This is a genomic window from Enterococcus sp. AZ177 (assembly GCF_050544585.1).
GTDB lineage: Bacteria > Bacillota > Bacilli > Lactobacillales > Enterococcaceae > Enterococcus_L > Enterococcus_L plantarum.
This window is the reverse complement of sequence record NZ_CP172944.1, coordinates 115344-173014: the sequence shown is the minus strand read 5'-3', so window position 1 is coordinate 173014 and position 57671 is coordinate 115344. Positions and strand designations below refer to the sequence as shown.

Below are 57671 nucleotides of genomic sequence, written 5' to 3'. Positions count from 1 at the left end.
AATTCACCTGACAATGCTTCTAAAAATCCTTCATAGATAAATAATAAGCCTTGGCCACCACTATCGACTACACCGACTTCTTTTAATACTGGTAAAAGATCAGGTGTTTTAGCCAACGCCCGTTTTGCACCTTTCACAACGGCCTGCATTACTTCGATACAGTCGTCGGTTTCTTTTGCTTTGCGTTCACCAGAACGGGCAGCTTCACGAGAAACAGTCAGAATTGTACCTTCTACAGGTTTCATCACTGCTTTATAAGCAGTCTCCACACCGTGCGTAAACGCTGCTGCTAAATCTTTTGCGTTCAACGTTTCAACATCCGGAATTTGTTTAGAAAAGCCACGGAATAATTGTGATAAGATAACACCAGAGTTCCCTCTAGCACCCATCAATAATCCTTTTGACAGAATTGTTGTTAGTTCTCCGACTTTTTCAGAGCGAGAATCGGCTACAGCCTTCGCTCCACTCGTCATAGATAAGTTCATATTTGTTCCTGTATCGCCATCTGGCACAGGGAAAACGTTCAATGAGTTGACATACTCTGCATTCACATGCAAACGACTCGCACCAGCCTGAACCATCTCTTGGAACTGACTTGCACTGATTTCTGTTACATTCACCTAAAAAATCCTCCTTTGAGATTCCTGTTGCATAGAAAAGCGAAACGAACCGCTTAGCCCTCGAACAAATTAGGAAAATGCAGGAAAGATGCTTTTTGTCTTTTCGGCATTTTATCTATTTGTTGAGAGGTCTGGTTCGTGGAGCTAGATCAATAAAAAGTGGAACAATCACGTCCAGCCAAACTTCAAAAAAGTAAATCGCTAAATCATTGCTAACAGCTGGCTACCTAGTCAGGCAACACACGAACACCTTGCACAAATACGTTGACTGAATTAGCAGTCACACCTAATAGTGTTTCAAGGTTGTACTTTACTTTTTCTTGGACATTACGAGATACTTCTGAAATTTTTGTTCCATAACTTACGATTGTATATACGTCGACCGCAACGCCATTTTCTTCTTGTCGCACGACCACGCCTTTAGAATAATTTTCTTTGCGCAAAATGCCATTTAAATTATCTTTGATTTGGTTTTTACTAGCCATACCGACGATTCCATAGATATCTGTCGCAGCACCGCCAACTACAGTGGCAATAACCTCATTGGTAATCTCAATGGTGCCTGCTGGTGTTTTGATTTTTACAGCCATTGATGAAAGCCTCCTTAAAGAGCACAGTTGCCCTATTTTCTTCTATAATATTTTAACATAGCCGTACCTCAATGAAAAGGAACTTATCCAGATAATTATAGAGCGTCTCATCTAATTTGCCAATAATTGTATAATTTACATCGTTTCAGGGGAAATGTCAAACTGATTTGAAAACCCCCTTGCAAAAAAATGTTTTCTATGATAAATTAAGTTAGTATGAGCTGAAAATCATCGCTCCGAGATCAAAGCAAAGGAGGAAACTAAAAATGGCAAAAGTATGTTACTTTACTGGTCGTAAGACAAGCAGCGGCAATAACCGCTCACATGCAATGAACGCTACTAAACGTACTGTTAAACCTAACTTGCAAAAAGTTCGTGTATTAATAGACGGTAAACCTAAAAAAGTTTGGGTGTCAACTCGTGCTTTGAAATCTGGTAAAATCGAGCGTGTTTAATAGAACGTCATCAAAAAGCTGAACGGCATGCCGTTCAGCTTTTTTTATTTATCATCGCGACTTTGAATCACAGCAATCATTCCTGTATCAAATGAAAACCCAGCCGTTTCTCCTATAAATTCATTACTTGCGTAAGAAGTAGGAATCGCAACATTCACATGATCTAGTGTATATTTACTATGTGTTAACGTCAGGTTTTTGACCGGTGTTAAACAACAGTAAGCTAAATAATCCATCTTTGTTTCTTTTTTTATCACATATTCTCCTGGAAGATAATACGCGATACTATTTTGATGATCTTTTACTTTTATTTGATGGGCAAACGCTTGAAAACGTGGTTCAAATGGCAACCACAAGTTGGCTAAAAAGTGATCCAAACGACCACCTGTTGCGCCGATAATCATGATTTGTGCCTCTGGGAATTTTTTGATTGCAAGCGCCAAAGCTAGTTGTGTATCTGTATCATCTTTTTCTGCTTGTGCTTGAACTAGTTCTTTCGCTTGTTTTCGAACGCTCTGCTGTTCATCATTCGTTAAAGAGTCAAAATCTCCCACTGCCAAATCTAATGACCAGCCCTGTTCCAAAATGTATAAGCTGCCTCGATCGATTCCCACAAAATAATCAAAATCTACCGAGTCAAACTGCGGCCACTCCTTTGGCGAACCGCCTGCCACAAGAAGAATTTTCATTAATCCAACACAGCTCTCAGCGCATCGATCCGATCTTTAGGACTTTCTGAATCATAGATATATGAACCTGCTACAAACACATTTGCACCCGCTTCTTTACAACGTTTCGCAGTTTCTGGAACAATGCCACCGTCCACTTCAATATCATAAGTATAGCCTTTTGTTTCTTTCCACTCTTTTAACTGAGCGATTTTGTTCAAAGAACTTTCTATGAATGATTGTCCTCCAAATCCTGGGTTCACTGTCATAATCAAAACTTGATCAACTAAATCCAGTACATATTCGATCGCAGACAAAGGGGTACCCGGATTAATCACAACACCCGACTTCACTCCTGATGCATTGATCATTTGGATAGCACGATGGATATGTGTCGTTGATTCTGCATGAACAGTAATAATATCTGCTCCAGCTTTCGCAAATGCTTCAATGTAATTTTCTGGCTGAACAATCATCAAGTGAACATCCAATGGTAACTTAGTCACTGGTCGAATCGCTGAAATCACGTTAGGTCCCAAAGTAATGTTAGGGACAAATTGACCATCCATCACGTCCACATGAATATAGTCTGCTCCTAATTTTTCTACTAGTTGAATATCTCTTTCTAAATTGGCAAAATCGGCACTTAAAATCGATGGTGCTAGTTTCATTAAAGCCACTCCTTTTATTTTTTAGGTCTGTTTACTCGCTGACACTACGTCAGTAGGTTACATAACTATGAATAGTGATACTCATTCTATGCTAAGTCAGTTCTATTTTTTCTTATATATTGGTCTACGATTTTCAATTTCTAGTAAAAACTGCAGATAGTTATCATAACGCGTCTGAGCAATTGCTCCTGATTCTACGCGTTCTTTCACTTCACAACCAGGTTCTTTACGATGCATACATTCACGAAACTTACAGGAAGATGAGGCTTCTACAAATTCGGGAAATTGTTTTGGTAACTCTGTTGTTTCCATTTCTAAAAAGTCAATGGAACTAAATCCTGGTGTATCTGCAACTAAGCCATCATATAGCGGTAAAAGTTCCACGTGTCGGGTCGTATGCTTTCCTCGACCTAATGATTCAGAAATTTCATCCGTCGCTAGTTGTAAGTCAGGAGAAATTTTATTTAATAAAGTGGATTTCCCTGCACCTGATTGCCCCATAAAAACAGTCAAGCGTTCAGGAAAAAACTGCTCCAAAGTCCGAACTGCTTCTTCATCATTGGCCTTTGTTGCAGCAATCACAGGATAACCGATTTCTTCATAAACTTTTTTGACCTCTGCTACACTCACTGATTCTGTTCCAGCCAGTAAATCGACTTTTGTTAAATAAATGATTGGGGCGATTTTTTTGTCTTCTAGTGTGACTAAAAAGCGATCCATTAGATTGCACGAAAAATTAGGTTCGATCATGCTCATAACGATGACTCCTTGATCTACATTCGCCACAGGTGGGCGCACCAATTCGTTATGTCTTGGAAAAACTTCAAGCAAATAGCCATCGGTTGGGTTATCGCTCTCAAACATGACTTCGTCGCCAACCAACGGGGTGATTTTTCGATTGCGAAAATTCCCTCGGGCTCTCGTTTGAAATGTTGCACCATCTGCATAAATGTAGTAAAACCCACTTAATGCTTTTCTGATTTGACCTTTCAGAAATGCCACCTCCTCGTTTCTATTGCTTCCATTTTACCATAGGTTGAAGAAAAGCTAAATGCAGGGCTAGATAAATCGCTTTTTCACATAAAAAAAGTGATTAAGACGTTGTTTATCTTAATCACTTTATGGTACTTATTTAATTAGCCCCATCATTGGTTGGGTCATTTGTAGTTGAGAAATTGACGGTAACAGACGTCCCTTTTGCAACACTATCACCAACACTTGGTGAAATACTGGTTACTTTTCCTTTTGACGTATCCCCAGAGCCTTCTACATACTTCAAGCCAGCACCTTCAATTTGAGCCTTAGCCTCAGCTGAAGAAAGTCCTATTAAATTTGGAACACTCACATTACTTGGTCCTGTGCTAACTTTTAGCGTAATTTTACCATTTTTAAGATCAAATGTTGCACCTGCACCTGGATCTTGTGAAATAACAGTCCCTTTAGGCAAATCGCTAGCTTCGTCTACCCTTGAGATTTGGTTCTCTTTTATCCCTAAATTAATCAACGCATTTACTGCGTTATCGTACGTATAATTTTCTGCATAACTACCTAAAACAACTGTACTTGATTCAGAACTAGACGTTGTTGTTTTATCTGGTCCAGAACTTACGGTTAAGGTAATTTTCCCCTTTTTAGGATTAAACGGATTCCCTGCAGCTGGATTTTGAGCCATCACTAAGTCTTTTGCTACTGTATCACTTGGTTTATCCACTCGAGTAATCTGATTTTCTTTGATTCCGTAACTCAACAACTCAGTCACCGCATTATTGTAGCTGTAGCCTAAACTTGCGTAATCAGCTAAATAGATATCTTCCGGTCCTTCACTAACAATTAATGTGATTTCATCTGTTTTCGGATCGACTTCTTCACCTTGTTCTGGTGTCTGACTGATGACTTTGTCTTCGTCTACTTTAGAATCTGTTTCCTTTGTAATTTTGATTTGACTCTCTTTGAAACCTAATTTACCTAATGCTTCGATAGCATCTTTATAGTCTTCTCCAACATAATCATCAAGCTTGATTTTCTTGTTCCCAGAGCTTATATAAAGTTCAATTTCACGATTTTTTTTCACTGTAGAATCTATAGCCGGGTCTGTTTTAACGACTTTTCCTTCAGCGATTGAGTCATCTGGAATTTCTTTCGTCGTCTCTTTAACTTTCAGTCCAGCATCTTCTAACATCTTACGTGCCTCAGACTCCGTCTTATCTTCTACATTAGGAATCTTGACTTCGCCACTACCTTGTCCTGCTAAAAAGACACCGCCACCGATAATCAAACCTAAAACTAATAAAATGATCAGAAAGATTAAAGGTTTCTTTGTATTCTTTTTCACCTCTACTTGCGGGTCGGTTTCTTCTGATTCATTTTGTTCTTCTGATGGTGTTTCCATCGAATTGAAGGAAGACGGCATCGCCATGTCATCAGTGATTGGCGTTAAAATTTTGGTCTCGCCCATCAACCCCGTTGGTTGCCACTTGGGTTCATTCCAACGGTTTGCAGCCAATACAGTATATAAATCACGCGACATCTCTTCGGCCGTTTTATAGCGGTCAGCTGGGTCTTTGGCTGTTGCATGTAAAACCACATTTTCCAATGATTGCGGAATATTAGGGTCAAACATTTTAACGGAAGGCATCTCTTCTTGAAAATGCTTCAACGCAATTGTAACAGCTGATTCACCATCAAATGGTACATTGCCTGTCAGCATTTCGTATAAAATAATCCCCACCGCATAAACATCAGACTGATTAGTCGCCATACTACCGCGAGCTTGTTCTGGAGATAAATAGTGAACAGATCCTAACATGGTATTGGTTTGCGTGATTGAGGTTTCCGTTAACGCAATGGCAATCCCAAAATCGGTGATTTTTACAACGCCGCTTTCATCCATCAAAATATTTTGTGGTTTTAAATCTCTATGAATGATTCTATGTTCGTGAGCGAGTGAAACAGCTGATAAAATTTGTTCCATGATATCAACGATTTTTGCATATGGAATGGGGTATTGGGTCTGGATAAACCGTTTTAGATCCATTCCTTTAACATACTCCATCACTAAGTACTGCAACCCATCTTCTTCACCTACATCATAAACACTAACGATATTGGGATGAACCAATTCAGTCGCAGCTAAGGCTTCTCTTTGAAACCGTCGAATAGCTGCTTGATCATTTTGGAAGTCAAAACGAAGGACTTTGACGGCTACGTCACGATCCAAAATCAAGTCATGCGCTAAAAAGACATTGGCCATTCCACCGCTACCGATATTGCCAATAATATGATATCGACCATTCAATTTTCTGCCGATCTCGATCATTGGTCTTCCTCCTTCTGTTCATCAAAATGGATCACGAGGACAGTTATATTATCTGCGCCCCCTGCTTCATTGGCTGTCGTAATCAATGTTTCAACTTTTTCATTTAATGGTTTTTCTGAAAGTAAAATAGTCAAAATATCTTCTTCTGACACCATATTTGTTAATCCGTCTGAGCATAGTAAAATATAGTCATCCGGCACCCAGAGATGATTCGCTACATCCACTTCTACCATTCTAGGCATCCCTAATGAACGTGTTAAAACATTTTTTCTTGGATGATTTGCAGCCATTTCACGTGTGATTTCTCCAGATTTAACTAACTCATTAACCAAGGAATGATCTTCTGTCAGTTGGCGTAATTGATTATTGCGAACCAAATAAGCTCGACTATCACCAATATTAGCCAATACAAATGACTGGTCCAACAACACTGCGCTAACAATAGTCGTCCCCATTCCTACATATTCAGGTCGAGATTGACCTTTTTCGTATATCATTGTATTTTCGTCTTGGATTTCTTTGATTAGCCATTGCGCTGCCTTTTCCGATGTATCAATAAGACTTTCTTGCCAACGCTCCCCAAGATTATTGACCGCCATCTGGCTTGCAACATCCCCTGCCTGATGACCACCCATTCCATCCGCTAAGATAGCTAAAGAAACTCCTGTCTGGTTCTCAAATAGACCAGCATAATCCTGGTTGGTATTTCGTTTTCGTCCGACATCTGTTTGAAAATTGATTTCCACTATGCTTCACCTCGTTTAACAAACTTTCTGCATACAGCAGATAAAGAATCCATCCGTCCCTAATTGATGTGGGTATAATGTGAGCATTTGCTCCTGGATAGAAGGCTGAACTGCCTCACTAACACTTACATCGATTCTTTTAAATTCTGGATGCTTCTCTAAAAATGCTGCAACTACTTCCTGATTCTCTTCTTCGGCAATCGTACATGTGCTATAGACCATTATACCGTATTGTTTCAATGTTTGGGCAACACTTTCTAGAATTTCTAATTGAATTTTAGGCAGTTGTTCGAAATCTTGTGCTGATTTATTGTATTTAATGTCTGGTTTACGACGCATCAACCCCAAACCTGAACAAGGTGCATCCACTAAGATTCGATCAAAGTATTCAGCAGGGAATTCTTCTCCTACTTTGCGTGCATCTAATTTTTCAGTATCCACAACATCCTTCACGTGTAGACGTTCTGCATTTTGTTTGATCAATTTGATTTTATGGTCATGAATATCCAAAGACTTCACACGGCCACCTTGTGAAGCATCAAGAAACGTTGCAATATGAGTTGTTTTCCCACCTGGTGCGGCGCAGGCATCTAAAACGACATGATTTTTTTCGATTTGCATTGCTGGCGCAACTAGCATAGAGCTCTCGTCTTGAATCGTCAGCTTACCCGCATCAAACAAATAATTTCCTGCAAGAAACCCTTTATCTGCAACCACACCATACGGTGAAACTTGACTGGCAGAGGCTTCAATGTGATCTTTTTGTACTTCTTCCAACGCATCAGAGATACTGATTTCACGAGTATCGACACGGCCACTGACATGACTTTTTTCAAAAAGTGATAAGCCTAATTTTCTCGTTTCATCCATGCCCATTTGTTTGATCAGCTTTTCCGTCAACCATACTGGCATACTGATTTCAACTGACAAACGTTCGACTGGATCTTTGATAGTCTCTAAACTTGGAGCCCCTTCACGTTGAAAGGCACGAAGCACACCGTTAACAAATTTACCAATCCCAACATTTCCTCTATGTTTTCCAATTTCTACTGCTTCATTAATGATGGCATGATCAGGAATTTTATCTAAAAATACTAACTGATAAATCGACAAACTAAGTAAGTTTTTTACCCAGCTGTCTACTTTTTTAGGGTTGGTAATAAATGGTGTCAAATAATACTCAAGTAATAACTTACGACTGATCGTACCATAGACAAGCTCCGTGAATAAACGGCTGTCTTTTTCTCCTAAAGCAGATTTGTTGATCATTTCATTTAATAATAAATTTGAATAAGCACCACCGTTATCCACACGCTCAATCGTTCTTAGCGCTACATAGCGAACAGAACTCTTTACTCTTGCTGGTATTTTTTTCCCCATATTGATTAGCCCACCTTATCTGATTCTGCAACTGTTTTACCGACGCCATTTAAGAAATCTTGAATGAATAGCTTTCCTTTACCAGACGGCTGAATCGTATTGATAGAAAGAACCGTTCCTTCTCCGCAGGCAATCCATAATTCTTTTTTACTGCGCTTGATGATTGTGCCAGGTGCAGCCTCTGTTGTTTCTTCTAAAGGTGTGACTTCCCATAGCTTCCAGTTGATTTCGTTGTATATTGTAAACGCCGTTGGCCATGGGCGCATGCCACGGACTTGATTGTCGATTTGTTCTGCTGTTTTATTCCAATCAATACGCTCTTGTTCTCTTGTAATATTCGGAGAAAAGGTTACTTGACTCTCATCTTGCGGAATTGGCGTGATGTCATTTGCTAACAGTTTAGGTAAAGTCTCTAGCAGCAACTCTTTCCCAACGACACTTAGTCGATCAAACATCGTCCCTACATCATCTGCTTTAGTGATTGGGATTGCTTTTTGGGAAAGAATATCTCCCGCGTCCATTTTCTTCACCATTTCCATGATTGTGACACCTGTTTCTTTTTCTCCTTCAATGATCGAATAATGAACAGGGGCGCCTCCGCGGTATTTCGGTAATAGTGACGCATGAACATTGATAGCGCCAAATTTAGGTGCATTTAAAATCTTTTCTGGTAAAAATTGACCGAAAGCGGCTGTCACAATTAGATCTGGTGCAAGTTCGATGATTTTTTCCATTTCAGGTGAACCTGAGATTTTTTCTGGTTGTAACACAAGTAAGTTATGTTTTAGGGCCGCTTCTTTCACAGGTGTTGGTGTGATTACTTTTTTTCGTCCAACTGGGCGATCTGGCTGAGTGACAACGGCTTGGATGTCATAACCATTTTCGATCAGTCCTTCTAAAATCGGCACTGAAAATGCCGGTGTTCCCATAAAAATTAATTTAGTCATCTAAATGTTCCTCCATATATGCCTCTAACTCTTCCGGTTTGATTGGGTCAATGATTTTATCAATAAATAGTTCACCATTTAGATGATCGATTTCATGTTGAAACGCTCTGGCAAGATAGCCATACGCTGTTACTTCGATTTCGTCTCCTTCACGATCAAAATAGCGAACTGTTACTTCATCTGCTCGTTCGACTGTGCCATACGTTTCTGGGATACTTAAACAACCTTCCACATCAATGTCACTGCCTTTGCGCTCAATGATTTCAGGATTGATCAATTCAAATAAACCTGTTTCTTCATCCACTTCTACAACTGCAAGCTGAAGATTTTTGCCGATTTGAGGGGCTGCTAGACCAATTCCATCGTGAGCAATCATCGTTTCGTACATGTCTTCTAAAAGAGTGATCGTTTCATCTGTGATTATCGTTACTGGTTTTGCTTTTTGTTTCAGACGTTCATTAGGGTGTATTACTATAGGATAGCGCATAAAGTTTCCTTTCTTTTATAAGGTTGAATCGCTTATATAAAATTCATCGGCTCAGCATCAATCGATAATTTCAACCCATGTGCTGTTGCTCTTTGAGTGTCGGTCAGTATTTTTTTCAAGATATTTTGTAAATTAGGTTCGTTTTTATATTTAATGATTACTTGATAAAAGTAACGATTATTGACCCGCATGATGGCGTTCGGTGTTGGCCCAAGTAAAATACTTTGATCAGATAATCCTTCTTTTAGCTCTTTGACGATTTCAAACATCTGCTTAGCCGCTTGATTTTCTTCTGGATGGCTCGCTGTGATTTGTACCGTAAAGAAAAATGGCGGGTAGTCTCCACGATGCCGGACGTACATTTCTTTTTGGTAAAAGTCTTCATAATCCTGTGCTTTGGCTAATTGGATCGCATAATGTTCTGGATTAAACGATTGAATGATGACTTCTCCAGGTTTTTCTGCTCTTCCTGCTCTTCCGCTGACCTGAGTTAATAACTGAAACGTTCGTTCACTTGAACGGAAATCTGGTAAATTAAGTGCCGTATCCGCATTTAAAACACCAACTAGCGTTACATTGGGAAAATCCAGCCCTTTCGCGATCATTTGTGTTCCTAGCAGAATATCTGCTTCATGATTACCGAAAGCTGTCAAAATTTTCTCATGAGCTCCCTTTCGCCTTGTTGTATCCACATCCATTCGCAAAACACGACTGTCAGGAAACAAAGCTTTTAGCTCTTCTTCCACCTTTTGTGTCCCAGTTCCATAATAACGGATTTTATCTCCGCTACAGTTCGGGCAATGATAAGGAATTCGTTCTTCATGGCCGCAATAATGGCATTTCATCGTTTTCGTATCCATATGAAGCGTCAATGAGATATCACAGTTTGGACAAGGTAAAACATACCCGCAATCTCGGCACATTACAAAAGAGGAATAACCTCTACGATTCAATAACAGAACACTTTGTTCCTTCTTAGCCAAACGATCTTGAATTTTTTCTTGAAGTGCTACCGAAAAAGAGGAGGTGTTTTTATTTTGAATTTCTTCACGCATGTCTACCACATCAATTGTTGGTAATGTTGCAGTTTGATTGGCTCTTTTCGATAATACTAGTCGTTCATACACCTTTTTTTGTGCTCGTGCTCTAGTCTCTAATGAAGGGGTCGCACTCCCTAAAACCACTGGACAATGATGGTAAGCCCCACGCCAGATTGCCAAATCCCGTGCATGATAACGCGGTGTTTCTTCCTGTTTGTAACTTGCTTCGTGCTCTTCATCGATAATTACAACACCAAGATTTTCTAAAGGAGCAAAAATAGCAGAACGGACACCCACTACGACTTGTGCTTCACCCCGTTCGATTTTACGCCACTCATCGTATTTCTCCCCTTGTGACAAAGCGCTATGCATCACCGCTACTTGCTCTCCAAACCGGCTTTTAAAACGATGAACCATCTGCGGCGTCAACGAAATTTCCGGTACTAGCATCATGGCCGTTTTCCCTTGATTTAAAACTTCAGCGATTACTTGGAGGTATACTTCGGTTTTTCCACTACCAGTGATTCCTTCCAGTAAATATGTTTTGCTTATCCTTTGATTCATGGAGCTTAGAATTTTTTCTACCGCGTTTTGCTGCTCATTGTTTAAGGCTAGCGCTGTCGTTTTTTCAAAGGTATGATCCGCAAATGGATCACGGTAGGCTTCCGCTTCCACGAACGTTAACCACTGTCTATTCGCCCCATCATTTAACACCGCGGTACTAAATCCTAGTTCTTTCATCTCTTTGACCGTGGTCATTTTTTCTAACCCTAATTGCTGTAAATAATTGATTAGCAGTTCTTTTTTTTGTGAACCTTTTCTAAGCTCCAGACGCGCCTCTTCCAATTGCTCAAAGTCTTTCAATGCTTGAATATAACGGATCATTTTCACTCGATTTCGGGTATTCACTTCGTAACGGATATCGACTTTTTGCTGTTTTCTCAGTTGCATTAATTGCGGTAAAATATTTCGAGTCAACGCATCTTCCCAAGCGATTTCGTTTAATCCATAAAACAATTCCTCTTGTAGTGCTTCCTCTAATTCATCTGTTAAATATATGTATTTGCTATAATCTGCACGCATTACGCTAGGCAACATAGTTTGTAGGCAAGTGATTTTAAACGCAAATGTTTTTTCTTTCATGTAATCTGCCAACTCCAACAATTCAGTATTGAGAACTGGTTTTAAATCTAAAACAGAAAGAATTTCCTTCCATTCAAACTTTTGAGCTGTTATCACTTCTTCAGAAACATCCTCTATCGCTAAAACAAAGCCTTGAAGATGCCGATTTCCATTCCCGAAAGGAACTTCCACCCGCATGCCGACTGTTAATTGTTCTTCTAAATTAAAAGGAATCAAATAAGTAAAGGGTTGGTCTGTCTGCATCGTTGGGACATCAACAATCACTTGCGCCGCTTTTCTCATAAACATTCCTCCATTCTGTATTTATTGAATTATGCCATTACTAGATGATCTGCTCAGCTTTTCTTTGCCTATTGTACTAAAGAATCAAGCATTTGTCTTGTTCCTCTGATTTCTGTTACCAAAAATTAAAGCAGATGTTCATTGTTTGGTTTCTAAACACATAAAAACTGAGATGAAACCTTAACATAGTTTCATCCCAGTTTTATATATGTTATAGACTTTTTTCTTCGCGAATACGATTTTCAAGTTCTTTTTGTTCTTGTTCGTGTCTCATTTTTTGTTCTTCTTTTGCCATACGCATTCTTTCGCGTTTTTCTTCTGGACGAGGATCATTGATCACTGTTGCAGCATCGATTTCTTCTAGTGCTTGGCCTACACTTTTTACAGATTCAAAACCTTCTAGTGTTGGTTGTGCACCTTCGTCTAATTCGTGAGCGCGTTTGCTTGCTAAGATAACAAGCGAATATTTTGATGGTACTTCTTTTAACAATGAGTCAATAGATGGTTTTAGCATCATAAGGCTACATCTCCTTCAACATTTTAATATAGTTACCAATTACTCGATCAACGCGAAAATGTTCACTCGCGATAATTTCTTTGATTCGTTTCACTGCCAATGGTACTTTATCATTCACAACAGCATAATCATATAATGCCATCATTTCGATTTCTTCGCGAGCCACACGCATTCTTTCTTCAATCACATCATGATCATCAGTACCCCGACCCACGATTCGTGATTTTAGTTCAGATAAATCCGGTGGTGTTAGAAAAATAAATACGCCGTCCGGCACTTTTTCTTTCACTTGCTCGGCTCCTTGGACTTCGATTTCTAAAAAGACATCTTTTCCTTCATCAAGCGTTTGGTTAACGTAAGAAAGCGGCGTTCCGTAGTAGTTCCCTACATATTGCGCATACTCTAACATTTCACCAGCTTCGATCATTGCTTCAAATTCTTCTTTTGTGCGGAAGTAGTAATCGACTCCTTCTACTTCGCCTTCCCGCATCTTACGGGTAGTCATAGAAATTGAGTACTGAAAATCATTCTCTTCACTATCAAAAATTGCTTTCCGTACTGTTCCTTTACCGACTCCGGAAGGACCTGATAGTACAATTAATAACCCACGCTCTGACATGATGACTTCCTTTCGTTAAAAGCTGAATGAAGCTGATTAGTTCTGACTGAAAAATAGGGAAAGTAGATCGTGCCGTTCTTTGGCACTAGCAACTTTCATCTTTTTTCCGAAGAACTGGCTCATAAAGCTAAATAATTTAAAAGCTGAACGACCCTGTTTCGTAAAGCTAGATAAGTTAATAAAGTATTAGTTCTATAATGCACTTTTTTTCAGTAATTTTCAAGGCTTTACTGTAGAATATTGTCAAAACTAATGTTATTGATTTATTTTTGTCATATGGTAAAATTGAAATTCGTTGATATAAACTCTTTATATCAACGAAAGAAAGGATGTTGAAATATGAAAATCAAAAAGTTAGTTGTTGGTACTTCTATGCTTGTATGTACACTTATGTTGAGCGCAACGAGTGTCGTAGCAGAAGAAATACAAGCCAAAAGTGAGGTCAGCATAGACGTTACTCCAGGAGAATTGGAGTTAGTAGCCGCTCGCCCATTAGAATTTGGAGAAATTAAATATTCATCTACTAAACAATCAATCCCCGCAAGAATCAATAATATTCACAGTTACAGATCAGCATTTGTAGAACCTCTACCACAAGGTTGGGCTGGAGGTCCCTCAAACCCTTCACTAATTGATATTAAAGATGATCGTGTTGTCGAAAAACATAATTGGGTTCTTCTTGCAAGTATGGCACCTCTGAAGAATAAAAAAACAGGCTTTGAAATTACTAATGCAAATTTAATTTTAAAAAATCCTACAGATCATTATAAGCAGCTAGCGGCATATAACGGAGCAATTCAATTAAAGTCAGATAACACATCTGTACCAATCGTTCTCACTGCAGGTGATTATGGTCAAGGACGCCACGCAATTAGTTTCTTTAATAACTTAGATATAGTAGGTGCCAGTGAGAACAACTACGCTATCTATCCAGGTCCATATACAACAAACGATATTATCTTAGAGATCCCTAGTGGTACACCCAGTCAAGAAGGATCATTATCAACTGAAATCACTTGGACATTAACAGACACACCTGGAGAATTTCCAATTGAAGTTGAGTAATCAACGACGAAAGGAGTCGTCCATTATAAAACAAGTACTCAACAAAATTACAGCTATTTTCTTTATAGTAGCTGTTTTTTCAATTTTCCCAACCAAAAATTATGCTGAACAGTTTTCTGTTCGCACCCATCAGCCAGATAATCAACAAAATAAGACTGTTTCTTATTTCGATTTGAGAGTAGAACCTAGTCAAAGCCAAACGCTATCTATCACAATTGAAAATAAAGAAGCAAAAGATATTAAAGTTAACATTCAAACTGATTCAGCAACAACTAGTGCCTTAGGGCTAGTTGACTACTCGAATAAGGAGAAGCTACCTAAGGATGAATCGCTAAAGTACGATTTAAAAGAGTTGCTGACACCTGCTCAGACATCATATATCATACCTAAAAATGGTAAAATCGATGCTCAACTGACCTTACAAATGCCAAAACAAGCATTTACAGGGATATTGGCTGGTGGTATCAGAATCACGCAAGCTGATACTACGCAAACAGATGCAGTTAATAGTAAAATCGCTTATGAAATTGGTGTAATCATACGTGAAAAAGATACTGTACTAGAGAAACAGCTAAATTATTTAGAATTGAAGCAACGTTCTGATTCGTTGAACCTTGTCTTTCAAAATCCAGTTAGTACCTTCATCAATGACTTATCATTAAAAACAGAAATAACTAAAGGGGATGTGAAACAGAAAGTTTTTTCTGACGAAACAAAAAAATTACAGATGGCTCCGAATACGCAGCTTAATTTTCAAATCCCCACACCAGAAAATCTACAAGCTGGAACATACAAAATCAAGATTCATGCTTCTTCCGAAAAAAATAAATGGCATTGGACTTTCGATGATACTTTCCATATTTCTAAACAAACGACAAAAGTAAAAAAGTACACGGCTCCAAAAAAACAGCAAACTTCACTCTTCATTTATATTTTAATAGGGATTTTTATTGTTATTTTACTTTTAGTGGCTCTTCTTATTCTGTTGATAAAACAACACAAGTTAAAAAAAGTACAATTAAAGCGACCAAAAAAGAAAAAACGAAAGAAAAAGTGAGCTTTCATCTTCCGGCTTAGATTTACTTTATTGAATTGCACCAAACTCTCCCTCTTTCTTTGCAAACTATTTTTCAGAAAAGTACAAAAAACAGTATACACTCTGCCTATTTTTCAAGTAGAATAAAGTTATTACTCAGTTGTACAGATATGAGAAAAGTACTAACAACGAAGGGGTTTAAATCTATGTTCACAAGAAACACACCTTTAAAAATAATTAGTTGTCTTCTGCTGGCTGCTTGTATTTCATTCGGGAGTTTTATTCAGACAAGTTATGCAGAAGAACATTTAATGGACTTTGCAGAAAAATCTGGTTTCCCCGTCAAAGAAGCCTACCGTCCCAAAGCCTCGATCGTAATTGATGCTGACTCTGGTCAAATTTTATGGGAGGAACAACCTGATTTATCGTGGAGTCCTGCAAGTATCGCTAAAGTCATGACGATGTATTTAGCCTTAGAAGCAATGGAACAAGGTAAATTCACTTTAGACACTACTGTTACTGCAACGGAAAAATATGTGAATATCTCTCAAATCTATGCCTTAAGCAACAATAAGATTACTCTTGGCGTTGACTATCCTGTTCGTGACTTGTTTTCAATGGTAGCAGTCCCCTCCTCTAATGTTGCCACACTGATGCTGGCAAACCTAGTTACTGATAATGATGAAGCTGGTTTCATTCGCAAAATGAATGAAAAGGCAGCAGAATTAGGTATGACAAATACAACATATTTTAACTGTAGCGGTGCCCAAATTCGCGCCTTTGATGGATTATATGAAGCACCAGGTATCGATCCAGACGGCGATAATAAATCAACTGCTAGAGACTTGGCTATTTTGACTTACAATTTAATTAAAAAATACCCTGAGGTTTTACAGTTCACTAACAAGCCCGTTGTGACCACGATGGAAAATACACCCTATGCTGAGACGTTTGAAACTTACAATTACTCATTACCAGGTGCAAAATATGGCTTTGATGGAGTAGATGGATTAAAAACAGGATCAAGTCCAACTGGTGGCTTTAATTATATCGCTACAGCAAAAAAAGGCGATACTCGACTAATTGAAGTTATTTTAGGCGTGGGTGATTGGTCTGATCAAGAGGGAGAATATGAACGGCATCTTGCTGGAAATGCAATTTTGGAGCATGCTTTCTCTACTTATGAGTACAAAAAGTTGCTTTCTAAAGGGTCAAATAAGATCAATGGAAAAAAACTTATTTTAGATCAAGATTTTTACGGATTTGCTAAAAAAGAGACTGAACCTAGTTTTACATTGACCGATGGAAAATTATCTTTAGCCAATGAATACGGTCAAGTATCTCCGAATATCCCTGCTAAAAGTGTTTCGTACAGAGAAGTTAGCGAAAAAGGATCCACAGACAAGTCCGTTAAGATAGAAAAAAAGAAGGCTGTCCAACTTTCATCTACAAAAAAAGAAGGTCATAACTATTTGGCCATCGGTATCCTAGCTGTTTTCGGTTTATTACTGCTAATTCTTTCAAGAGTATTTAAGAAACGAATCGCTGGTGTTAGACGAGGTAGCCGCAAAGCCTCGACTCCAATGACCCGTTTGCTATTTAGTTTAGGAATTTTGTCTATTCTTTCGGCAGTTGGCCTGTTTATCTTTTTCTAAAAACCAAGAGGTTGGGACAGAATGATGTGCGCCCTAAAAGTTGTACGTAGATTAACTTGTCATTCGACTGGTATGAATTCGGTATTGAACCGGACTCATACCAGTCAATTTTGCTTTTATCCGATGATGATTGTAATAATCAATATAATTTGTAACTGCTCGGTTTAATTCCTCAAAGCTAGAAAAACTACGGCCATAATACATTTCTTGTTTCATTAGACCAAAGAAATTTTCCATTAATGCATTGTCCAAACAATTTCCTTTTCGTGACATACTCTGGTATAACTTTGCTTGCTTCAATTGTCTAACATACTGTTGATTTTGGTAATGCCACCCTTGATCGAAATGGATTGTTGTTCGAAAGTTGGTCTTTTTACTTTCTTTAATGGCTGTTTTTAAAGGAATCAATACACAATCCAACGTTGATTTTTGCTGAAATTGATAGGCAATGATTTCTCCATTAAAACCATCAAGAAAAGGACTGAGATAGGCTTTTCTTTTTAGTTTAATTCCTTCGGAATTTCGTTCAGTATAGTGAAATTCTGAAATATCTGTAAAGATTTTTTGTTTTGGCATCGTGCTAAAGAAGCGGCGATTCACCTTGTTCTTTGCCAAGATTCCCACTAAACCTTTGTAAGATCGATACCTTCTTGAACGACGAGTAAAGCTTATACATACTAAGTTATATTTCTTCATAATTCGTCGGATTTTCTTATGATTGATTTGATAGCCCATATTCACTAAAGCCAGTTTGATTCGACGATAGCCATAATTGCGATCATTCTCTTCAAAAATTGTTTGAATCAATTTCTCTATGTGAGTCATTTTTTCTTCGCTCATTATCTGTTTTTTCCAGTAATTGAAGGTAGAACGCGGTAGCTTAATCGCTTGTAATACATGATCTTGACGATACTTTCCAATAAGTTCTATGGCTATTCTGGTTTGAACTCGTCTTTTCGCTTCGCCATAATAGTTTGTTGGAAAGTCCGTAGCTTTTTTTAATACTCAACCTCGATTCGTAAAAGTTCATTCTCACGCTCTAATTCCTTTTCACGAGATAGTTTGCTTGTTTCTTGCTGTTTTTTTGTTGGTTTATTCATCCTTTTTTTGGGTCTCCCTTTTTGATTAGACAGAGCCGTTTGACCACCAGCGATGTATTTCTTTTGCCAACGAGAAATCATCGACCCATTAGGCAGCTTGAATTGTCTTGCTGCTTCACCGAAAGAAGCACCTGTCGTTTCTATAAAGTGTAATACATCTCGCTTAAATTCACTAGTATATTTTGTCAGTGAACGGTGTCTTTTGAGCCCTTCTTTCCCAAATAATTGATAGGAGTGTTTCCAATTGTAAATCAAGGCATTTGACGGGAGTCCGTATTTTTTAGCCAAGGCTCGTCCGTCCAGAGGGCCTTCTAGGTACTCTTTCACTAGCTTTAATTTGAATTCTACCTCATAATAACTCATAAAAAATAACCTCCAAAAATTGTATTTTTCACGTACAACTTTTGGGGGTCACATCAGAAGTGTTTAACTCCGAGAAATAAGAAGGAATTTACGAAAATTGCTCTTCAAATTTTTGTGGATTTCGGCTTATTTCCGAAGGAGTTGCTTCTTCGCCCACCGTTTATTCGGTTACTAAGAGCCTGAAACATACCCTTTTTAGTTATGTCCCAGGCTCATTAGATTATTACTTCTCTTAAAATCCCATATTCGATAAAGTATTCACAACGCCCATAATTTCATCATGGCGTTTGATTTTTTTATCCACAGGCCCATCCACTTCTTCAACGTCCACTCGGACTACAAAACGACGGTTTAATGTCACAAACGCCTCTTCATTCACACGAATGTTGAAAACATCATCTGTAAATGACATACAAGCATCTTCCCAAACATCAAACGGCTCTTTATCAGAAATGATTTCTCTTTTGACCACAGATTTCCCGCTTAATTCATGGAACGTTACATCGTAATACTTTGACATACTTATTCACCTCTTCACTTTCTTCTCTCTAATTATAGCTTTAAAACCTAGAATCACAAACTATTTTCTATTATTCGACATTTTGAATCTGTTCACGAATTTTTTCGAGCATCGTTTTCATTTGAACTACGATGTTTTTGATCTCAATTGGACTGGATTTGGACCCGATCGTATTGACCTCTCGGTTCATCTCTTGAATCAGAAAATCTAATTCCCGACCCACTGGTTCTGACTGCGTCAATAATTCTTGCAGCTTCTCAACATGAATCTCTAAACGATCTAATTCTTCATGGATATCCCCTTTTTCAAGTAAGATTGCTAACTCCGTCAACAAACGAGTTTCATCAACTTGGCTACCTAGCCAATCATTTAACTTTGCTTCAAATTTTTCGCGATAATCCTTTTCATAAATATCTACAAAACTTTTTAACTCCATCACCAACGCTATGAAATCTTGACAATAAGTTGCTAGAACTTGTTGAATCTTTTGACCTTCCTGCAAACGACTCGCATCGATTCGCATAACCGCTTTTTTCACGCACTCTAGAACTAATAAACCAAATGTTTCATCTGCTTCTTGTTTTTCTGTGACCTCAACATAGTCTGAATTATTAAGCAATTGATTGATATTTTGCGCAGCATCAAATTCAGCTTGGGGATAATTAGCTGTTAATTCTTGTTGAATCTCTCCCAACAATTGATGAATGAGATTCCAATGAACTAACACTTCTTTATTACTGCTACCAGTTTGTTTGATATTAATATAGGCCTCTATCCGACCGCGCTGTATTGTCTCTTTCATTAATTGGCGAATAGCCATCTCGTGAGGATTCACCTCTTTTGGCATCCGTAACTGAATATCTAAAAACCGTTGATTGACACTCTTGATTTCAACATCAATTTGATACGTGTCATTTAAAAATGTTTCTTTTCCAAAACCAGTCATACTTTTCATCGACAGGGTGTCCTCTCTACATTGATTTTATTGCTTTAGACAAGATCTCAAATTCTTCATTCGTCAGGGTGATTCCTTTGCCCATTTTTTCGTGATCAGCAGACCAATCTCTTAAATCAAATTTTGGTGGACGACCATTCCAACTAACTAAATTGAATTCTTTGCGCCAACCTTGCGTATTTTCTGATAATACGGCAATTTCTTCTACGATTTCATATGAAAATTCTTGTTTCATTCTTTATCCGCTCCTTGTAGTATAAATTCTTTCATTAAAATTTGTAGCGTTTGAGTTGGTAATTTATCTAATAAAAAAGCCAAACGCTGTGGTTTTTCCTTCTCATCTGCATTCAGTAAGTTATTCATTAATGATAACTGTTGTTTGTCAGAAAGTAAAAAGTAGTCTTCATAATATTTCTTTAGCCATTCTTGGAGAGAAATCATCCCGATCGTATCCACCAATTCAACCTTCATTTGTCCGCTTTGCTGAAGAGTTTCTACTAATTCTTGAAGCTTATATAGCTTAGAAGCAGAGATTTCCTGATTCTTTGCTAATAACTCAACCAAAACCAACCCAATATTTTCAGTATACACCCTGTCTTTATAAACTTTACGCAATTTTTTACAGATTTTATTTTTTTGTTCGGTAGAATTCCATAATTTTATTTGATACGTGTATTCAATGTAAGCAAAAAACTCACGTTGGAATGTCTCAACATTCTTCAGAGTTTCATCAAACGTATACCAGTGTCCTAAATAGTTGCGCCCGATAGCTTTCATTGTTTCTAAATAACCTAACTGGATGTTTTGGGTCGAACGAGCTCCGTCAAATAAAAGAACTGCTCCCATAGACCACGATGATTGGATATTCAGCACCGTTGCCGTTGTTGGGATTTTGATTGGCTTTGTGATTCCTGGGCCTTTGACATCGACTACGATGCATTCTGTCGCTCCTTTTTGTAGCGCAATATCAACTGGGATATTATTCCGATAACCGCCGTCTACATAATATTTCCCATCAATCTGAGTGGCTGCCATAGCTGGAAAAAAAGAAGCAGATGCCAATAACCAACTTTGCCAGCGCTCACTTTGACATGTATTGAAGTGAATATCTTTTTCTTGTAAATTTGGTAATTCAGTGGTTACCAAATAAAAATCTAACGTAACCTGTTGCATCTTTTCTTGCGAGAAAGTATCTTTGATCAAATTGCGTAATGGTAGTGTGGAGACACCCTTTGATTGGATAGCATTGATCGTAAATGAACCGATTTGACTGACCATTCCGCTTAGTGTATCAGCTGATGCCGTCGTCGTTGGAAAAGACAATATCTTTTGCGTCTCGATTTTTTCCCACATATTTTTAGCAGCTTCAAAATCGTCTTGTAAAATCAAAGCACCATTCAAGGCACCTACAGATGTGCCTGTTATGATATTCACTGAGATGCCCAATTCTTCCAATGCTTGCCAAACACCGATTTGATATGCACCTCGAGCCCCTCCGCCACCTAATACTAGTGCCGTATTATAGCTTAACTCTTTTATACTTATTCGATCCTCATGAATCGCATATCCATATCTCAAGAAGACTTCTTGTAAATGAATCGTAAGTGATTGAGTAAAAATAAATGTGATAGTTGGTTGAAATGTTTGTTTAAAAAGGTGTTCAATCGTAAGGAAGATTGCTGACCAACTAAGCTTTACTGATTCTCTTATCAATAGGTTGGTGACGATGCCTTTTTCAACAGTCAAAAATATATATGGTTTTTTTCCTCTATAGATAACATACGCAATTCCCGAATTTTCCCGCGTTTTTTTACTAAATTCTTGTCTAGCTAAAGTATGAGTACTATAAAAAGGCAATAGTAATCGGCTTTGGGAAATCTGTTCTGATAGATCGTCCCATTGAGAAGCAACCATTTGTTCAATCTTCATTTCACATCCACCCCCGTCTTTTTAAGTATACCAAAACTACTCAAAAATTACTTTTTATTTAAAGTGTATGAAAAAGAAACAATTTTATTCGTTTTTCACGTAAAATAGAACTGTTACACTTTTGGTTTAGCATTGACTTTGCAAAAAAACGATAGTTTAATAGAAGATGGTGTTTTATTTTAGCACCCTATTTTTTCTATTTCCTAATTTAATCAACGAAACTCAGATTGCCGACCTTTTACGTTTACAATTAGCAACCGAAACTGAAACTTTCCGGCGTATCTATATAACAGAATAATTAAAGACAAAGGATGTTTATATGAAGAAAAGAACTGTTTTACTGAAAATGTGCTTGCTAATATTGGTCGTAGGCTATTTTTCAGGCCTCTTTACAACTGCTAGTGCTTACGCTCAAGAAGATATTCTAACAATCACTCAAAATGCAGGGTATCAAACGAATGAATTATATAAACCAAAGGCCTCAATTGTAATCGAAGCAGAAACGGGACAGGTCCTTTGGGCAGATAATCCAGATTTAAAATGGAACCCCGCCAGTATTGCTAAGTTAATGTCTGTTTATCTTGTATTTGAAGCAATGGCAAAGGGACAATTTACGTTGGATACCACAGTGAAAGCGACAGACAACGACCAAGCGATTTCACAGATCTATGAATTAAGTAACAATTCAATCGTTTCTGGGGTCGATTACCCTGTTCGCGATTTATTGTATGCAACACTCGTACAATCATCAAATGTCGCAACGGTTATGCTAGCAAACCTTGTAACTGCCAATGATGAAGCTAAATTTATTCATATGATGAATGATAAAGCCAAAGAACTTGGTATGACAAATTCAACGTTTTACAATTGTAGCGGTGCTGAAACGGGCTCATTCAACGGTTACTACAAACCGGCAGGAATCGACCAAAATGCGGATAACGTTACTACAGCAAGAGATTTAGCTATTTTATCTTATCATTTACTGAAAAATTATCCAGATACGGTGACATACACCAGTCCAACTCAAATCACGATCATGGAAAATACACCTTATGCTGAAGTGTTAGAAAACCACAATTATTCACTACCCGGTCTTGCTTATGGTTATGACGGAGCAGACGGCTTAAAAACTGGTTCTAGTCCTACTGGCGGATTTAACTATGCAGCAACTGCCAAACGAGAAAATACACGTCTAATAGAAATTGTACTAGGTGTAGGAAATTGGGAAGATCAAGAAGGGGAATTACAGCGTCATGCTTTTGGTAATGCAATTTTTGACCGAGCTTTCGCGACGTATGAGTATAAACAATTGCTTTCTAAAGGAAATAATACGATAAATAACGAAGAAATAATTTTAGAGCAGGATTTTTACGGTCTTATTCAAAAAAATACCGAACCGGCTTTCACTTTATCCGCTAATAATTTAATGATGGACAATGGACTTGCAGAAGTATCGCCTACACTCCAAACGCCAAGTGTTTCATTCAAATATGCCAAAAAATTGAAAGCTCTACAAAACTCTGTCCTTACAAATACACGTAAGAAAAAAAATGCCTTATCGACTTTTTTCGTGAATGGTTTACTCATTATTTTAGGGCTCTTATTTGCAGCCTTATCAAAATTATTTAAAAAAGGAACGAACCGCCCTAAAAAATTCAACCCTTTGTTTACTTTAGGTATCCTGTTTATTCTTACAGGGATTATTTTGAGTCTCTATACGGTCGTTATTGGTCCATGGATTTAACGAAAAAATGCAGCTCCTTCATCAGGTAGCTGCATTTTTTGATTTTACTAGAATTTTTAGTCGATTTTTACATTGATCCCTTAAAGACGCTTGCATTTTTCACAAAATAATCAACTCCAGAATAAATTGTGAATAATAGACAAACGTATAACATGATTTGATCTAATGGAAATCCAATTGCTGCGAATGGAATATTATTAATGAATAATAATATAATCGCAACCATTTGCGTTGCCGTTTTCACTTTACCTGGCCAAGCAGCAGCCATTACTTCGCCACCTTCAACTAGTAGCAAACGCAATCCAGTAACAGCTAACTCACGACATACAATGATCGCCACTACCCAAGTTGGTGCTTTTTGTTGCCCCACCAATACGATAAACGCCGTCATCACAAGCATCTTATCTGCTAATGGATCGGCAAACTTACCAAAGTTGGTAACTAACCCTCGTGCACGCGCTATCTTTCCATCTAGCCAGTCGGTAATACTTGCTACTGCAAAAATGATTGCCCCCACTAATTGAGTGACTGCTAACGATGTCCCCGCAACAGTAATCGTCCCCCAATCCATTGGTATACTAACGATGGCAATAAAAATTGGAATCATAAATATTCTAATAACGGTTAATTTATTTGGTAAATTCAATGCTTGTTACCCCTCTCTTTTCTTCCTTATTTTACGTTATCTTCTAGCCAGTGTCACTAAAAAAGACATACTTTATTTTACTTAGCTCTAATTGGTCATAGTCCCAACAAATGAGCGAGAAAAACACTTACCACGGCTGATTGTCCATCGTAAATTTTTCTCGCTCATCTATTATGAACAAATAAAACTATTCTTTTTTTATTGTGGCTGTGATTGTTCTGTTTGTGCATAAGCTAACGTTAAGTTGATATTTCTCGGGCCAATCCCAGTGTTATTTGGGTTGAAATTCGCTTCTTGACCGTCTAATTTGAATTCCATATACTCAGAAGCACCTAAACTAATGACTACTTGCGCGGTCCCAGCTGGAATATCAACAGATTTTGGCTGGCCTGGTTGGATAGTCTCTTGATAATAGTACCCATTGTCATTGTTCGCTGCTGTAGCAATATAAACACCCACCCAACAAGGTCCAGTTACAGCACTAAACTCCAGTTTACCTGGATTTGCCACATTCACTGCACTCATGTTCACTGTTACACCAGATTCATTTTCAAACTTCACTTCCGTTGGTGCTTTCGGCTCCGAAGAAGAGCTAGAACTTGACGTCTCTGTGCTACTTGAGGCAGATGCTTGACTTGATTCAGAACTTGCTTCGGACGAAGATTCTCTGATTATTTCAGAGGCTGGCGGCTGAATGATAGGTGCCGCCTGACGATCTTGCCATGTAATGTAAAAGACAACGATTGCGATTGCTAATCCAATCAAAGAAAAAATAACCGCAGGTAAGCTACGCATAAAACGTTTAGTTTGACTATTTTCATCATACATTTGCGTCCGAGACTCATCCAATGTCTCATATTGGATTTCGGTCTCTACATCTTCTGGTTCATCTATTCCATCATAAATCTCAACTAATTCATTACCATCTAATCCAACCGCACTTGCATACTGACGAATAAATGCACGTACGTAAAAAGTTCCTGGCATAGAATCAAAATCATTTTCTTCAATCGCTACTAAATAGCGTTTTTGTGTTTTAGTAATTTGCTGCAGTTCGTCTAACGACATATTTCGTTGCAGTCGTGCATCTCTTAATTTTTTTCCTATATTCACGCTGGCCACTCGTCCATCTTCTCCAGTCTTTCTAATTTATCAGTTTTTGCCTAAATCGATCAGGCGATTTTTAATTTGCAGCGTATTGATAAACAAGATAAATCACCTCTGAATAGTTCTTTATCTAACTGCTTTTTATAAGTTTAACGACTCTAATTGTCTTATGTAAAACATTTGAATAAAATAGTTGGAAGCGTCTATTCATCCAACTCTTCTAAGGATAACATAAAAAAATACTGATGAGGATAACATTTTTGAAAGTTTTTGACTAAATATTGGACTTTTTTTAGCGTACACATTCCAACTTTACTATCTGCTGACTTTTCTTATAAATGAGAAAATCAGCAGTCTAGAAAAATCAGATAATTACCACTCGATCCATTTCTACTAAATCCTCATTATTTTTTGGGATACATATAAAAACGACTCAATCCATCTTTGTTGATAAATACTTGTGCTACTCTCTTCACATCCGCTAATTGAACACTTTCAATCACTTCTGGCGTATCAAACAGTGTCGTCTCACCGTAAAGTGATTGTGAAAATTGGTTTGCGATGTACTCTAATGAATTTAACGATTGGAAATACTTACCAATCATTTTTTTCTTCAACAATGATAGATTTTCTTCTGTGACTTCAGGACTATTGTCAGCTGATAGCAGAATCTCTTCAATTCGTTGCGCTAATTGTTCAGGCTGATCACTATCTCCACCAAAATCTGCAAAGTGGAAACTACGGTCTAAGCTAAATTCATAGCCAAAACTATCATCTAGCAACCCTTCGTTATACATAGTCAAATAATTTTGTGACGTATTACCAAATAATAATTGGAAGAGCAAATTCGCTGTCGTTTTATATTTCAGCAATGCTTTGCCATCTGTTGGAACTTCATCTAACCCTTTTAAGCCAACGATAACTTTTGAACGACTGATAGCCATTGAAATAGAACTTTCTTTAATAATATCTGTCGCTGTTTCCTTGGGAAAATGACGTTTGATCCGTTCAGCTTCAGCGAATGTTTTCACCGACTGATTCTTGCGGATAAAGGCCATCATTTCTTCAGGATCCATTTTTCCAACAACAAATAATGTCATGTTGCTTGGGTGATAAAATGTATTGTAACAAGTATATAAATCTTCTGCTGTAATTTCATCAATGCTTTCCACGGTTCCTGCAATATCGATATGCAGAGGATGTTTTGGATAAAGATTGCCTAATGTCCCGAAAAATAAACGCCAGTTAGAATCATCCAGATACATTTGAATTTCTTGTCCGATGATCCCTTTTTCTTTATCGACTGTTTCTTTGGTAAAATATGGTTCTTGAACAAAATTTAATAATGTTTCTAAATTTTTCTCTACTTGATCTGTTGTTGAAAATAAGTAGCTTGTTTTCGTAAAACTTGTAAAAGCATTAGCCGAAGCACCTTGCCGACCAAATTGTTGGAACACATCTCCATCTTCTTTTTCAAACATCTTATGTTCTAGAAAATGAGCGATTCCATCTGGTACTTTTACAAAGTCTGATTCACCGATTGGAACAAATTCATTGTCGATCGAACCATAATTCGTTGTAAATAAGCCATAGGTTTTGTTGTATTCTTTTTTTGGTAATAAATAAACAGTTAAGCCATTTTCAAGGACTTCTGTATAGAGAACTTCGTTGATTTGAGGATATTCTTTTTTATTCATCGACTTTTTCTCCTTCCAAAAAGAAAACGGCTTGTAATTGTACTAATTTTGCAACACGTTGAACATCCGCTAATGTGACAGCTTCCATTCGACGAATCCACTCATCATCTTTTAAACGAAGGTGGGGAATCAAATCATTTAAGTACTCATTTTCTAACACCGCACCTGCGTTATCTAGCGAAAGTAAATATTGATTTTTTAACATCGCTTTTGTTTGTTCAATTTCAAGATCTGTCACTTTACCTTGACGTATATTTTCTAATTCTACTGAAATCAAACGCAGAACTTGGTTGCGATTTTTGCCATCGATTCCAGTCTGAACGCTTAAAAATCCTCGGAATGTATCAACACTACTAGACGCATAATAGGCTAAGTTTTCTTTTTCGCGGACATTCATAAATAATTTAGAATGTGGAAATCCACCAAATACACCGTTAAAAATTTGTAGCGCAAAATAGTTTTCGTCGCCGTAATAAACATCTGTATGATAACCTAAATTCAGTTTTGATTGCGCCAAAATTTCTTGTTCAGAACGTTCTTCGATTACATTTCTAGATGGTTGTGCATAAAAAATATCTGCACTGCCAGATGCGCGATCTTCAAATGGTAATGTACTAAATAGTGCTGTTACTTCGGCTACATCCACATCTCCGAGAACAAAAATATCCACTTGGTCTTCTCGGATCATTTGTTGATGATATGCCGCAATACTTTCAGCAGTCTCTTTTTCTAAATCAGCAATCGTCCCAAAACTTGGAATTCTTTGGTCTTCAGATTGACTGAAATATAAATTTTGTAATGCCAAAGAAGAATACACTTGTTTGTCTTCTGAAATACTTTCATAGTATGCTTTTAAATTTTCTTTTTCACGTTGGAAAGTCTCTGCTTCAAACTGGCCATCATTAATATTGGGGTAAAATAAAATTTCTTTTAAAAATTCTGCAGCATCTGCTAAGACATGACTATTGTCCAAATACTTATCATTAACTAAGTTCATTGAAAGGTTTAGCCAATGTAAATTCCCTTTTTTATTCACATTGATTCCAAAACTAGCGCCGTATAACTCTGCTAATTTTTCGCTTAATTTCACTTGATCGGGATAGTTCAAGCTGTTAGTTTCTAGCAAACTAGATAGAAGTGTCCGTTTCGTGATTGTTTCTTTATTCAAACGCGTATTAAAACGAACCAAAATACGCACAGTTTTATATTTTTCTGTTGGAACAACATGTAAGTTGACTCCTTGTGCTAATGTGATCGGCATCTTGTCAGCTCCTCTTTGTTTTTCATCATAATAAAGTCCAGTCTGAAATACAATCATCTGGCTGCTTTTAAATGTTTTTTTAAGATTTTCTATATCCATTTAATTATAGCACAGCTCAACTGTCTTTCCTTGATGTAAGAGTCTTTCATTTCAATTTTTTTCACTTTTTCTGTATACTGAATTTGAGAAAGGGAGGTTAAACTTATGATCAAAGAATTTAAAGAATTTATTATGCGTGGAAATGTCCTTGATTTAGCCGTTGGGGTTGTTATTGGTTCTGCTTTTACTGCCATTGTGACACAAATCGTTAATGGATTGATCACACCGCTCGTTAGCTTAGTTTTCGTGTTGACTACCGGAGAAAAAAGCGCAGATGATGCATTAGGTGCACTCGTTTTTAACGTTAAAGGTGTGGCTTTCAATATTGGTGATGTGATCAGTGCTCTTATTACATTTTTAATTACAGCCTTTGTTTTATTCCTAATCGTAAAAGCTGTCAACAAGATGAAAAAGAAACCACAACCTGAAGAAGAAGAAGAAGAGGCTGCTGGTCCAACAACAGATGATTTATTAGAACAAATCCGTGATTTGTTAGCGGCACAAAATGCTACAAAAACTACTGGCGTTTTGAAAGAGAATATGGAAGATATTAAAAAGTAACTCTTCACGATTAGATTCACTTAATTTTGTAACTGGACTTCCCAAAAAATGCAAGTACACTCGCATTTTTTGGGAAGTTTTTGTTTATATTGAAAAAAATAAGCACGCATTATTGTGCATGACCACTTTTTAGTTAGTTTTTTCTCATATGAATATGGGGAATATCATCTTCTAAATACACATCCGAAATTGCTTCAAATCCAAAAGCCCCATAAAAATCTGTCAAATGCGCTTGCGCACCGATAACAATTGGACGATTGGGGTACTTATCCTCCACTACTTTTAACGTTTCTGCTAAAAGTTTATTTCCTAATTTTTTCCCACGATACTTAGGATTCACTATTACTCTGCCAAACGTTACTATATCTCCTTTATCGATGATTCGGGTATAGCCAACAATATCAGCTCCTTCTTGTAACCAAGTATGCCAAGCTCCCTCATCAGCTTCATCGACTTCTTGATACGGACAGTGTTGTTCAACCACAAATACAGCGATTCTTAGTTTTACAATTTCTAAAAATTCTTTAGTCGTAAGTTCTGTAAATTCTTTTACATGATACTCCATTAATGTGGCCTCCTCAGTACATTGGATAGTATAAAAATGATCCGCTTAACGATCAAATGAATAATTGTATACCATTCCATAAATTTAATATTAATACTAAAAGAATAACAAATTGAAACACTTGTGTCACTCGTTCAGAACTAATTTTTCCACTGATTAATGCTCCTATAAAACCGCCTAAAACAGCAGCTGGAATCACGTATAGTAATATAGAAAGATCAAACCGACCAAAACCAGTTGTTTGTGCAATCGTAACTAATTTTGCGGCCTGGGAAAAGAATATTGTAATAACCGAATAAACCGTTGCTTCTTTGATTGGAATTCCAAAACATACCATCAATATCGCCACATTGATCGGCCCGCCACCAATCCCAAGCAAAGTAGAAATAAATCCTAAGAATAAACCGACAACCACATACCAAATAGGATGAGACAACTCTAATGAACGCGCATTGCCCATTTTCGTATAAAAATAAGCAAAAAGAAGCGTTATGATTGTCAAAATAATTTGAATCAATTGAACATATTTTTCATCCGTAAATATTCGCAACAAGGATTCAAATACCGAATTCCCAGAAATACCACCTATTACAGAACCCAAAGACACTAATGCTGCAATGGGGATTTCCAATTTCAATCCATTTTTCATTTGTCTAAGTGTAGAGACGATTGACATAGTGAAAACTGCTACACTTGAATAAAATGAAATTGCTGCTAGTGGATGAAAGTGCAGTGTATCCAGCACAGGCTTAATAATAACGCCGCCGCCCATTCCTGAAATCGCACCAACTGTATTCGCTAAAATAATGACAACAAAATAAACGATCCCTATATACACTATTTTTCCTCCCCCAATTAAGAATTATTATTTCTTTACGCTTTTCTTCTTCTAGCAAAATCAACGAATTTGAATTTATCCAATCTATGTCTAGATTCTGTGTATTCAAAACAACGTGTATCTTCTAAACTGACTACACTTCGAACAACGACCACATGTGTATCTTCTTTAATATCCATTAATTTGTGATCCTCTTCTGTTACAGATTCCACTGTGATTTCTTTTTGTGCATAGCTAATAACTAGTCCTAAATCGTTCTCTAAATAATCATAGATAGAATCTGCGGCTCGAACTTCTGACAACTCGTTGACGATTTCTTTTAGTAAATAATCGATATCGATAATCACTACTTCTCCGTCGATTTCCCTTTGTCTAACCAATCGCCAAACTGCAGCTTCTTTCTCCCAACCCGTCAAACGAGCCAAAGATTCAGTGACACTCTCTTCTTTGAGTTCCACAACTCTAGTAACACTATGTATTTGTTGCGCACTCTGTAGCTCTTTATAACTGATAACACCAGAAATCGGTAGATCGAATTTTCTTACATTTAAAACAATTGATCCTTTACCTTGCTGTTTTTGGATATACCCAGCATTGATCAACAAATTCAATGCTTTACGAATCGTTTCTCTTGAAACGGAATATTGTTCAACTAATTGATTTTCACTTGGTAATAATGTTCCAGGCTGATAATCTCCCTCTAAAATCCCTTTTTCAAGCTCTAAAAATATATCATGAAATTTATTCATGTCCACCCCTCCAACCTAGGATACTCACAGAAAATGATAGCACATTCTTCCTTAAAAAAATAGCATTCTCAGCAAGTAAGCTTTCGACTTGAAACAATTCTTTTAGATTATCCGACTTGTATTTACAAGAGATTCATACTATAATGAAAACGAAAACAACAACATGTCTATACAAGTTTAAATAAATCTTAGTTAGGAGTCCTTCATAATGAACTTTCTTTTCCTTACACTTACGCAAAATAGCTTACATATCCAAGAAAAAAAACAAGACAATCTACTCTCAGAGTATACAATTCCTTTTAGTGATTTTGAGTTCCCTAAAACAGCGGAAATATTAGCGACACAGATCAAAGAACAATTTCCGAGCGTTACAGGTGCTGTTTTCAATGACGTAGCGCCTGAATTTTATAGCCAACACACACAAATAACAGCTTTGAATGTAGGGATAGAAAATATTATTAAACATTTTTCAGAATTACTGAATTTACCGATTCTTACCGTTTCTGAACTAGACACAGCCAAAGATTTAGCTGCAGCATTCAAGGGAAAATCAGAATACTTAACTTGGAATTTAGATTACTTCGGCTATACCCCTGGTAAAGAAGAGTATTCAGTTGAGTCATTATTGACGATTGGTAATGGGTTTATGGGCTTACGTGGCACAATTCCTGAAATGACCCTTTCAAAAGAACATTATCCTGCGACTTATATTGCAGGACTTTATAACGAGGAAAAATCAGAAGTTGCGGGGCAAATCGTTGAAAATGAAGACTTCGTCAATACACCCAACAATCAATTTATTCGCATAAAAGTAGACGGAACCGATGAATGGCTAACTCTTGAAAAAGCCTCGCTTCATTATTTGCACCGAAATTTAGACTTAAAAACGGGTTTATTCTCTTCTCATATGATTCTTGAAGATTCCCACCAACATCAAGTAAAAATAACAGCCCAAAAAATAGTCAACATGGCTAAAAAGAATAATTACAGCATTAAATATTCAATCAAACCACTAAACTTTTCTAAAAACATTACAGTCAAAACTACAACTGATGGTTCTGTCTACAATTTTAATGTTGAGCGCTATCGTAATCTAACCGCTAAGCATTTCCATATAACACAATTACTGGCAGAAAAAAACACCTCAATGATTGAAGTTCAAACGAATCAATCGAAAATAAATGTCCAACAAATGGCAACCATCACGGGTGATTTTTTTGATGCTGATGCAATCAAAAATTCTATCGGCGAAGAACGTATTGAACAAGAAATCACCTTCTATGCTGAGCAACATAAAACATATACTTTCGAAAAACAAGTCCAAGTCAAAGTTTCTATAGCAGAAGAAAATTGGCAAACTACCTTACTTCCAGCAGCTTCTTTTGACTCTGAATTCAATGAGAGCAAACAAGCATGGGAAACATTATGGAAAAAATCAGATGTTCAAATCACTGGCGACCTAATGTCTCAAAAATTATTGAGAATTCATACGTATCATTTATTAGTATCTGCTTCTCCATTTAATAATAATGATTTAGACGTTTCTGTAACTGCCCGTGGCTTACATGGTGAAGCCTATCGCGGTCATATTTTCTGGGACGAGATTTTTATCTTGCCATTTTACATTCTGCATTTCCCTGAAACAGCGAAACAACTGTTGATGTATCGCTACAATCGCTTAGGAAAAGCGAAGGAAAATGCTTGCGAAAGCAACTACGCTGGTGCGATGTATCCTTGGCAATCAGGTCTTGATGGTAGCGAAGATACACAAAAACTGCACTTGAATCCATTGAACGGCGAATGGGGTGAAGACCATAGTATTCTTCAACGTCATGTCTCATTAGCGATTGCGTACAATGTCTGGATGTACTGGAACAATTCAAGAGACGATCGATTCATCAAAGAATATGGGGCAGAAATGTTAGTAGAGATCGCCAATTTTTGGCGTAGTGCCACGACGTTTGATGACACGACTAATCGATATTATATCAATAAAGTCATGGGACCTGATGAATTTCATGAAGCATATCCCGATAGTCCCGAGAGCGGTTTAAAAAACAACGCTTACACCAATTTGATGGTGGTTTGGCTATTTGAAGAGTTAGAAACGATCCTTTCACTATTAGATACGCAAGAACAAGCAGAATTATTCAATAAAACTGGCGTAACATCAGAAAATCTGAAAGAAATGGAAGCTATTCGTAAACGTCTATCCATTGAAGTCAATGAAGACGGGATTATCGCCCAATATGAAGGCTATTTTGATTTAAAAGAAATCGATTGGGAAAAAGCAAAAGAGAAATACGGTAATATTTATCGAATGGATCGTATTTTAAAAGCAGAAGGTCAGTCACCTGATGACTATAAAGTGTCAAAACAAGCAGATACTTTAATGTTATTCTACAATTTAAATAAAGAAAAAATCGACGAAATTTTAGAGGAACTTGACTACGATTTACCTGCAGATTATCTTGAGAAAAATCTGTTGTACTATTTAAATCGCACATCACATGGTTCAACTTTATCACGAATCGTTCATGCACAATTAGCAGAACAAGTCGCCTTTCACGATTTATCTTGGAAACTGTATCAAGAAGCCTTATACTCGGATTATCAAGATATTCAAGGTGGAACGACCGCTGAAGGCATCCACACAGGCGTGATGGCTGCAACAATTTATGTTACTTTGACGACTTATGCTGGAATCGATATCAAAAAGAACCGCCTGACGATTCAACCAAATCTACCGAAAAATTGGACTGAGATGGCCTTTAATATTGATCACAAAGGAATTCATTATAATCTGTTTATTACAAACAATACTGTCCACGTTTGTCCATCACAAGATACAACGGTAATTGTACAAAATCAACCACATCAATTGAGGGCCGATAAAGTCACAATGATTAACTACTAATTATCAGATAGGAGAATACACATGAAAAAAGGCTTTGTTTTTGATTTAGATGGCGTGATTACCGATACAGCTAAATTCCATTATATTGCTTGGAAAAATTTAGCTGCAGAGTTAGGAATAACGATTAATGAAACCTTCAATGAGACATTAAAAGGTATCAGCCGCATGGATTCATTAGAGAAAATCTTAGCTTATGGCCACAAGGAAAATGATTTTACTACCGAAGAAAAGGAAGCTTTGGCCCAAAAGAAAAATGAGGAATATGTTAAACTATTAGCGGATCTTTCTGAAAAAGACTTATTACCTGGGGTCCACAACTTTTTAGTCCAAGCAAAAGAGCGTAACATTCCTTGCGCAATCGCTTCGGCTTCAAAAAATGCACCGATGATTTTAGAAAAATTGGGGGTTCTTGATTTCTTTGGGCATATCGTTGACCCAGAAACGCTGAAAAAAGGAAAACCTGACCCAGAAATCTTTGTAAAAGCAGCTGAAAGTATCAAGATCGAGTCGAAAGATGCAATAGGCTTCGAAGATGCTCAAGCAGGAATTGAAGGAATTAAAGCTGCAGGAATGTATGCTGTCGGAATTTCTGAGACAGAAAACTTAGCTGGAGCTGATTTGCAAGTAGCTTCTATGACTGAATTATCTGTTGAAAAGTTATTAACCGTTTAAAGGATTGAGAAAAAGAGTTGACCATTCATACTGGTTGGCTCTTTTTTCATTAACAAAACACTACTCTTAAAAATCTTCAATTATTACATTTCCGTTTCTAAAAAAAGTCTTTTGTGTTACAATGAGATTACAAAATGGATTGGGGTTATAAATGATGAAAAGAAAATTGTTTAGCGAACTATCACCACTAACTTACGAAATATCAGTTAAAAAAAATATTTTGCAGAGAAACGTACAAGATTTTATTCAGCCAGAAAAGCTTGCCCAAACTAAATCAGATACGCTTTTACCTGTATCCGTTTACAAGCATGCTTCTTTAATACACAGAAAATTAGGTAATACAGATCTCAACTTACAAGAAAATAAAGCTACTAATCTACGGTTAGCTGCACCTAAAGTATCAAACATTTTGATAAAACCTAATGAATCTTTTTCTTTTTGGCATTTAGTTGGTAAATGTTCCGTAAGTAAAGGGTATAAAAATGGGGTAACGATTTTTAACGATGCTGTTCGTCCTGGAATTGGTGGCGGTCTCTGCCAATTTACGAACTTGATTCATTGGATCATTCTTCATTCGCCGTTGGAAATCACTGAGCATCACCATCATGACGGCTTAGATCTTTTCCCAGACTATGGACGTAAAATCCCTTTTGGCACGGGAACATCGATTGTTTATAATTATTTGGATTATCGTTTTAAAAATAATACACAAAATACCTATCAATTGATCATCTCTGTAAGTGAAACACATCTTAATGGCGAACTTCGTTCAGATAATGAACAAAAAAACAGCTATCATATTCGTGCAGAAAATGAATACTTCTCAAGAGAAAACGGACAAGTATTCCGTAATGGACAAATTTTTAGAAAATGCATCGATAAAAGAACAGGTAATTTATTAGAAAAGACATTAATCAAAGAAAATCATGCCCGTGTGTTATATGACACAACTCATTTAGACATTAGAGAAACTTATTAAATACATGAACTATTTATAAAATTGACTAGGATAAAAGTGTCCTCCACTTCTATCCTAGTCAATTTTACTCGTTTAGCTTAGCTAATTTCTTCCATTTGCGTATCTTTGTGCGAAAATTTGTAAAGGGAGCCACTGTATTGATATGAACCCATTTATAGACAGGCCACATCGCTTTAGTTGTCGCCCAATTTCTTTGTCCTGATTCAAAGAGTTCCTCATCAGAGAGCGTTTGAAGCCATTGGCATAACTCCGTCACTGAATTGTTTAACCTCTCTCGTTGTTCAGCAATACTATATACACCATACTTTTCATAAAACGACTGATATAAATCGCCTAAATGATTCCATTTATATCCTGGCGCAGGAGTTTGAACTATTTTCCCTGCCTGCTCCTCACGTTCCCACTGAAGAATTAAATTCACCCAACCAAGCTGATAAGATAAGTTTTCAGAAGGTGTTTTATCTACTTGTTCAATTCGTTCATTTTTTAAGTCTTCGGGTACTTGGTCAAATTCCGCCTCGTACTTCTCGTACCTTTTCTTGATTTCATTGATCAATTCTTGTTTATTTTTATATGTTCTCATAGTATTACTCCTTTCCATTCATCATTTAACCTTAGTTTAAACCTTGTCATACTGTCAAAGTCAAGTATAGTCAAAATTTACATAGAGCAGCTACGACGTGATCACTTTCTTTGAGTTAATAATAAGTGTAAAAAAACTTTTGATCAGTTACTATAAGCTGTATTAAATGAAAAATTATGATATAATGATTAAAATAAATTAGAAAAAGTTAATTTTTATGGAGGTTTTTGAATGAACGTTCTTGATAAAATTTCAGATTTTTTTGATGAAAAACGTAGATCTAAGCACAAAAGGATAAGAGAGAGAAATGATAAAATGCGAGCTCTCGGTAAAAATCCTACTAAAAAGGGTTGGGGATCAATGGTTAATACGGGTTCCGGCGGTATAAATAAGAACCCAATTGATCGTGTATACGATATTGCACAGCAACAAAAAAATATTGCTGAAGAAAAAGAATTACAAGAAAGACGCTCCGGAGAAGTAAAAAGAAAATAGACTAGATTGCTATAGAAAAAAATATTAAAGTTCATAGCAAAAGGAATTGCTCCCTATAACCCAAAAACTAGTTTAGGTTATACGGAGCAATTTAAAATTTTAGTAACTCTTATTACATGTCTTCGATCGCACGACTAGGGATTGGGTAATTACCACCACTTAAATAGAGAGTTCCTGCATAAACGCGCCAATTACCAGGGGCATATCCATTAGATTGTAAAGTAAGGTAACCTCTGTAAACTTTTCTAACTGCTGTATTTTCTACAGAAACATAAATTGTGTGTGGTGGAATTCCGCTGAAAGATCGATAGGTTGAATAATACCACGTGCTCGGAGCTGCTCTCGTAGCCAAATATCCAGTCTCAGTATAATCTGGTAAAAGACTTGGTTGTAGAGTATTCTGATTAGCAGAATATTCCTCAGCTTGAGCTGTATCTGCAGAAAAGAATGCTAATACTGGAACAAGTAAGCATAGTGCGATAAAGTTTGAAACTAATGTTTTTTTCATTTTAAAACCATCTTTCCAATTTAAATCTAATTACAAACTAATCAAAAAAATTTTTGATTCAATAAATAAGAGCAAAATGTCAATTAATCACGAAGAATATTTTCAAAAAGTGTTTATAGTAGATTTATATGTCGATGGTGTGTTAAAAAAATTATGAATTAATCGTGGTGTATTTTTAATTTGAGAAGTAAGATAATATGTTTAATAAGGTATACTAATAACAACACTACCTAAGGAGCATAAAAATGTTTAAAATCAGCGAATTTTCGGAACTAACAAACGTAAGTCCACGCATGTTGCGGCATTATGACAAATTAAATGTATTGAAACCAAAGACTATCCAAAAAGAGAACGGTTACCGTTATTACACTCCTGAACAGATCAATCAAGCCAATCAAATTCTTTCACTCAAAACTATTGGTATTCCACTAAAAGAAATCAAGTCGCTTTTAGAAAATGAAGACGACATGAGCGATTATTTAGCAAGACAGCGAACATTACTTGAAACCGAACTAGCAGAGAAAAAGCTACAATTAACCTACTTAGGCTTACTAGAAGAAAAAAGTGCAGCAGCAAATAGCGAAATAATAAATTACCCTATCGAAGTACGAATGATGAAAGAGACCCTTGTTCTTCCTTATCGCCAAAAAGTCGAATCCTATTATCATGAGGAGCAGCTTTGGCAGACATTATTCGCTAAAATCAACCTACAGGATCGAGCAACCTTAGGCAACTCGATTGCGGTCTTCCAAAATGATCCCTCGGATAGTATGGATATCGAAGTCATGATCGGTATTCCAAAGAAACTCAAATCCACTTATTCTAAGGCAACGTTATTCGCTCCTGGTTTAATTGCTTCTGTCGTCGTTAGCGGTACCTATGAACGCATGCCCAAAGTACATGAAGATATGAAAACATGGCTTCGTTTAAACGAGTATATTCTCTCTGGGAATGTGTTTAACATTTATCACTCTAGTCCTGCGACAGAGGAGCAGGAAGAATTATATATCACGGAAATTTGTTATCCGATAAAAAAAGCTAGCATATAATTTAAAGAGACCCGAACAAAACTAAATTCGTTTCGCTCAGGTCTCTATTTTTCATTATCTATTTTAACGACGTTTCGTTTCAAACAATGGACTAACAGGTTTGTTTTCGTGGATACGTTTGATCGCATCACCAATCAATTCACCCACACTGATCTCATCGATTTTATCAATTTTGCGATCATCAGATAGATAGATTGAATCTGTTACCACTAAACGTTTGATTGCAGAATCTTGAATACGCTGTAAAGCAGGTCCTGATAAAACGGGGTGTGTACATGAAGCATACACTTCTTTTGCACCAGCTTCTTGTAACGCATTAGCAGCTAATGAAATTGTCCCAGCTGTATCGATCATGTCATCGATCAAGACACATATTTTTCCTTCTACTTGTCCAATAATATTCATTACTTCAGCAACATTCGCTTTCGGACGGCGTTTGTCAATGATCGCAATCGGTGCTTTTAAATATTCCGCAAGTTTACGAGCACGTGTCACACCACCATGGTCAGGAGACACAACAACAACGTCATCGCCTTGAATGCCATGTTCCATAAAGTAATCTGCAATCAATGGAGCACCCATCAAATGATCTACTGGAATATCGAAGAATCCTTGGATTTGAACGGCATGTAAATCTAATGTCAACATTCTAGTTGCTCCTGCTTTTTCAAGCATATTTGCTACAAGTTTCGCTGTGATCGGTTCACGAGCACGGGCTTTACGATCTTGACGTGCGTAACCATAATAAGGCATTACAACGTTGATTGTTTTTGCACTAGCACGTTTTAAGGCATCGATCATAATCAACAATTCCATCAAATTATCATTAACTGGACTGCTTGTTGATTGGATGATATAAACGTGAGAACCACGAATACTTTCTTCAATATTTACTTGAATTTCACCATCACTGAATTGAGTGACAGAAGATTTTCCTAATTCTACACCGACAGCTGCAGCGATTTTTTCCGCTAATGGACGATTTGAATTAAGAGAAAAGATTTTCAATCTAGGATCAAAATAATGTTTTGACATGAGGACCTCCACTTTCTTTTACTGAACAATAGTTTCCTTATAAATAGTAGTCACTTTTTCAAAATAAATCAAGTGATTTTGAGGCATTCCTCTAAATTAATACGATTTTCTAATAAAAATCAGCTCATCTTCATGGGGAAAAAATAAATGCTGGCAAAATATGTGGATAATGAGAAACTATAGACATCCGATCCACTACTAAAACATTCACTTTTTCGTGTACAGATTTTTCACATACTTATCTTAAATTTATATTTTCATAACCAGACAATCAAAAATTCATTTATGGCACAGCAGTTATATTTTTTTGATTGAATAAAATAACTAATAGGCAGTATTAAAAGCTATATTTCAAAAAATATTGACCTTCCAGAAACATTAATTTATAATTAGTTTTAGCTTTAAATTTGATTAAAAGAAAGGATTTGATGAAAATTTTAACTGATAATGAACTGAGGAACTGCTTTTATGGATATAATAATATTATGTAATTTTATCAGTTTCGTTTTACTTGTCTTAGGATTATATACCAATTATACAACTACTAAAAAATTATATTTAATTTTCGTGAGTTCTTTTATTGCGCTTTTAATTCTTAGCTTAATTCCACATAGTAATACATATTTAGATATATTAATACAGCTTTTAGAACTTATTTGCATTATCTCAATTATGTTCTTGTATTACTTTTTAAAAAAACACAATCTGTTAAATAGAACGTCGAACTTAACTTTTATTATTTTTTTCATCACCGAGGCAATTATAATTTCAGAAAATTTATATAGTTTTTTTACCTAACAATTTCCTTTACAAAATAGAGCATATTTAAATGAAAAATTTATCAATACGAATAATATTCTTATTCGTAACAAAAAACTACCAAACAAATATTATCTGATACTAACTTAAGTAACACGATTGGAAGATTTAATCAATCTGATTATAATAACTAACAAAATTCGTCAAAGATGTTCTTACTTATAGGTACTTTATCGTTTCAGTTATTCATTTAAAGAGGAGGAAATCGATGGTAACTTATCATTTTATGAAGAATTCTTTATTATTTTTAACTCTATTTTTATTAGCAATCGTTCCACAAATCTGGTTGAATATAGTTTTTAATATTTTTCATTTTAAAATGAACTTTTTTTTAACTATAGTAACATTTATTATCGTAGTGTTGAATTTGTTTATAACCATTAAACTTGTCACAAAAATCACAAAAGTAAAGATTGACTTCTTTTCCTTGCAATGGAAAGATGTTTTAACCTATGTAGCTGGTGGTTTTTTAGTGAATATGTCATTTGGATTAATAGTATATCTATTTTTCTCATTTATGACTACTAATCAAAAAAGTGTGGATGCTATTTCCTCTAAGATGCCTATTCTTCTGTTTTTTCTTTTCGCTGTTATTAGCGCTCCTATTTTAGAGGAATTAGTTTGCAGATTATTTATCATGGGGTATGTTTTTAAAAAATACCAATTACTGGGTATACTTATAAGTGTCATCATATTTATACTCCCCCACAGACCATCTAGCATTGGCGAATTTATCGTTTATTTAGGACCTGCTATTTCTTATTCAGGAATTTTTTATCTTAGCAAAAGAATAGAGTATTCTATCCTTTTTCATATTTTTGTCAATCTTTTGGCAACATTATAAAGTGGAGCATTATTTTGAAATTCTAGGTGAAACAACAAGACGAATCAGACTGTGATATCGCATGTCTATTATTTATTAAAAAATAACTCGGTCTCCTATTTGGACAGTATAAAAGTATAGTAGGAATAATTTAAATTTATTAGTGGTTCCCTAATTTACTTAACCTTTCTACTTTAGAATATAATAAATATTCAAATGAAAATATTACTTCCAAAATAGATTGTAATACTTATTTAAAATTCAAATTAAGGGAGAATTATTTATGAAAGATACTTTAAGAAAAAAATATGGTCTTACTTGGGTCAAAATACTTGTATATATAATTATTACTATCATTTTCTTTAACTTGGGAAAGAAGGCAATTGATGTACTTTTCCCTATTTTAGGCTTTGAGAACATATAAAAAATCTCTGCTCCTTCAAATGGGCTTATTCACTTAGCTTCCTAATACGAATCTCTGAAACTAATACAACAATTGATTAAGGCGTATTTTATTCACTCAAAGAGGTTGGGACAGGAGTGTTTAATCTTGAGAAATAAAAATTAATTTACGAAAATTAATTTTTATGACCAAGTAGGTACTGTGCAACATCAGCTTATTTCTGAAAGGATTGCTCCTGATCCCACCGTTTATACGGATTCCATGTGATTGGGGTATGACCCAAAGAGTTGTGTCCCACTCACATGGAATACAGATTTTCGTTATGGTTTAACTGGAGATACGTCCTTTATTATTGGTAAAAAGACTTATTGACGACAATTAAAAGATATATTTTTTAGCCAAAATTAGGGAGATTAAAAGATGAAAAATAAATTATTCAAAAAAGAACCCATAGCGAAAAGCGAACTTTAGATTGTTTATTTGATGTACTTACTACTATTTTAAGTTGCCTGTAGATTCTCATTTAACAACCGCGCTCCTAATTTAGAGAACAGAGCCCCAATAACTCTAAACTTTCTGGATATTGATAAAAAATAGCCAGCATCTCTTTTACTTAAAAATTTCTCTGCATTTTGGAACGTAAATCCTAATACAAACAAAATAGAAGACCGAGAATCGGAAAAATGATTTTTGGTCTTCTATTTTTGAGGTTATTATAAAAATCAGCTCATCTTCATCGGAAAAAAATAAATGCTGGCAAAATATGTGGATTTTGTCCTTTTCTTTTAAAAAAATGGGTGTATTTTCTAATGACAATACACAAGATATATATTACTATTTAAATAGATACAACAATGAAAGCGTATTATCATTTTTCAGCAAAGAAGGAGGAATTTTGTGAAAAAGTCTGTTTTGAAAAAAGTACAACTTGGGTTACAAGTATTGATGGTTTCAATTTTACTTGCAGGTACCACTGCCACTACTGCATTGGCGATCGAACAACAAGCGACAGAAACAACACAACCAGAAAATTCTACTGTTTCAAGCACAACTTCGGAAGAACAAGATACCACCACTCCAACTAATAAGATGGAAACACCACAGCGACTGACTATTTTAGGTACTTCAGATGTTCACGGTCAGCTATGGGATTGGTCATATGAAGATGACAAACAAACACCTGTGGGACTTTCTCAAGTTAGTTCCGTTGTACAAAATATTCGGTCAGAAAATCCTTATGGTACAATTCTGATTGATAACGGCGATATGAACCAAGGAACAATTTTAACAGATGATTTGTATAATAAAACACCATTGATCGATCAGCCAAATCCAATGATCAAAGCCATGAATTACATGAAATATGATGCCATGGTTTTGGGAAACCATGAATTTAACTTTGGATTGGACTTGATCAAAAAGCTCGATACCGAAGCCGAATTTCCAATCCTATCTGCTAACACATATGTAAAAGAAACAGACAACCGATTTGTTGGCGGCACAACGAAAAAGGAAATAGATTTAGACAACGATGGTACTTTAGATTTAACTGTCGGGATCATTGGTCTAACCACACCTCAAATTCCATTGTGGGACGGCGCTAAAGTGGATAGTCTCTATTTCAATCCATTGAAAGAAGAGGCCGAAAAAGCGGTAGCTGAGTTGAAAGATCAAGCGGATATTATCATCGCTTCGATACATGCTGGCCGTCAAAATACTGATCTCTCTGCAAGTGCTGATCAAGTCATCAATAATGTAGCTGGTATCGATGCCTATATTTTGGGTCATGATCACCGCTCTTTCGCAGAGAAGATCCAAGGACCAAATGGACTTGTTCCAGTTGCTGGTCCTAAAGATACTGGAACAGAAATGATTAAAATCGACCTTGATGTCGAAAAAATTGATACCAAATGGCACGTCAAAAACAGTGATGCTGCTATCGTAAACACTAAGACTGTTCCAGTAGACGAAGCCTTAAAAGAAGAAACAAAAGAATACCATGACAAAACAAGAGAATTTATCTCGGAAAAAATCGGAACAGCGACTGGTGATTTCTTACCCGTTGAGGAAGTAAATGGAATTCCTGAAGCTCAATTTCGTCCCACAGCGATGATTTCTCTAATCAACAATGTGCAACGACAAGCAACTGGGGCACAGCTTGCTGCCTCTGCACTTTTTAAAGCAGACAGTAAATTAAATGCAGGAGATATTTCGTATTCCACTATTTTTGATATTTATAAATACCCAAATACGCTAATCAGTGTCCATATTACTGGAGAAAATCTGCTAAAGTATATGGAAAGTCAGGCAGATTATTATAATACACCAGGACCAGACGATTTAACGATCAGTTTTAATGAAAAAATCCGTGTGTATAACTACGATATTTTTTCAGGTGTTTCTTATAAGATCGATATTTCTAAACCAAGTGGACAACGCATCATCAACCCAACAATCGAAGGGAAACCCATTGATCCTACTACTAACTATACGATTGCTATGAATAATTATCGTTACGAAGGCTTACTAACACAAGGGCTTGTTACAGAGGAACCAATCAAATCCACCGATCCTGAAACACTGCGCGGATTGATTGCAGATTATATTCGCGACAAACAAATCCTTGATCCAGCAGAAGAAATCGAGCATAACTGGGAAGTGATTGGCTATCATTTTACTAACAACTGGCGGAAATTGGCCGTCCAATTAGTCAACGATGGTACGTTGCATACAACGCCTGCTGCTGACGGTCGAACACCTAATGTCAAGCCAATCACAAAACAAGATGTACTAAATGCAGGTTACCAGCCTGATTCAGAATCGATCACGATCATGCATACCAATGATGTTCATGGTCGGTTAGAAGGAAATGGAAAAGATGTCTTAGGAATGGCACGTCTGAAAACCTATAAAAACGCCATAAATCCTGATCTTTTGATTGATGCAGGGGATGTATTCCAAGGACTACCGATTTCTAATTTCTCTAAAGGCAAAGACATGGTCAAAGTGATGAATGAAGTTGGTTATGATGCAATGGCGGTGGGAAATCACGAATTTGATTTTAGCTTGGACACTGCTTTGGACTATAAAGATGAATTAAACTTCCCAATCCTATCTAATAATACATTTAAAGAGGGAGAGCTCGTTTTTGAACCCTTTACAGTCGTTGAAAAAGGTAGCGAAAAATATGCCATTATCGGCGTAACCACACCAGAAACGGCTACAAAAACCCATCCAAATAATGTAGCAAATGTGACGTTTGCAGATCCGATCACTGAAACAAAAAAAGCAATCAATGACATCAAAAATTCAGGAGAAGCAATCACCGCCTATGTCGTTACAGGTCATTTAGGAATTGACGAAACCACCCCACATGAATGGCGTGGCGATACTTTAGCTGAAACATTAAGCAAAGAATTTCCCGATTTGTCTATTACTGTTTTGGACGGACATTCACATACTGCTGTTGACGGCGGAAAAAAATTTGGTAACGTAATGTACACTCAAACTGGAAATTATCTAAACAACGTTGGCTTAGTTGACGTTGACTTGACAGATATTAGCAAAAAAATAGCTTCATTAACTCCAGCGCAAACGTTAGCAAATCTAGAAGAAGATCCTGCTGTCAAAGCGTTAGTCGATCAAGCCAGAGCAAACTTTGAAGCATGGGGATCAGAAGTTGTGATTGAAAATAACCCTTATCAATTTAACGGAGAACGCGATAATGTTCGGACTAGAGAAACAAATCTAGGAAATCTGATTGGCGATGCGATGTTGACTTATGGACAGCATGGTTTCAAAAATAAAACGGATTTCGCTGTCACAAATGGCGGTGGTATTCGGGCAACTATTGAACCAGGTAAAGTGACATTAGGAGACATTATTGCGGTCATGCCGTTTGGTAATAGTATCTCTCAAATCGACGTTACTGGAGCAGAAATCAAAGAAATGTTTGAGCTTTCTCTTCGTTCAATGGCGCAAAAAGATGCAGATGGTGACATTATTTTAGACGATTACAAGCAGCCAAAACTAGGTGCAAATGGCGGTTTTCTTCATGTTTCAAGTACGATTCGCGTCCATTACGACTCAACAAAAAAAGGCTCTCTACTGCCCGCAGATGAAGGCAACGGTACAGACAAAACTATTGTTGGTGAACGGGTTTTACAAGTTGAGATTCAAGACCGGACGACCGGAAAATTTGCACCGATTGATGAAAACGCAACTTATCATATGGCAACGAATGATTTCTTAGCTGCAGGCGGCGATGGCTACGATATGTTAGGTGGAAAACGTGAAGAAGGCCCTTCTTTAGATACCATCTTCATCGATCATCTAAAACAAGGAACTAACCTGCGTCTATACAATGCCGCAACAACTATCGATCTTGCACAATACAAAGAAGCCTTTCCAGGCGAACGGATCATTTCTATTTCAGAAGCTGAATTCAATAAGAAAAACAAACCAGAACCTGTACCAACTCCAGATCCAAAAGATCCAACGAAAACGAAACCAGACGAAGTAAAAGTAGCCAAACCTGCAGGAAAAACAGCGGACTATCCGAAAATGGGTGAAACAATTGTCGCTTATGGTAGTTTAGGTTCACTAATTATTGGTCTTTCTGGTTATGGTTTGTATGACTATAATCGAAAACAGAAAATCGGATAAAATAAGAAAAGCCTGGGACATAACTAAAAAGGTTATGTTTCAGGCTCTTAGTAACCGAATAAAAGGTGGGCGCAGAAGCAACTCCTGTCCCAACCTCTTCTTATTTTTCCATTAATTCTCTTCTCAATAAAGTTCGTTTAAACGATCCAGAACTCTTTGTTGAAGCTCATTCAGATAACTCATCACATCTATGTTATTACGCTCAATATATCGCCAAAAAATAGCACCCCAAAGAATGATATTTCCCAAGACTAAAAAAGAAATAATTTTTTTATTTCTTGCAGAAATATATGCTGACCGCCATTTAGGATCATTTCGTCGTTTTTTTAAGAATTCATAGGTATGGTATGCCATACATTTCACTCCTTTTCCATGATAAAAAATACATTATCACCCTAATGTCACACTTATATTTAATTATGACATAAAAAGAGAATGATAACTATAAAAATATGTATCATTTTTTATTTTATGTTTGAAACATCTTTCAAAAACAACACTCTACCGTATGACAAGAAAAGAAGGTGAACGCCAAAACATCAGCGTTCACCTTCTTTTTTATTCTTTATTTTTTTTATTCATATAAGGCATGTTTTTCCCATACCCTTCTTTATTCACTTGTCTTGCACGAGCAATCGCTAAGTCAAACTCTGCCACATCCTCTGTAATTGTTGAACCTGCTGCGATAACTGAATTCGCTGCAACAGTCACAGGTGCAATCAAGTTTGTTGCCGACCCGATAAACGCATGATCTCCAACCGTTGTCCGATGTTTGTCTTTTCCATCATAATTAACGAAAACTACACCGCAACCAACATTGATATCTTTCCCTAAATCCGCATCACCAACATAAGTTAGATGCCCCACTTTGGTATCTTCTGCCACAGTCGCATTCTTGATTTCTACAAAGTTACCGACATGGACACGCTCCCCGATTTCAGCTTTTGGACGGATATGCGCAAATGGCCCTACATCCGCATCTTTGCGAATAATACTTTCTTCAACAACTGATTGTGTGATTTTTACGTTATCTTCGATCACACTATCAACGATTTCTGAATGTGCGCCGATCATACAATCTTCACCGATTACTGTCTTCCCTTTTAAATGAACACCAGCTTCAATCACAGTATCTGAACCGATTACAACGCCTTCGTCAATATAGGTTGAATCAGAATCAACAAATGATACACCATTTCTCATATGCATCGTATTCAAGCGGCGGTGCATGATTTTATTAGCCTCAGCTAAAGCCACACGATCATTGATTCCCATCGCTTCTTCAAAGTCCGCCATTTGATATGCTGCAACGGTCTTGCCTTCTTTTTTAAGAATCTCAATAATATCCGTTAAATAGTATTCCCCTTGTGCATTGTTCGTATTGATTTTAGACAACGCATTAAATAATGCTTCATTATCAAAACAAAACGTTCCAGTATTGATTTCCTGAACGCGAGCTTCTTGTTCGGACGCATCTTTTTGCTCGACGATTTTTTCTACAATGCCCACATGATCACGAATAATACGTCCATATCCAGTTGGATCTTCCGCATGAGCGGTCAAAATCGTCGCACTGGCGTTTTTCCCTTGGTGATAGTCAAACAGATTCGCCAATGTTTCAGCAGTTAATAGCGGTGTATCCCCTGTAATCACAAGAGTTGTACCTTGTTTTCCTGCTAAATGTGATTCTGCTTGTAACACGGCATGCCCTGTTCCTAATTGTTCTGCTTGTAAAGCATATTGGCTACGTTCGCCTAAGTGGCTTTTGATTGCCTCAGCACCATGACCTACAATCGTCACAACTTCACTTGGATTCGTTTTTTCTACTTGATCCATGATGTGTTCCACCATTGGTTTTCCAGCGACAGGATGTAACACTTTATAAAGTTTTGATTTCATGCGTGTTCCTTTACCAGCAGCCAGGATGATGACATATCTGTTTTCCAATTGCTTCACTCCTAAGATTTGTTTTATTTTCAATCGTTTCTGTTACTTTCAAAATAGCGCCATGTTTTAGTTTAGCCTACTCTTTATGGTTTTTCAACTGAACCAATTACTTTTTTGCTATACCAATTTATAATTTTGGGTGTTTGCGTTATAATGGATGAACATTATGCTAGTACCGTTAACTTATGGAACAGAGCCCAGATAAATCAACTCTTTCTGTCAAGATTAAACAAGCCCGCTTCGCTTTTGCTTTGAAACACAGTGAATGAAATCAACTGATGTTGAAAAGTACAAGACTTTCTTAGAAAGTGTTGATCATTTTATAGCTGGAATGATAGCGGGAAACAGAAAAAATTTATTCTCGCTGTAATCGATGGACAGCTATTTGGTGTTTCCGGAACGATTTCTCCTACAACCCAAAAAGGCATCTGCCCGATTTGTCATGAAACGTCAGAAGTTTCGATGTTTTTGTCTAAGGTGAAAGAATCAGGTGATGGCATGTATACGAAGCGTGGAAATTATATTTGCTATGACAGTGAAAAATGTAATCATACTATCGAGCGTAGAGAAGAGTTGGAAGCGTTCGTTCAGAATGTGAAATTTATGAAATAATTCAAAAAAAGTATTACTTTCAGAGGTCTCCTATATATCTACAAAATTAGCATGTATATCATTGTGGAAACTTATAGAATCCTTTTATCCACTAAAGACCTTCTCTGAACTACTTTTTTAAAGAGTAATCTATATGATCTATTCTAGATTGAACAATGAAAATTAGTAGCGTACACAAAAAGTAAGAAATGTCGAAATTGCTATTGCTAATAGATCCATAAATTTGATATAGTTATAAGTAACTGAATAATTAGAAAACAAGTAGCACTCCTAATACTATCAAATGGAGTGTGATACATGAAAAATGATTGTAAACTCACTTTGGTAACTAAATTACGTGAGGGTCAGAATGAAACAAAGTACACCAGTAAGTACTTTTTTGCTTAGCCACATCATTGGATTCCCCTTGTGGGGTTCTGTGATTTTGTTTGTTTTGGTACTATTTAGAAATGTCCCTGAATCAATAATCAGGGAACATTATAAAACCAAAAGAACCAAAATCAGATGTAGAAGCAAAAAAAAGACCAACAAGAAGTTTTCGAAGGCATCTTGTGGTCGTTCAAAGAAATAAGTATGTAATACAATACTTTTTTTGATACTAAATCAGGAATGCCAACTTGTTTTTTGCAAGCCTAATTATTTATGTTATGTATCAAAATTAGTAGCAAAAGAAGTCTGACGCCAATCAGGCTTTTTTTGTTTTAAACTATCTACAAACTAATCTTACCACATGTTTTTATTCATCTCAACTACTTTTATTTCAGTTTATCCCATAAAAAGAAGCGTTTTGACTGTTTTTTATTTGTATCCCTACTTTTTACACACTCATTTTTCTCCCAACATTTTCCAAAATAAACTAATCACCGCATAGTCGATAATCAAGGTAAAAAGAATTTTAAACAGTCCTTTCTAGCCACTCGAATATTCGCCTATGAATGAACTTCAAACAACGCAAGTGAAAATTTAAAAATTCCACCACTTTTATCAAATTTGTCCATTTTTCTAGACTATTTTGACTATTTGAATTCTTTCCCACTATGCTATTGACTCTTCTAACGTCTTTAAGTTAAAATAAATTTACAACATAAAATAAAAAAAGGCGCCCTGTCAGAAGACGGTAATCTTCAAAACAGAGCCCTGTATTATCAGCACAAACTAATAATACAAGTTGCCTCGCCAATAATTTCTTATTGACTACCCTTATTGTACTAAAAGTAAGAAGAGATTTCCATTCTTTTTTCTTGCTCAATACTGTTAGTGAATGGTTATTTAACGAACGCTTCATGGTATTAGTAGCTGACTAATATCATTTTTTTGTGTTTAAAATCAGGTAATTAGAGCGAAAAACAAAATAAAAAGGCACTCTGTACAAGGGCGGTAACCCGAATACAGAGCCTCATATTATCAGCACAAACTAATAATATAAGTTGCCGAAGTCAATATTTTCATATCGACTCTTTCATTTTACTCAATTTTTGTAAGAAATACTAGTACTTTTTACAATTCTTGTTTCATTTGAAGCAGTTGGTAGTTATTTGTTGCACTTTTGTACGGTATTAGTTGGTGGCTAATACCGTCTTTTTTCGCTCTTTTTATAAACAGCAAGCACTTCTTTCTCCTTTTTAAATACGATATTTTCGTATTTACATTCTACCAATTAGTGCTTGCGAGCTGATGTTACTAGAATCGATCACTACCATACATTTCCCATTCAATCTAAAAAGGCAGCTAAGTCAATGCGCGTATAATGAACCGTCCTAAGAAAGTAATAACGAAATAAACGCTCTACTTGTTTTACCCGATTGAATGGTACAATGTAAGATTTGTTTCTCGTGCATCAGTATTCTTAACGATCCGCCTGGCGGAAGATGGGTCGTTAAGTAAAAAACGAGCAGGGATGCAGAACCTGCGAATTTCAACTAGCTACTTATCTCTTTACAACAAACCAATTCATTATCTACTATCACTTGATAAGTAGCTCGTTGTTTTTTCTCATTTTACACCAATCATTTGTCCGCTCATTTAAATGCAAATTCCCACCTTTTCAACAAAAACAGCCACCATTTCTGATAGCTGATCTTACCTCTATTTATCAAAATAATTTCCTGGCACAACATTGATTGTTTTCGTGCGCGTATCCACGTCTTCAACATAAAGTAACGAAGTATAATCTTCGATCGCACGTTGTCCTTTAAATTTAGACTCTGCAAACACGGTGATCCCAACAAGTTCCGCCTCAAATTCTTCAATCAGGCTCTTCATTCCGTTAACGGTTCCGCCGCCTTTCATGAAGTCATCCACGACTAAGACTCTTGAACCACGTTTCAGACTACGTTTTGATAATTCCATTTTTTCGATTCGTTCAGATGATCCAGAAACATAATTCACACTAACCGTCGAGCCTTCGGTAATTTTTGAGTCACGACGAACAATTACAAACGGCACGTTCAAGTAATAGGAGACAGCTTGTGCGATCGGCACCCCTTTTGTCGCCACTGTCATCACCGCATCGATTTTTTCACCTAAATATTTAGAAGCAATAATTCTCCCAACTTGGCGCAACAATTCCGGCTGTCCTAATAAATCAGAAAGATACACATATCCTCCTGGCAACAGACGATCTTGTTCTGATAAACGGTCACACAAAGCCATAACCAATTCTTTTGACTCTTCGTATGGCATTTCCGGGATAAAACGAACGCCACCGGCTGCTCCTGGAATCGTTTCAAGAATACCTGTCCCTCTTTGTTTGAATGTTTTTTTAATAATCGCTAAATCCTCACTAATCGATGATTTGGCTGATTTATAACGCTGTGCAAAATGGGTCAAAGAAACCAAAGTATGGGGATGATCCAACAAGTACTGTGTCATATCAATCAATCGTTCGCTTCTCCGAATTTTAGAATCTGTCACTTCTTCTCCTCTTTCCTTTAAGGGTTGTTATTCATTAGAATAATGATTATCCCTTATTTTTTTATAGGTTTGTTCTTCATTTTTTAATAGGTAAAATAAATGATACGCCCTTACAATCTATCGTTCCCTATTATAGGGTGTTTTCCAAAAAAAATCGAGCATTTTTTAGCAAAAATAAAAAATAGTTCGCAATTTAAGAAACAAAAAAGAAGATAAGAGAAAAAACTTTCGTTTTTCCTCTTATCTTACGCTAGTTTAAGCGAATTTATCGCTGACTCATCTTCTTATTTCTTTGCAAAGTCATCAATCCTTTACGGACAATGCTGACAAGAATAAACAATCCGATAAAAATCAATGTGATGCTGGCACTTGGCGGTGTTTCTAAATAATAAGACCCCGTCAATCCTGTTAGCATGCCAATCAATCCCATAATAACACTAATAATGATGACCGTATTAAACCCTTTACCGATCCGCATTCCGATGGCAGCTGGTAACACCATGATCGCTGATATCAATAATGCACCCGCAATGGGAATCATCACTGCAATCGCCACACCTGTAATGACGTTGAATAGCATCGACATCCAGTGAATCGGCAATCCGTCCACATGAGCCGTATCTTCATCAAATGTCAAAACATACATTGGCCGTTTGAATAAGACAAACAAAATCACTAACACCACAAACAGAACTGCTAAAATAACGACCTGTTGCCACGTGATCGTCACAATCGAACCGAATAGATACGACTGGATACTGGCTGCTGAATTTCCTCCGCTCAGGTTCATCAGCACCAAAGCTAGCGCCAATCCACCTGACATTAAGATTGCAATCGAGATTTCTGAGTACGTACTATAAATCATTCGTAGGTATTCTAAAATAATTGCCGCAATAATCACGACAACCATTGTCATGATATTTGGATTCCAGTTTAAGAAAAAACCTAAAGCAACTCCAGCTAGCGACACGTGTGAAAGAGTATCCGCCATTAAAGATTGTCTTCTAATCACAAGAAATACCCCTAACATTGGTGCAATGACCGAAATAAATGTTGCGGCTAAAAAAGCTTTTCTCATGAACTCATATGAAAACATCTCCATTGTGAGTCCTCCTTCCGAACTAAACGAATTTGGCGATCCGCATATGATTTGATATCTTCATGATCGTGGGTGATCATCAAAATCGCTTTGCCATGATCATGGGCATTGTGCCGTAACAGGCGGTAAAATTCATTCCTAGACGTTTCATCCATTCCCGTTGTTGGCTCATCTAAAATAAATAAATCAGGGTCAGTCGCAAAAATACGCGCTAAACTGATACGTTGTTTCTGTCCACCAGAAAGTTCACCGATCCGTTTATGGCGCATATCCCACATGCCGACTGCTTTGAGTGCTTTTTCCACATGTTGATGATCTCTTTTGGTTAAAGGCTTGAACCAACGATTACGCGGAAAACGTCCTGATCGAACTAGTTCGATCACTGTACTTGGGAATCCTGCGTTAAAAGAAGCTACTTGTTGTGGAATATAGCCAATGCTGAGCTTCTCACCCGCACTGTTTTCTTTGGCAATCGTGATTGCACCTTTTGTTGGTTTCAATAAGCCCAATGTACTTTTGATCAATGTTGATTTTGCTGCTCCATTCTCACCAGTGAGAATGACAAATTCGCCTGGATCGACATAATATGAAACATCTTCTAAAACTGGCTCATCATCATAATAAAATGTGAGGTCTTTGACTTCTAGGTAATGCATGTCTATTCTCCTTCTTTGACTACTGTACAATTGAAGGCCGAAATAATAGCTCAACACCATTATTCCGCCTCAATTTCTTACTTAATGCTTTTCTTCAACGCTTCAAGATTGGCTTTCATAACAGAAATATAATCTTCCCCTTTATCTTGTTCTTTTTGGGTAATACTTTCTAACGGATTAAGCACTGCCAATTCTACATTTGTTTCACGTGCTAATGTTTTAGCAACTTTTGATGAAGCAGATGTTTCAAAATAGATCACGGATACGTTGTGCTCTTCGATATATTTTTTCAACTCTGCCAAACGGCTTGGTGAAGGCTCTTGATCTGGTGAAATACCAGCAATCGATTCTTGTGTCAAACCGTATTGTTTCGCTAAGTAGCCAAATGCTGCATGCTGTGTTACGAACGTTTTATTTTTAGCATTCGCAAAGGCTTCTTTATATTCTGTATCTAAGCCTTTCAACTTTTCAATATAAGTTGCTGCATTTTTTTCAAAGGTCTCTTTTTTATCTGGGTATTTTTTCACTAACGCATCACGAATTGCTTCAACTTCTTTTTGTGCTAAAACGGGATCTAGCCAAACATGAGGATCTAATTCGTGATCGTGGTCATGTTCGTCATGGTCAGCTTCTTCGCCATCATGCTCATGAGCTGTACCTTCCATCAAATCGATCGACCCTGCCGCTTCAACAACCGCAACTTTTTTCTCATCGACATTTTCTAAAACGTCTTTGACCCACGTCTCTAATTCGTGACTATTATACACAAAGACATCTGCATCTGTGATCTTCGCTATGTCTTTAGCACTTGGTTCATAATCATGAGGTTCTGTTCCAGATGGAATCAATAATTGAACCTCTCCAGCATCCCCTACCACATTTTTAGCGAAATCATACATGGGGTAAAACGTTGTCACGACTTTTATTGTACCACTTTTCCCAGTTTTATCTTGCTCTTTCGTTTGTCCGCATGCTGTTAATGTAAACATCATGATTACTAGCAACATTCCGATACTATATTTCCAGCTATTTTTTCTCATCTCTTTATCCTCATTTCGATTTACCTTGATTAAATCGTAATATTTACGATTTGTTAGCAAGAACTAATTTACCAGAAGGAAATGAGAACGTCAAGTGAAAACAGATCAAAATAGTTTATTCCTATTACTATAACCAAAAAAAGGAGCTGAGACATGACTCTATGAGTCACACCTCACCCCTGCAATCTGGATATAAGATGATAGCAGAAGCAACTCCTGCTTATTTCTTGGCGTTACACACTTCTGTCACAACCTTTTATTTTAACGTCCGTACAATATAAACTTCTTCACAAAAGCCTTTTAAACCGTTATAAATACGCTGTGCTCTTGTCTTTTTCTCACACAAGGCAAAAACTGTTGGGCCGCTCCCACTCATCAGTGCCGCATCTGCTCCATATTTCATCATACGATCTTTGATTTGCTGGATTACTGGGTGACGATTGATTGTTACACCTTCTAAAGCATTACCACTTTTTTCTGCCATCAACTGATAGTTATTCGTCTCAATGGCTTGTTTCAGACCACGAATATCAGGATGTTCTACGTCATTGAAGGATAAACTCCCAAAAATCGAACCCGTAGAGACACTCATTCTTGGCTTTACTAAAATGACCCAACATTGCGGCATCGTTGGTAAAAACTCAATCTTTTCTCCACGACCAGTAACAAAAGCTGTCCCACCATGAACGCAATACGGAACATCTGAACCAATCTTACTGCCAAGTATAGCAAGTTCTTCTAGCGACAAGCCTAACTCCCACAATTGATTCATTCCTCTTAACGCAGCAGCACAATCACTACTGCCGCCAGCTAACCCAGCGGCCACGGGAATTCTTTTTTCTATATAAATTTTAACTCCTTGCGTAAGATTAAACGTGCTCTTCAGCAATTCTGCTGCTTGATACACGTGATTTCTTCGATCTACTGGCAAAAAGGAGCTATCTGTTTCAATCACTATTTCATTTTTCGGCAATAACTCAAAGGTCAGCCGATCGGCTAAATCTACACTAGCCATGATCATCTCTAACTCGTGATAACCATCATTTCTTTTATAGAGAGCATCCAACCCCAGATTGATTTTTGCGGGCGCTTTTTCTATGATTTCCATTCTTTTTCACCTATCTAATCCCATTACCTGACCAACTTCACAATCTTTTAAATTCTAACATATGTTGTTAGAGAAGTATATATTTGTATAAAAATTGCTCTACTTATCCTTTACGTCTACTCTTTTATACATAATTAGTGAACTATCTCATAGACAAAAAAAGCAGAGCTAAAGCGTTTTCGCTTTGTCTCTGCTTTTAAAAATCAATAATTTTCTTAGACTGCTTCACTGACAAATTCAATCTCTACTGTGCGTGTTAGCACATCCGAATAACTATAAGAAACTCGTTCGAATGAGTTTTCATCTGGGTCTAAATCTACAACGAAGACAGATGGATACGTTTCTGTCAAAATACCTTTACGTTCAGTTTGGCGCTTTCTGCCGGTTTGAGCAACTAATGTGATTTGGCTGCCGATACGACATTCTAGATCTTTTTTAATTGACGCTAAAGTTGTTGGCATTGCATTCACCTCATTCGCCATTGTATCACATATTAATAAAAATAACAAGTTTACCATAGCAGAAAATGAATTGCAACTAATTATAATTTATAAATGAATAATTATTTGATGTGAAAATTTTAAAAGTTCTAATTTAATCATAAATAATCGCTTTCAATTTCTTTTTTGCTCGATCATAGGCACTTCTGACAGTGATTTCACGGCTATCAGTCTCGTTTGCAATCTCTTTTAATTCCTTGCCATTCATATATTCTTCAAAGGTGATTCGTTCAAAAGGTGACAAAACGAGTGGCAGCTGCTCTAGCTTTTCCCGAATAATCATCTGATCTAATGCATTGCTATCTTCCGTTCCTATGTAATCAAAAAAGGATTCTCCCTGATTTTCTATTTTTTGATCTAAAGAAATAGACTTTGCGTCAATCGTTCGTTTGAGTGCACATTGTTTTCTAACTAAGCTGCGGATATGGTTTTCAAAATTTGATTTGAAAAATGTTCCAATTGAAACACTATGCTCATCTTGATATTTTTCCAGTGAGCGATGAAAAATAATCCGACCTTCCTGTAACCAGTCTTCTCGATCAAAATCCTTTAAAAAATATTTTTTTTGAAGTTTATACACAACTGGATGATACTTCCGATACAAACGATCAAATGCTAATGGTTCTCCTTTTAAGATATCTTCATACTTGTTCATCAACAACATTCTCCTTCCAAGCATTCTACCAAAATGCTTGGAAAAAGCGTAACATTTTCTTCTAAGAAAACAGATACAAAAGCACAGTTATTCTTTCTTTTTGGACAATTCGTCCATTTTTTCGGACAACTTTGACAATTGCTCTAGATTCCATGGAGAATTTCGTCGAAAATCTTGGAAATGGATATCCGTCGCATGAATAGCAATTGTACGTTCTGATTTTTGAACATTTTTATACAGTTCATTCGCTGATGCTCGCAATGCTCCTTTTGAAAAAACTAGCCATTGTTCTGCCAAATCGCTTGTTGCGACTGTTACTTGCGTCAACCGATCATTTTTTTCTCCGGCAATCCGTTCAATATAGCTATCAGCAGTCTCTTCTTCTTTGGTAAAAACCACAGTTAGATGATACTTCTTATATGTCTGCTGAATACCTGGTACCAGCTGTGCATCAAAAACCACGATTACTTCTAACCCCTCGTATTTTGCATAGTTGGATAAACGCTGTAGTAAAACTTCTCTGGCATCTTCAAGTTTATTCTGATTTTTCAACTGAACCAACTCTGGCCAAGAACCAATCATATTATAACCATCAACGATCAATAACTGTTTTTTCATTTTGCTTTGTCACCTTCTTTTTAATGATGTGCCTCTATCGCCGCTAAACGAACCTTTACAGACTATTTCGCCCACGATAAACTTCATACATCAACAATCCCGCTGCAACACCGGCATTCAAACTTTGAACATGTCCACTCATTGGAATCGTCAATAATTCATCTACTTCTTTATGCAGACCTTGACTCATGCCACGACCTTCAT

The 57671-nt window shown here is 36.7% G+C and carries 53 protein-coding genes and 1 pseudogene (2 of these 54 cut by a window edge); 14 read left to right on the top strand and 40 right to left on the bottom strand.

Going from position 1 to position 57671, the window contains the following annotated elements; all coding sequences use genetic code 11:
• A protein-coding gene (locus IGJ34_RS00815) for a DAK2 domain-containing protein (RefSeq protein WP_430597897.1) crosses the window boundary here: on the bottom strand, positions 1-620 show its start. 1054 nt of this gene lie to the left of the window's left edge; the window shows 620 of its 1674 coding nt (coding positions 1-620); the start codon lies at positions 618-620; its stop codon lies off the left edge, out of view.
• A gap of 227 nt (positions 621-847) precedes the next feature.
• Positions 848-1210, bottom strand: coding sequence for an Asp23/Gls24 family envelope stress response protein (locus IGJ34_RS00810; RefSeq protein ID WP_010761897.1), 363 nt, complete (start codon positions 1208-1210; stop codon positions 848-850).
• Positions 1211-1476: 266 nt separating this feature from the next.
• Between IGJ34_RS00810 and rpmB the strand changes: the two genes are divergently transcribed.
• Complete coding sequence (rpmB, locus tag IGJ34_RS00805; RefSeq protein WP_010761898.1) at positions 1477-1665, top strand: 50S ribosomal protein L28; 189 nt, start codon at positions 1477-1479, stop codon at positions 1663-1665.
• Positions 1666-1709: 44 nt separating this feature from the next.
• Here rpmB and IGJ34_RS00800 read toward each other — a convergent pair whose 3' ends face one another.
• From IGJ34_RS00800 to gmk, 11 genes are all read right to left on the bottom strand, one after another.
• On the bottom strand, positions 1710-2354 hold the full coding sequence (locus IGJ34_RS00800) for a thiamine diphosphokinase (protein ID WP_430597896.1): 645 nt from the start codon (positions 2352-2354) through the stop codon (positions 1710-1712).
• On the bottom strand, positions 2354-3004 hold the full coding sequence (gene rpe, locus IGJ34_RS00795; protein WP_430597895.1) for a ribulose-phosphate 3-epimerase: 651 nt from the start codon (positions 3002-3004) through the stop codon (positions 2354-2356). Before rpe ends, IGJ34_RS00800 begins: the two co-directional genes overlap by 1 nt.
• A 102-nt stretch (positions 3005-3106) precedes the next feature.
• Positions 3107-4006 carry a ribosome small subunit-dependent GTPase A gene (gene rsgA / locus IGJ34_RS00790; protein ID WP_430597894.1) on the bottom strand — a complete coding sequence of 300 codons (900 nt, stop codon included), beginning with the start codon at positions 4004-4006 and terminating at the stop codon, positions 3107-3109.
• A 130-nt stretch (positions 4007-4136) separates the two neighbouring features.
• Positions 4137-6320: a Stk1 family PASTA domain-containing Ser/Thr kinase gene (pknB, locus tag IGJ34_RS00785; RefSeq protein WP_430597893.1), complete on the bottom strand. Its 2184-nt coding sequence runs from the start codon at positions 6318-6320 to the stop codon at positions 4137-4139.
• Positions 6317-7066, bottom strand: a complete 750-nt coding sequence (locus IGJ34_RS00780) for a Stp1/IreP family PP2C-type Ser/Thr phosphatase (RefSeq protein WP_111248952.1) — start codon at positions 7064-7066, stop codon at positions 6317-6319. Before IGJ34_RS00780 ends, pknB begins: the two co-directional genes overlap by 4 nt.
• Before the next feature lie 15 nt (positions 7067-7081).
• Positions 7082-8446: a 16S rRNA (cytosine(967)-C(5))-methyltransferase RsmB gene (rsmB, locus tag IGJ34_RS00775; RefSeq protein WP_069653287.1), complete on the bottom strand. Its 1365-nt coding sequence runs from the start codon at positions 8444-8446 to the stop codon at positions 7082-7084.
• Between the two features lie 5 nt (positions 8447-8451).
• A complete protein-coding gene (gene fmt, locus IGJ34_RS00770; protein ID WP_206848379.1) occupies positions 8452-9393 on the bottom strand; it encodes a methionyl-tRNA formyltransferase in 942 nt (313 codons plus the stop codon).
• Positions 9386-9880, bottom strand: coding sequence for a peptide deformylase (gene def, locus IGJ34_RS00765; protein ID WP_430597892.1), 495 nt, complete (start codon positions 9878-9880; stop codon positions 9386-9388). Before def ends, fmt begins: the two co-directional genes overlap by 8 nt.
• A 32-nt stretch (positions 9881-9912) precedes the next feature.
• The gene (gene priA / locus IGJ34_RS00760) at positions 9913-12345 is read right to left on the bottom strand and encodes a primosomal protein N' (RefSeq protein WP_206848377.1); all 2433 of its coding nucleotides are present in this window, start codon (positions 12343-12345) and stop codon (positions 9913-9915) included.
• A gap of 211 nt (positions 12346-12556) precedes the next feature.
• Positions 12557-12862, bottom strand: a complete 306-nt coding sequence (gene rpoZ / locus IGJ34_RS00755; RefSeq protein WP_069653283.1) for a DNA-directed RNA polymerase subunit omega — start codon at positions 12860-12862, stop codon at positions 12557-12559.
• A gap of 4 nt (positions 12863-12866) precedes the next feature.
• Complete coding sequence (gene gmk, locus IGJ34_RS00750) at positions 12867-13481, bottom strand: guanylate kinase (RefSeq protein WP_069653282.1); 615 nt, start codon at positions 13479-13481, stop codon at positions 12867-12869.
• Between the two features lie 339 nt (positions 13482-13820).
• Here gmk and IGJ34_RS00745 point away from each other — a divergent pair, with 339 nt between their 5' ends.
• The 3 genes from IGJ34_RS00745 to IGJ34_RS00735 all read left to right on the top strand — a co-directional run bounded on the left by IGJ34_RS00745 (position 13821) and on the right by IGJ34_RS00735 (position 17237).
• On the top strand, positions 13821-14546 hold the full coding sequence (locus IGJ34_RS00745; RefSeq protein WP_206838516.1) for a WxL domain-containing protein: 726 nt from the start codon (positions 13821-13823) through the stop codon (positions 14544-14546).
• The gene (locus tag IGJ34_RS00740) at positions 14533-15603 is read left to right on the top strand and encodes a WxL protein peptidoglycan domain-containing protein (RefSeq protein WP_430597891.1); all 1071 of its coding nucleotides are present in this window, start codon (positions 14533-14535) and stop codon (positions 15601-15603) included. The genes IGJ34_RS00745 and IGJ34_RS00740 overlap by 14 nt, the downstream gene beginning before the upstream one ends.
• A 290-nt stretch (positions 15604-15893) precedes the next feature.
• A complete protein-coding gene (locus IGJ34_RS00735; protein WP_430597890.1) occupies positions 15894-17237 on the top strand; it encodes a DUF1958 domain-containing protein in 1344 nt (447 codons plus the stop codon).
• Between the two features lie 51 nt (positions 17238-17288).
• Here IGJ34_RS00735 and IGJ34_RS00730 read toward each other — a convergent pair.
• The 6 genes and pseudogenes from IGJ34_RS00730 to IGJ34_RS00705 form a co-directional block, all read right to left on the bottom strand.
• Positions 17289-18179, bottom strand: a pseudogene (locus IGJ34_RS00730) (IS3 family transposase); the annotation flags it as partial.
• Between the two features lie 56 nt (positions 18180-18235).
• Positions 18236-18700, bottom strand: coding sequence for a helix-turn-helix domain-containing protein (locus IGJ34_RS00725; protein WP_430597889.1), 465 nt, complete (start codon positions 18698-18700; stop codon positions 18236-18238).
• A gap of 232 nt (positions 18701-18932) precedes the next feature.
• On the bottom strand, positions 18933-19220 hold the full coding sequence (locus tag IGJ34_RS00720; RefSeq protein ID WP_069653280.1) for a hypothetical protein: 288 nt from the start codon (positions 19218-19220) through the stop codon (positions 18933-18935).
• Positions 19221-19290: 70 nt separating this feature from the next.
• On the bottom strand, positions 19291-20175 hold the full coding sequence (locus tag IGJ34_RS00715) for a YicC/YloC family endoribonuclease (protein ID WP_430597888.1): 885 nt from the start codon (positions 20173-20175) through the stop codon (positions 19291-19293).
• Positions 20176-20191: 16 nt separating this feature from the next.
• Positions 20192-20410: a YdbC family protein gene (locus IGJ34_RS00710; RefSeq protein WP_025870292.1), complete on the bottom strand. Its 219-nt coding sequence runs from the start codon at positions 20408-20410 to the stop codon at positions 20192-20194.
• Positions 20407-22104, bottom strand: a complete 1698-nt coding sequence (locus IGJ34_RS00705) for a patatin-like phospholipase family protein (RefSeq protein WP_430597887.1) — start codon at positions 22102-22104, stop codon at positions 20407-20409. The genes IGJ34_RS00710 and IGJ34_RS00705 overlap by 4 nt, the downstream gene beginning before the upstream one ends.
• A 319-nt stretch (positions 22105-22423) precedes the next feature.
• On the opposite strand from IGJ34_RS00705, the gene IGJ34_RS00700 reads away from it, so the two are divergent.
• On the top strand, positions 22424-23848 hold the full coding sequence (locus tag IGJ34_RS00700; protein WP_430597886.1) for a DUF1958 domain-containing protein: 1425 nt from the start codon (positions 22424-22426) through the stop codon (positions 23846-23848).
• Positions 23849-23915: 67 nt separating this feature from the next.
• Here the strand turns inward: IGJ34_RS00700 and pgsA are convergent, their stop codons facing one another.
• The 4 genes from pgsA to yfmF all read right to left on the bottom strand — a co-directional run bounded on the left by pgsA (position 23916) and on the right by yfmF (position 28559).
• Entirely contained in the window at positions 23916-24494 is a 579-nt protein-coding gene (gene pgsA / locus IGJ34_RS00695; RefSeq protein ID WP_069653276.1) for a CDP-diacylglycerol--glycerol-3-phosphate 3-phosphatidyltransferase, read from the bottom strand.
• Positions 24495-24692: 198 nt separating this feature from the next.
• On the bottom strand, positions 24693-25607 hold the full coding sequence (locus IGJ34_RS00690; protein ID WP_340689580.1) for a helix-turn-helix domain-containing protein: 915 nt from the start codon (positions 25605-25607) through the stop codon (positions 24693-24695).
• Between the two features lie 398 nt (positions 25608-26005).
• Entirely contained in the window at positions 26006-27298 is a 1293-nt protein-coding gene (gene yfmH / locus IGJ34_RS00685) for an EF-P 5-aminopentanol modification-associated protein YfmH (protein WP_206849619.1), read from the bottom strand.
• Positions 27291-28559, bottom strand: coding sequence for an EF-P 5-aminopentanol modification-associated protein YfmF (gene yfmF, locus IGJ34_RS00680; protein WP_069653305.1), 1269 nt, complete (start codon positions 28557-28559; stop codon positions 27291-27293). Before yfmF ends, yfmH begins: the two co-directional genes overlap by 8 nt.
• A gap of 204 nt (positions 28560-28763) precedes the next feature.
• Here yfmF and mscL point away from each other — a divergent pair, with 204 nt between their 5' ends.
• A complete protein-coding gene (gene mscL / locus IGJ34_RS00675; RefSeq protein ID WP_430597885.1) occupies positions 28764-29219 on the top strand; it encodes a large conductance mechanosensitive channel protein MscL in 456 nt (151 codons plus the stop codon).
• Between the two features lie 133 nt (positions 29220-29352).
• Here the strand turns inward: mscL and IGJ34_RS00670 are convergent, their stop codons facing one another.
• From IGJ34_RS00670 to treR, 3 genes are read right to left on the bottom strand one after another with little or no spacing between them, the layout of a single operon-like run.
• Complete coding sequence (locus tag IGJ34_RS00670) at positions 29353-29784, bottom strand: GNAT family N-acetyltransferase (RefSeq protein WP_069653272.1); 432 nt, start codon at positions 29782-29784, stop codon at positions 29353-29355.
• 52 nt (positions 29785-29836) lie between these two features.
• Positions 29837-30622 (bottom strand): sulfite exporter TauE/SafE family protein, encoded by a 786-nt coding sequence (locus tag IGJ34_RS00665; protein ID WP_069653271.1) that lies wholly within the window; start codon positions 30620-30622, stop codon positions 29837-29839.
• 35 nt (positions 30623-30657) lie between these two features.
• Entirely contained in the window at positions 30658-31371 is a 714-nt protein-coding gene (gene treR, locus IGJ34_RS00660) for a trehalose operon repressor (protein ID WP_430597884.1), read from the bottom strand.
• Positions 31372-31579: 208 nt separating this feature from the next.
• On the opposite strand from treR, the gene IGJ34_RS00655 reads away from it, so the two are divergent.
• The 3 genes from IGJ34_RS00655 to IGJ34_RS00645 all read left to right on the top strand — a co-directional run bounded on the left by IGJ34_RS00655 (position 31580) and on the right by IGJ34_RS00645 (position 35939).
• The gene (locus IGJ34_RS00655) at positions 31580-34288 is read left to right on the top strand and encodes a glycoside hydrolase family 65 protein (RefSeq protein ID WP_430597883.1); all 2709 of its coding nucleotides are present in this window, start codon (positions 31580-31582) and stop codon (positions 34286-34288) included.
• A 21-nt stretch (positions 34289-34309) separates the two neighbouring features.
• The gene (pgmB, locus tag IGJ34_RS00650) at positions 34310-34960 is read left to right on the top strand and encodes a beta-phosphoglucomutase (RefSeq protein WP_206849622.1); all 651 of its coding nucleotides are present in this window, start codon (positions 34310-34312) and stop codon (positions 34958-34960) included.
• 154 nt (positions 34961-35114) lie between these two features.
• The gene (locus IGJ34_RS00645; RefSeq protein WP_430598508.1) at positions 35115-35939 is read left to right on the top strand and encodes a VanW family protein; all 825 of its coding nucleotides are present in this window, start codon (positions 35115-35117) and stop codon (positions 35937-35939) included.
• A 64-nt stretch (positions 35940-36003) separates the two neighbouring features.
• On the opposite strand, the gene IGJ34_RS00640 is transcribed toward IGJ34_RS00645, so the two are convergent.
• Entirely contained in the window at positions 36004-36522 is a 519-nt protein-coding gene (locus IGJ34_RS00640; protein ID WP_069653266.1) for a ClbS/DfsB family four-helix bundle protein, read from the bottom strand.
• Positions 36523-36753: 231 nt separating this feature from the next.
• Between IGJ34_RS00640 and IGJ34_RS00635 the strand changes: the two genes are divergently transcribed.
• A complete protein-coding gene (locus IGJ34_RS00635; protein WP_111248973.1) occupies positions 36754-37017 on the top strand; it encodes a hypothetical protein in 264 nt (87 codons plus the stop codon).
• Between the two features lie 112 nt (positions 37018-37129).
• On the opposite strand, the gene IGJ34_RS00630 is transcribed toward IGJ34_RS00635, so the two are convergent.
• Positions 37130-37525, bottom strand: coding sequence for a hypothetical protein (locus IGJ34_RS00630; RefSeq protein ID WP_430597882.1), 396 nt, complete (start codon positions 37523-37525; stop codon positions 37130-37132).
• A 245-nt stretch (positions 37526-37770) separates the two neighbouring features.
• Here IGJ34_RS00630 and IGJ34_RS00625 point away from each other — a divergent pair, with 245 nt between their 5' ends.
• Positions 37771-38574 carry a MerR family transcriptional regulator gene (locus IGJ34_RS00625; protein ID WP_430597881.1) on the top strand — a complete coding sequence of 268 codons (804 nt, stop codon included), beginning with the start codon at positions 37771-37773 and terminating at the stop codon, positions 38572-38574.
• A 63-nt stretch (positions 38575-38637) separates the two neighbouring features.
• On the opposite strand, the gene IGJ34_RS00620 is transcribed toward IGJ34_RS00625, so the two are convergent.
• On the bottom strand, positions 38638-39609 hold the full coding sequence (locus tag IGJ34_RS00620) for a ribose-phosphate diphosphokinase (RefSeq protein WP_069653264.1): 972 nt from the start codon (positions 39607-39609) through the stop codon (positions 38638-38640).
• 1027 nt (positions 39610-40636) lie between these two features.
• Here IGJ34_RS00620 and IGJ34_RS00615 point away from each other — a divergent pair.
• The 3 genes from IGJ34_RS00615 (at position 40637) to IGJ34_RS00605 (ending at position 46319) form a co-directional block, all read left to right on the top strand.
• On the top strand, positions 40637-41272 hold the full coding sequence (locus IGJ34_RS00615; protein ID WP_206838640.1) for a CPBP family intramembrane glutamic endopeptidase: 636 nt from the start codon (positions 40637-40639) through the stop codon (positions 41270-41272).
• Between the two features lie 262 nt (positions 41273-41534).
• Entirely contained in the window at positions 41535-41675 is a 141-nt protein-coding gene (locus IGJ34_RS00610; RefSeq protein ID WP_206838658.1) for a hypothetical protein, read from the top strand.
• Positions 41676-42551: 876 nt separating this feature from the next.
• On the top strand, positions 42552-46319 hold the full coding sequence (locus IGJ34_RS00605) for a 5'-nucleotidase C-terminal domain-containing protein (RefSeq protein WP_430597880.1): 3768 nt from the start codon (positions 42552-42554) through the stop codon (positions 46317-46319).
• A gap of 123 nt (positions 46320-46442) precedes the next feature.
• Here the strand turns inward: IGJ34_RS00605 and IGJ34_RS00600 are convergent, their stop codons facing one another.
• The 11 genes from IGJ34_RS00600 to rlmB form a co-directional block, all read right to left on the bottom strand.
• Entirely contained in the window at positions 46443-46673 is a 231-nt protein-coding gene (locus tag IGJ34_RS00600; RefSeq protein ID WP_069653263.1) for a hypothetical protein, read from the bottom strand.
• 204 nt (positions 46674-46877) lie between these two features.
• Entirely contained in the window at positions 46878-48266 is a 1389-nt protein-coding gene (gene glmU / locus IGJ34_RS00595; RefSeq protein ID WP_206836698.1) for a bifunctional UDP-N-acetylglucosamine diphosphorylase/glucosamine-1-phosphate N-acetyltransferase GlmU, read from the bottom strand.
• A 2697-nt stretch (positions 48267-50963) separates the two neighbouring features.
• Positions 50964-51791 (bottom strand): pur operon repressor, encoded by an 828-nt coding sequence (gene purR, locus IGJ34_RS00590; RefSeq protein ID WP_083241719.1) that lies wholly within the window; start codon positions 51789-51791, stop codon positions 50964-50966.
• 265 nt (positions 51792-52056) lie between these two features.
• Positions 52057-52893: a metal ABC transporter permease gene (locus IGJ34_RS00585; RefSeq protein WP_206836696.1), complete on the bottom strand. Its 837-nt coding sequence runs from the start codon at positions 52891-52893 to the stop codon at positions 52057-52059.
• Positions 52866-53546, bottom strand: coding sequence for a metal ABC transporter ATP-binding protein (locus IGJ34_RS00580; protein WP_069653260.1), 681 nt, complete (start codon positions 53544-53546; stop codon positions 52866-52868). Before IGJ34_RS00580 ends, IGJ34_RS00585 begins: the two co-directional genes overlap by 28 nt.
• 77 nt (positions 53547-53623) lie before the next feature.
• Positions 53624-54586, bottom strand: coding sequence for a metal ABC transporter substrate-binding protein (locus tag IGJ34_RS00575; RefSeq protein ID WP_206849224.1), 963 nt, complete (start codon positions 54584-54586; stop codon positions 53624-53626).
• Between the two features lie 256 nt (positions 54587-54842).
• Positions 54843-55694 (bottom strand): 4-(cytidine 5'-diphospho)-2-C-methyl-D-erythritol kinase, encoded by an 852-nt coding sequence (gene ispE / locus IGJ34_RS00570; RefSeq protein WP_430597879.1) that lies wholly within the window; start codon positions 55692-55694, stop codon positions 54843-54845.
• A gap of 215 nt (positions 55695-55909) precedes the next feature.
• Positions 55910-56155 carry a Veg family protein gene (locus tag IGJ34_RS00565; protein ID WP_069635129.1) on the bottom strand — a complete coding sequence of 82 codons (246 nt, stop codon included), beginning with the start codon at positions 56153-56155 and terminating at the stop codon, positions 55910-55912.
• Between the two features lie 133 nt (positions 56156-56288).
• Entirely contained in the window at positions 56289-56849 is a 561-nt protein-coding gene (locus IGJ34_RS00560; protein WP_430597878.1) for a sigma-70 family RNA polymerase sigma factor, read from the bottom strand.
• A gap of 87 nt (positions 56850-56936) precedes the next feature.
• Positions 56937-57467 carry an NYN domain-containing protein gene (locus IGJ34_RS00555; protein ID WP_069653256.1) on the bottom strand — a complete coding sequence of 177 codons (531 nt, stop codon included), beginning with the start codon at positions 57465-57467 and terminating at the stop codon, positions 56937-56939.
• A gap of 55 nt (positions 57468-57522) precedes the next feature.
• Positions 57523-57671: the end of a 23S rRNA (guanosine(2251)-2'-O)-methyltransferase RlmB gene (rlmB, locus tag IGJ34_RS00550; RefSeq protein ID WP_430597877.1), read on the bottom strand. It continues 691 nt past the right edge of the window; the window shows 149 of its 840 coding nt (coding positions 692-840); its start codon lies off the right edge, out of view — the gene reads right to left on this strand; the stop codon is at positions 57523-57525.

Coding starts and splice junctions, on each gene's coding strand:
- IGJ34_RS00810 (WP_010761897.1), bottom strand. CDS start 1,210: ATGGCTGTAAAAATCAAAACACCAGCAGGCACCATTGAGATTACCAAT.
- rpmB (WP_010761898.1), top strand. CDS start 1,477: ATGGCAAAAGTATGTTACTTTACTGGTCGTAAGACAAGCAGCGGCAAT.
- IGJ34_RS00800 (WP_430597896.1), bottom strand. CDS start 2,354: ATGAAAATTCTTCTTGTGGCAGGCGGTTCGCCAAAGGAGTGGCCGCAG.
- rpe (WP_430597895.1), bottom strand. CDS start 3,004: ATGAAACTAGCACCATCGATTTTAAGTGCCGATTTTGCCAATTTAGAA.
- pknB (WP_430597893.1), bottom strand. CDS start 6,320: ATGATCGAGATCGGCAGAAAATTGAATGGTCGATATCATATTATTGGC.
- rsmB (WP_069653287.1), bottom strand. CDS start 8,446: ATGGGGAAAAAAATACCAGCAAGAGTAAAGAGTTCTGTTCGCTATGTA.
- fmt (WP_206848379.1), bottom strand. CDS start 9,393: ATGACTAAATTAATTTTTATGGGAACACCGGCATTTTCAGTGCCGATT.
- def (WP_430597892.1), bottom strand. CDS start 9,880: ATGCGCTATCCTATAGTAATACACCCTAATGAACGTCTGAAACAAAAA.
- priA (WP_206848377.1), bottom strand. CDS start 12,345: ATGAGAAAAGCGGCGCAAGTGATTGTTGATGTCCCAACGATGCAGACA.
- rpoZ (WP_069653283.1), bottom strand. CDS start 12,862: ATGATGCTAAAACCATCTATTGACTCATTGTTAAAAGAAGTACCATCA.
- gmk (WP_069653282.1), bottom strand. CDS start 13,481: ATGTCAGAGCGTGGGTTATTAATTGTACTATCAGGTCCTTCCGGAGTC.
- IGJ34_RS00745 (WP_206838516.1), top strand. CDS start 13,821: ATGAAAATCAAAAAGTTAGTTGTTGGTACTTCTATGCTTGTATGTACA.
- IGJ34_RS00735 (WP_430597890.1), top strand. CDS start 15,894: ATGGACTTTGCAGAAAAATCTGGTTTCCCCGTCAAAGAAGCCTACCGT.
- IGJ34_RS00725 (WP_430597889.1), bottom strand. CDS start 18,700: ATGAGTTATTATGAGGTAGAATTCAAATTAAAGCTAGTGAAAGAGTAC.
- IGJ34_RS00720 (WP_069653280.1), bottom strand. CDS start 19,220: ATGTCAAAGTATTACGATGTAACGTTCCATGAATTAAGCGGGAAATCT.
- IGJ34_RS00715 (WP_430597888.1), bottom strand. CDS start 20,175: ATGAAAAGTATGACTGGTTTTGGAAAAGAAACATTTTTAAATGACACG.
- IGJ34_RS00710 (WP_025870292.1), bottom strand. CDS start 20,410: ATGAAACAAGAATTTTCATATGAAATCGTAGAAGAAATTGCCGTATTA.
- IGJ34_RS00705 (WP_430597887.1), bottom strand. CDS start 22,104: ATGAAGATTGAACAAATGGTTGCTTCTCAATGGGACGATCTATCAGAA.
- IGJ34_RS00700 (WP_430597886.1), top strand. CDS start 22,424: ATGAAGAAAAGAACTGTTTTACTGAAAATGTGCTTGCTAATATTGGTC.
- yfmH (WP_206849619.1), bottom strand. CDS start 27,298: ATGAATAAAAAAGAATATCCTCAAATCAACGAAGTTCTCTATACAGAA.
- yfmF (WP_069653305.1), bottom strand. CDS start 28,559: ATGCCGATCACATTAGCACAAGGAGTCAACTTACATGTTGTTCCAACA.
- mscL (WP_430597885.1), top strand. CDS start 28,764: ATGATCAAAGAATTTAAAGAATTTATTATGCGTGGAAATGTCCTTGAT.
- IGJ34_RS00670 (WP_069653272.1), bottom strand. CDS start 29,784: ATGGAGTATCATGTAAAAGAATTTACAGAACTTACGACTAAAGAATTT.
- treR (WP_430597884.1), bottom strand. CDS start 31,371: ATGAATAAATTTCATGATATATTTTTAGAGCTTGAAAAAGGGATTTTA.
- IGJ34_RS00655 (WP_430597883.1), top strand. CDS start 31,580: ATGAACTTTCTTTTCCTTACACTTACGCAAAATAGCTTACATATCCAA.
- pgmB (WP_206849622.1), top strand. CDS start 34,310: ATGAAAAAAGGCTTTGTTTTTGATTTAGATGGCGTGATTACCGATACA.
- IGJ34_RS00645 (WP_430598508.1), top strand. CDS start 35,115: ATGAAAAGAAAATTGTTTAGCGAACTATCACCACTAACTTACGAAATA.
- IGJ34_RS00640 (WP_069653266.1), bottom strand. CDS start 36,522: ATGAGAACATATAAAAATAAACAAGAATTGATCAATGAAATCAAGAAA.
- IGJ34_RS00635 (WP_111248973.1), top strand. CDS start 36,754: ATGAACGTTCTTGATAAAATTTCAGATTTTTTTGATGAAAAACGTAGA.
- IGJ34_RS00630 (WP_430597882.1), bottom strand. CDS start 37,525: ATGAAAAAAACATTAGTTTCAAACTTTATCGCACTATGCTTACTTGTT.
- IGJ34_RS00625 (WP_430597881.1), top strand. CDS start 37,771: ATGTTTAAAATCAGCGAATTTTCGGAACTAACAAACGTAAGTCCACGC.
- IGJ34_RS00620 (WP_069653264.1), bottom strand. CDS start 39,609: ATGTCAAAACATTATTTTGATCCTAGATTGAAAATCTTTTCTCTTAAT.
- IGJ34_RS00615 (WP_206838640.1), top strand. CDS start 40,637: ATGGTAACTTATCATTTTATGAAGAATTCTTTATTATTTTTAACTCTA.
- IGJ34_RS00610 (WP_206838658.1), top strand. CDS start 41,535: ATGAAAGATACTTTAAGAAAAAAATATGGTCTTACTTGGGTCAAAATA.
- IGJ34_RS00600 (WP_069653263.1), bottom strand. CDS start 46,673: ATGGCATACCATACCTATGAATTCTTAAAAAAACGACGAAATGATCCT.
- IGJ34_RS00585 (WP_206836696.1), bottom strand. CDS start 52,893: ATGGAGATGTTTTCATATGAGTTCATGAGAAAAGCTTTTTTAGCCGCA.
- IGJ34_RS00580 (WP_069653260.1), bottom strand. CDS start 53,546: ATGCATTACCTAGAAGTCAAAGACCTCACATTTTATTATGATGATGAG.
- IGJ34_RS00575 (WP_206849224.1), bottom strand. CDS start 54,586: ATGAGAAAAAATAGCTGGAAATATAGTATCGGAATGTTGCTAGTAATC.
- ispE (WP_430597879.1), bottom strand. CDS start 55,694: ATGGAAATCATAGAAAAAGCGCCCGCAAAAATCAATCTGGGGTTGGAT.
- IGJ34_RS00565 (WP_069635129.1), bottom strand. CDS start 56,155: ATGCCAACAACTTTAGCGTCAATTAAAAAAGATCTAGAATGTCGTATC.
- IGJ34_RS00560 (WP_430597878.1), bottom strand. CDS start 56,849: ATGAACAAGTATGAAGATATCTTAAAAGGAGAACCATTAGCATTTGAT.
- IGJ34_RS00555 (WP_069653256.1), bottom strand. CDS start 57,467: ATGAAAAAACAGTTATTGATCGTTGATGGTTATAATATGATTGGTTCT.